This window comes from Anabaenopsis sp. FSS-46 (genome assembly GCF_029891665.1).
Taxonomy (GTDB): Bacteria; Cyanobacteriota; Cyanobacteriia; order Cyanobacteriales; family Nostocaceae; genus Anabaenopsis; species Anabaenopsis arnoldii.
The window spans coordinates 1-57,671 of record NZ_JANQDG010000029.1; the positions used below are offsets into that span (position 1 = coordinate 1).

Sequence of the window (57,671 nt, forward strand, 5' to 3'; positions counted from 1 at the left end):
TCTTGTGCGTAAGTGTTCAAGTTGTCGTTGCAAATAGTCTTGCTGGGAATGAGTCGATACTCGTCCGTAGCAAATAGTTGTAATTGTCCGGGGTATTCCGCCGATTTTTTCGACTTCTTCGAGGATGAACCGCCTTTGACCGCCTGGTGTACGGATTGCTTTAAGCTTACCTTCGTTTTCCCATCTCCTGAGACTGGAGACATGGACACCAAGGATTTTAGCTGCTTCCTTGGGAGTGATATGTTGCATCAAAACCTCATTAAATCAACTACTTTTAGTGTAGCGTGAGTTAATGAGATTTGCTTGTTTTAAGCAAATAAGTTACAATTAGTTACACGTCCACTCCAGAGGCTGACATGGTAGAACTTACCGCATCTAAAAGGGTACACCGACCGCCGGACAGCGTTTGATGCGACATTTAAGGAAACTGGTGCTAAGACTCCCACATTTGTATAGGATTTAGGATTTTTGCCACCGGGTTTCTAGATGTCTTTGAAAAGCGATGGCAAAGCCTGGCTTACAGGAGTTGTCCACGCTTACCTACTTCGCTTTTTATATATGAGCTTTACCGCTATGGAAGTAGTTTAGCATTTGTAAACGTCCTATGGGAATCGGGTTTGATTTTCCCACGGGGGAGGTAAGTTAACTATCAAATAAACAAGATATGACAACAAGTTATAGAGAACGATACCACTTAAAGCCGGGTTTACTGAGGAAGATTACAACTGTTGAGAATCGACTCTCTCTCAAGGATGGGAGATGTTAAATCTAGTGGCTTGTAGCTGATTTTCTAGGTTTGCACGTAAGCGCAAGTCTGCTATTGACCAGACCCACAAGTTATTTGTAGACAATATAAAATCTTCTTGTTTATGAGTGACAATTGCATCTAATTGCCAATACTTAGCACAGCATAACTCTACAGCAGATTCAAAATCCCTCAGGGGTAATGAACGTGCCTTTTGGAGAATGTGCGGGTTAACCTGAGAGACTCCAATTTTTTCTTGTAACCAATATAATATCATCTTAGCAATATTACTACCATTTAAGCATTTGGCATAGGCGGAAATTTTTTGCGCGCCCAGATGTGTCAGGTACATCTGAATAGATGGATTTACTTGGTCTAATAATTGTCTAATATCTTCTGTAAATTCTCGGCGATTCATCAAAGCTTCTAGTATTAAATCAGCATCCAATAAAATTCTGATCACTTGATATCCCCTTTATAGTCTAATAAAGATAGCGTCAGAAAGCAGCTGAGAGCCATTAATATTACATTCCTGATCTGGATAGTTTACGTACTTACTTTGGGAAAAATAAATTAGTAAGACTGTAATTTAAACAACTCAAGTCGTAAGTATAAATGGGCTTTAGCTATCTCAATTGGGTATGAACATAATTAAATACAAGCTGAACCAGCAAGATTTCAGATAGGGTGTGAAATTAGGCTTGAAGTAATGTTCAGCCCAATTATCTGCAATTGAGATCAAGGGAATTGTGGTTTGATTGATGAGTTGATTCCTTGAGGCGGGGAATGGGGAAGACCAACGGACGGCTTTTAGCCGTCCAAGTCTTGGTTAAATCTAAAAATTTAAGCTCGGCCAGTCTGGTTGACGATAATAGTGGGTCATGTCATCGAATTTCCGTAGTTCCACAGAGTGGATGAAAAATTCTGGAGAACTTTCCAGCCATTGCTGATTCAATTCAGACAGCATAGTGGTGAAATTTGTACGGTCTAAATCTGAGGAAATGTCGCCAAAATAGCCCAATGTAATGTGGGCTGTCAGGTGATAATGCTGTTCAACACCCAAAGCTATTAAGTTGGGATTTTGATAGATTTGGCGGCGAAATTGAATAATCTGCTCATAACAACGTTGGTCTTGAGGGACTAAACAAACACCTATGGCTCTCGGCATGACTATCAGTCCGAGCATTTGCCATTGAATCGGATGGGTTCGGTTTGTGATGGATTGTTGATATTGCTGCAAGATTTCAGCACAACACAAACGTAACTCTTGTTCAAATTCCGGGTTTTTTTCGCAGGTATGAAGATAAGCACTGTCCCAAATCAAGTCAGCTAAAGTCAAATGAAAGCTAGTAGGGGGTACGGGGACAATCAAATCACTATTGACAGGTAACTGTAAAAGTTCCTGCTGGTAAGATTGTAATTTTGTATAGAAGGTAGAGTTTTTCGCATCTTCGTCACCCGGTGGGGTAATGAGTGAATACCCAGGAAAAGGTGTAGGTTGTCTGAGTCCAGAATGTAAATGAAACTTACCAGATTCCTGAATATGCTGAATTTGGGATCTGTAAGCTTCTGGTAGCGTCATTCTTGCTACCCGGTTTAGGTAAGTTTGATAGTTGTCGTCCAATCTTAGTAGCCTCGCGCTCTCACTTGATAGATTTTAAGGAAATTTACTCAGATTATGCAGAGTGATTTCAAAAGTGTTGAACTTTTTTTTCAATGTTTCTATTCTTGAGTTATAATTATTACAAATTAATAAGTATAATTTACCTTTTTTTGTGGAGATGCTAGGGCGGACGGTTAGCCGGTTCTGGTCGGCATGGTGACCCATTCTTGGCATATCAACCATCTGCCACAAGAGTCTATTCTGTGTTTGGTAGATATGAACAGCAATTCATCCCCTGAGTTGCTGTGAGTTTATGAGTCGTGATGCGTAAAATAAGTAGGTTAAAAGGCAAAGTGAGGCAGGGTTAATATAGCATTGTGGGTTAAGTGTGTCAAAAATACGACAAGGCAAAAGGATATATAAACTATGACAAAAATATTAGATACTCTGATTAACTCTCTCTCAGGTCTAGAAATTATTACCGAACCTAGCCACGTGGCGAAATTATCTCAGGATTATCACACCTTTAGCCCGGTTCTAGTACCAAAGCTGCAAGGAAAAGTCGGGGATATGGTTGTCCGTCCCAGTAATGAAGAAGAGGTAATAAAAGTTGCCCAGGCTTGTGTAGAATCCCAAATCCCTGTAACTGTGAGAGGTGCGGGAACTGGTAATTATGGGCAGTGTGTGCCTTTACATGGGGGCGTAATTTTAGATATGTCGAAGATGCAGGGGATACCTTGGGTAAAACCGGGGGTAGCACGGGTAGAAGCTGGGGTGAAGTTGGCGGCTATAGATAAAAAAGCTAGGGAAATAGGCTGGGAAATCCGAATGGCACCCTCGACATACCGCACAGCGACTATTGCTGGGTTTATTGCTGGTGGAAGTGGGGGGATTGGGTCAATACAATATGGGTTGTTAGGCGATCGCGGTAATATTTTAGCCCTGCGAGTGGTAACCTTAGAAGACCAGCCCCGTGTCATGGAATTACGAGGTGATGATGTGAGTAAAGTAACTCATGTCTGGGGTATCAATGGCATTATTACTGAGGCGGAAATTCCCTTAGGGCCTGCTTACCCTTGGGCGGAAGTGATTGTTACTTTTAACGACTTTATGGCAGCTGGGAGGTTTGGGCAAGCCTTGGGTAATGCGGATGGGATGATTAAAAAATTAATTGCGGTGTTTGCAGCGCCCATTCCCGAATACTTTCACTCACTACAAGAGTATATTTCCCAAGGTAGTCACTCAGTCTTGTTAATGTTGGCGGAACCGAGTTTAGAATTATTACCCGGTTTAGTGCAGCAATATGGTGGACAGATTACCTATAAAAAACCAGTTGCAGAAAAAAGTCTGAACTTGGGGGAATTTACTTGGAATCACACCACCCTTCACGCCCGGAGTATAGATCATTCAATTACCTACTTACAAAGTATGTTTCCGCCTGATCCTAATTTGGAACTGGTAGAGCATATGTATCATTACTTTGGTGATGAAGTGATGATGCATTTAGAATTTTTCCGAGTGAATGGGAGGGTAATTCCAGGTGCTTTACAGCTGGTGCGTTACACCACAGAAGAACGCCTGAATGAAATTATTCGCTATCACGAAGCCAAGGGGGTATCTATTGCTAATCCCCACACATATATTATTGAAGATGGGGGGAGAAAGGTGATTGACCCTGAGCAGTTAAAGTTTAAGGAAATGGTTGATCCTTATGGGTTAATGAATCCTGGTAAAAGCAAGGTTTTAGAATTTAATAAATGAAGCTGTGAAGAGGATAAGAGTATTGATTCCTGTGCAAATAAGTTTGTACAGAATTCGCTAAAGCCTTTGCTAATAAAGGAGGTACAGCATTACCAATCTGGTTAAACTGATTGTTTTGGGAACCTTGAAATTGAAACCAATCTGGGAAACTTTGTAGACGCGCGCCCTCACGAACTGTCAGCCTTCTTCTGCGTCCATCTGGTAAACGGATGCGTAACATATCACCGGTTGGACTGGATAAATTTCTACAAGTGACTGTTCTGACAGGGGAATCCAAATGAATATCTCTAGGATTGATACATTTAGAAGCTATCTCATACTTTTTAATATATTCATCCATGCTAGGAGTCAGAAATTTAGAATTAGGTGGTGCTAAATATGCTAATTCTCCCAAGGCTTCCCCAGCAGTGTAAGGTGAATATAAATGTGTTTTTTCCGGCCACTCCCACCCGCCTTTATGTGCTACACAAAACAGTCTCTCTCGTTTTTGAGGTACACCATAGTGGGCGGCGTTTAAAATTTCCCATTCAACTATGTAATCAAGTTTTTTTAAGGCTAAAACAATTTCTGCAAAATATTTCTGATTACGAAATAGCATTCCCCTGACATTTTCAAACAAAGCTAGTTGAGGACGATAACGCTCAACAGCAGCAAGAAAAGTTGGGAAGCCATCACGACTATCTTTTAAGCCTAATTGATGACCACTGACGCTAAAGGGTTGACAAGGGGGACCGCCAATTATAACTGTAGCTCCCTCAATTAAATCAGATAATGGTGTTAAATTAAGCTGATGACAGACACTCGGCAGATTATGTTGATATGTCGCGCAGGCATCTGCTAAAAGTTCGTAACCAATTGTTGGAAAACCTGTAGCTTCAAAGCCCAGGGCTAACCCACCACAACCGGCAAATAAATCAATGACTAAATGTTGAGTTTTATTTGTTTGAGGTAGTTGTAGTTCTGTTTCTAGAAAGTTCAGGTAAGGCGGTCTGAATGTCAAGGTTTGAAATCAAATCTTAAAGAACTAATTAGATAAAAGTAGGGCAGTAACCCTAACTATAAACCTTTAAGGGGTGAAAATCTATGGCGTGAAGACCTGAACAGTATCATTTGGGACAGATAATTGCACCCGTGCGCCGATGGGTAGGGGGATATCAGCGATGGTGCGAGCATGAATTTCTTTCCCGGAGGCGGTTTTTAAACAATAGAGATACTCTCGGCCTAAAAATCTGCGGCTGTGAATAAATACAGCCGAATCAGTGGCTGGTTCTAATCTTAAGCCTTCCTGACGGATCATGATTTCGCCGGTATCGTTGCTGAGGTTAACTGGTAATTCAAAATTACCTACTTCGGTTTCCCAAATATTACCTTGACGGCGGGCGGGAAGGAAGTTAGCCTGGGTGACAAATTCAGCGACAAACCTGGATGCAGGATGAGTGTAAATTTCTTCTGGTGTGCCTATTTGTTCTAAGTTTCCTTGTCTCATGACACCGACTAAATCGGAAATTGCTAGCGCTTCTTCTTGGTCATGGGTAACAAATATGGCTGATGTACCTGCGGCTTTGAGGATGTCTCGGATTTCTTCGCGCAAGCGCAACCGCACTTGTATATCTAGGTTGCTTAAGGGTTCATCTAACAGCATGAGTTGAGGTTGGGGTGCTAAGGCGCGGGCGAGGGCGACTCGTTGCTGCTGTCCGCCTGAGAGTTCGTAAGGGTAACGTTTTTCTAAGCCTTGCAGGTTGACTAGTTCAATGACTTGGCTGATACGTTTTTGTATTTGCTGTGGTGTGGAATGTTTTAAGCCAAAGGCGACATTTTCGGCGACGGTTAAGTGGGGAAACAGGGCGTAGTCTTGAAAGACAATACCGATGTCACGGTGTTCGGGGGGAACAGAAACAGAACCGTTACCAACTATTTTACCGCCAATTTTAATTGTTCCCGATTGCAGCTTCTCAAAGCCGGCAATCATGCGCAACAGGGTAGTTTTACCGCAACCAGATGGGCCGAGTAATCCTAATATATCTCCTTGTTGGAGGGTTAAGGAGACGTTATTGACCGCGGGAGGGACATTTGGGGAAAACTGCTTGGTGATATTTTCTAGTTGGACAATTGCTTGTTGCATGGTAGATAAGAAATAAAGCGATGAGGAAATTAAAATTTGGGTTGTGTTTTGGGGTTAGGTATTACTTTGTCTTCTTTAACGTTTTCTTGAGATAGTACTAATAAGGTTGAACCCATGGAAACTAGCAGCATGGTGAGGGAGGCGGCGGCCGCATCGGCAAAAGCTACGTTTTCTGTGGCTTGCCAAATTTCTGTGGCTAGGGTGTTAAAGCCTATGGGTGCTAGTAACATTGTGGCGGGTAATTCTTTGATGGCTGTGAGAAATACTAGTACTGCACCACTGATTAAACCTGGTTTGACTAGGGGAAGGGTGATTTCTTTTAGGGTTTCCCAAGGAGTTCTACCTAGGCTGCGTGCTGATTCTTCTAGCTGGGGATTTATTTGTAAAAGACTAGTGCGTATTCCTCCCATTGATTGGGGCAGAAATAAGACTAAATAGGCAAATACCAGCATTGGTAATGTTTGATATAGCCAGGGTAAGTAGTTAGCCCCAAAAAAGACTAATGATAAAGCGATGACAATTCCTGGTATGCCAAAACTGATGTATGAGCAGCGTTCAATGATGGCGCTGATTTTGGTGGGGAATCTGACTGATAGGATGGCTACAGGTAAGGCAAATATTGTAGCAGCGATCGCAGCTAATCCAGCTGCTGAAACTGAGTTGAGGATACTGGGTAACAAGTTGGGGAAGTTGTAACCGCTGTTGATCCCGCGAATTAGCCAAAATAAGGTGATACCTACTGGTAACACTACACCGAAGCTAGTGATCAGTAGGCAAAAGCCCAGAGCTGGCCATTTCCAAATTCCTAATTTGACAATTTTGGGGGGACGCAGGGAGGCGGATCCGCGAGTGTAATATGCAGCGCGCGATCGCATGCGATACTCTAGCCATAAAATCAACAGTACCAGTGTTACCAACATTAAAGATAACACTGCGGCTGTGTTGCGGTTAAAGCTAGCTTTGTATTGCATGAAAATTACCCTTGTAAAGGAGTCAAACTGCATTAAAGAGGGTGTACCGAAATCTCGCAGCGCATACAAAGCTACTAACAACCCCCCGGCAATTATTGATGGTTTCAGTTGAGGTAGAACCACCTTAAAAAAGGTTTCGTGACTCCCATAACCCAGACTGCGCCCGGCTTCTTCTATAGAAGGGTCTATACCTTGTAGTCCTGAACGTACACTCAGGAGTAAGTAAGGGTAAGTAAACAAAGTGATTGCTAAAACCGCACCGGGAAAACCATAAATAGAAGGTAACTCTTCTACTCCCAAAGGTTCTAGTAATATTTGTAAAAAACTGCCTCTGGGTGCTAAGGTGGCAATCAAAGCAAAACTGCCCACATAGCTAGGAACTGCTAAGGGTAATGTAGTGGCCACTACCCAAAATTTCCGTCCTGGTAAGTCTGTCCGCACTGTTAAAAAAGCTAATGGCACAGCAATCACTGCAGAAAATACAGTCACTGTTGCCGCCATAGCAGCACTCTGTAAGAATACATCAATATTACGGGGACGAGTGATTAATGCCCAAAACTCATCCCCCCCAATACCAACTGCGCGAATCACTAAATATACTAACGGTAGGGTAATAGCCACAGCTACCACCCCCGCCGCTAATATGAGAAATAATGGAGGGCGAACCGATGATTTCAATTTTTACAAAACTCCTGCCTCTTGTAGCAATTCTAAGGTTCCTTCTAAATCTTGTAAATTAGTAAGGTTAATATTTGGCCCCTGAATCTGACTTAATGGTACTTGATTTGCTGGCCCTGCTACTCCTTTGACTAAAGGATATTCATTTGTTTGTGTAGCAAAGTATGTTTGTGAACTTGGTTTGAGTAGGTAGCCAATAAATCTTTCTACGTCTGATTTTTGCTTGGTGGATCCCATAATTGCGACACCTGCGATGTTAATCATCGATCCTGGGTCTTTATTAGTGTAGTGAGTCGCCACAGGGAAATTAGGATTAGTTTTTTTGAAGTTAGCTAAGTAGTAATGATTCGTGAGACCGATATCAGCTTCTCCGCGTCCTATGGCTTCGACAATTGTAGTATTGTTGCGGTAAACTTTTGTGCCATTAGCTCTCATAGCTCGTAGCCATTCCAGAGTTCTGGTTTCTCCTTCCAGGGTGCGCATGGCGGTAACAAATGATTGGAATGAACCGTTAGTTGGAGCCCATCCTACTTTACCGCGCCATTGTGGTCTGGTTAAGTCCCAGATGGACCTTGGTAGTTCACTTTGTCGGACGCGATTCGTATTATAGTTTAATACCCGCGCCCGTCCAGAAATACCCATCCAATTTCCCCGGGGAGAACGAAAGCGCGGATCTACTTGGTTGAGTAGGTCAGGCGAAATGGTTGTAGTTAGCTTGCGTCTTTCTAACGCGCCTAAAGCACCTGCATCTTGAGCAAAAAATAAGTCAGCACGGGTATTTTTACCCTCTTCTACAAGAGCAATAGCCAACTCCGCAGTATCACCATAACGCACTTGGATATTCATACCCAGGTCTTTTTCGGCTTGTTCGAGTAAGGGCGAAATCAGTTTTTCTCCTCTACCTGAATAGATAGTGATAGTTTTTGTCTGTGCATTTACACTCAGACCAATTCCCCAAGTGAGCATGAAAGCTAAAGCTCCGGCTGAAACTTGCTTTAATGAGAAAGTTTTCAATTTTTTACCCTCGATTTTTACTTAACAGAAATATTTTTCAAGAGACTTGACTACTTATAAGTATTATCATTAAGTAGTCCTAGTAAGCAAGAAGAATTCTCAACTTTTTTCTGAGCAGGTTCTGCTGGTCTGAGCTAACCAAGAGCCAGATCGGCTTAAATGACTGCTACTTCCTGCATGATTTGTAGTGTTTTCTCCAAATCATTGAGGTTACTCAAATCAATTTTTTTATTTTGTTGGCGAATTTCAGTGAGTGATTTCAAATTCCCCTCCTACCAATTGGATGCAAAGATGACTGATTTTGCGGTAATGCTGTTTTTTTAGTTGATATTATTGACAATAAGTTTTAATTATGCTTCCCTAGGTACTTGAGATTAATTTCTATTAAATCAGAATTTTGTTCTAAAAGCAATTAGATCCATATAGGAATTATTCGCGAATAACTAGGTAGGTAGGAGTTTTACGGAGTAGGTTTAGTTTCTCAACAGTTTTTGGCTATCAACCATTTTGGGTGTCCCTGGGGTGCAATGCATTGTGATGGAAATTTCAGGGATAGTGGGGCGATCGCTGAGTGAGCCTAGGAAGCGGACGTATAATCGAGGCTATAAGAGGTCTATAAATTGATCTGTCTGTAGTTACTCAATTTAAGGTATGATCAAAAGCCTGCTAATTAATGACAATGCTGCTGACAGGAGATGCATATGGCCCGGATGTATTATGACGAAGATGCCAATTTAGACCTTTTGGCTGGAAAAACTATTGCCATTATTGGCTATGGTTCCCAAGGTCATGCCCACGCCCTTAATCTAAAAGATAGTGGTTTAAATGTGATTGTGGGACTATATCCGGGTAGTAAGTCAGCAGTCAAAGCGGAAGCAGCTGGTTTAACTGTGAAATCTGTAGCCGATGCTGCGAAAGCTGCTGATTTCATCATGATTTTATTACCGGATGAAGTCCAAAAGACAGTTTACAAAAACGAAATTGAACCAAATCTAGAAGCTGGTAATGTTCTGGCCTTCGCCCATGGCTTTAATATTCACTTTAGCCAAGTCGTCCCACCTGCTAATGTAGATGTGGTGATGGTTGCACCCAAAGGACCGGGACATTTAGTACGCCGGACTTATGAGCAAGGACAAGGGGTACCGGCGCTGTTTGCAGTTTATCAAAATGCTAGCGGTCAGGCACGCGATCGCGCCATGGCTTATGCTAGAGGTATTGGTGGTACAAGGGCTGGTATTTTAGAGACTACATTCCGGGAAGAAACCGAAACAGATTTGTTTGGTGAACAAGCGGTATTATGTGGTGGTTTAAGCGCCCTAATTAAAGCTGGATTTGAAACCTTAGTAGAAGCTGGTTATCAACCAGAGTTAGCTTATTTTGAATGTCTGCACGAAGTCAAACTGATTGTTGACTTAGTTGTGGAAGGGGGACTAGCCCAAATGCGCGATAGTATTTCTAACACTGCTGAGTATGGCGACTACACCCGTGGACCTAGGGTAGTGAACGAAACTACCAAAGCGGAAATGAAGAAAATCCTCAGCGAAATTCAATCTGGGCAATTTGCGCGGGAATTTGTCTTAGAAAACCAAGCTGGTAAACCAGGATTTACCGCTATGCGCCGCCAAGAAGCTGAACACCCCATTGAGGAAGTTGGTAAAGATTTACGCGCCATGTTTAGCTGGTTAAAGAAAGTGTAATTGAGCTTGCGTAATTCCCCATGGGGAATTACGCAATATTATGGTGTCCTTGGTGTTTCTATACCAAGTTGGGTCGATGTTGAATCCAAGGGTTGGCGGCTTCTAATTGCGCTGCTAGAGTAATTAAAGTGGATTCCGCCGCGGGTTTGCCCACTAGCTGTACACTCATAGGTAAGCCGTTAGCATCAAAACCCACAGGAATTGCTATAGCGGGTTGTCCCGTGGCGTTAGCAGCGGGACAAGGTGCTACCCAGTGGATAATTTTTTGGAATGTCTCTTCTGGAGTTAAATCAGCCCATTCGCCCACCCGAATGGGTGAACGTAAATATACAGGCAATACTAGTACATCTACGGTATCTAAAAACGCCACAATTTGCCTGGCTAGGATTTGCATTTGGGAAACCGCCCGGAGATACTCACCCACAGAACCTATGCGGGAGAAGAGAAAGCGATTCACCGGCTGTAATGCTTCCGGTGGTATTCTTGATGCAGCGACAGCACCTTGCCACACAGTTTGAAATGGTTCTACTAACCCACTCAAATCAAGGGACTTCTCTTCTATAGTATGACCTAATTGTGCTAATAATTCTACTGTTTGCATTACCCCTTGCTGACAGTTAGCATCAGCTGATCCCAGGGGGTGGATACTGGTACTAAAGGCGATGCGTAAATTACTGAGTTTCTCTGTGGTAGCGGCGAGGAAGGAAGTTTGAGGATCTGGTAACCAGTAAGGATCACCTGTGACATAACCAGACATGACATCTAAAAGGGCGGCTGCATCTGCTACCGTCCGGGCGATCGGTCCATTAGTACCAAGTCCAGCTACGGGACTTCCTACGGGTGCATGGGTGACTCTACCCCGTGATGGTTTTATACCGACTAAACCACAGCAAGCCGCGGGACCGCGAATAGAGCCGCCACCGTCGGAACCTTGGGCTATAGCACACAACCCCGCTGCTACCGCTGCAGCAGCACCGCCACTGGAACCGCCGGGGGTGTATTCTAAATTCCAAGGGTTTCTCGCTGGGGGAAATCCTGTAGGTTCGGTGTAAGGAAATGAACCTAGTTCTGAGGTGGCGGTTTTACCCAGGATAATAAATCCAGCTTGTTTAATGCGAGTGACTACGCCATCATCGTAGTTAGGGATGTTTTGTAATAAAGCAGGACTCCCATAGGTACAGGGTACACCAGCCACGGCGTTGAGGTCTTTAATGGAAATGGGGACACCGAAAAATGGCGGTAGTTCTGAGGTGGTTGTTAATATTTCTGTTTTAGCCTGAGCATCGGCGATCGCTTGTTCTGCTGTGACTGTAAAATAACTTCCCAGTTGGGGGTTAAACTGCTCAATGCGGTTTAAATATAACTCTACTAATTCCAGGGGTGATAGTTCCCGACTACGAATCAGCTTGGCTAATTCTAGGGCTGGGGTAAAAGCTAAATCATTGTTATTCATATTTTGACTGATTAAAATATCTATTGATAATAGTATATTTACTTATCACTGGAGTTATATAACCTCCAAGTTTGTATTAGGGACCGGAGTCCCCAAAACTATGTATATTAAACTTGGGTGCGGTCTGTTAAAATCTCGTAACCTGTTTCCGTCACTAAAACCGTATGTTCAAACTGGGCTGATAGAGAATTATCTACAGTTACAGCAGTCCACCTGTCAGACAATATTCTAGTATGCTTAGAACCTGCATTTAAAATTGGTTCAATTGCTAAAGTCATTCCTGCGCGGAGTTTCACATTTGGCATTTCCCGGGTGCGGTAGTTAAAAACTGAAGGTTCTTCGTGTAAATTCCGACCTACACCATGCCCTGTAAATCCTTCCACCACACTAAAACCATTACTTTTTACATGGTCTTCTATGGCTCCGGCTAAGTCAAGTAAATAAGCACCCGCCTTTACCTGTTCAATACCTTTATAAAGTGCTTCTTCTGCAACGCGGATGAGTTTAGCAGCATCTGGTGTGACATCTCCCACGGCGATGGTAATACAAGAATCACCATGAAAACCTTCGTAATAAGCACCGGTATCTACTTTTAACACATCCCCGGTTTGAATTACTTTCTTAGTGCTGGGGATACCATGGACAACTTCATGATTAATACTGGCACAAATGGAACCGGTAAAGCCATGATAGCCTTTAAAGCTGGGTGTAGCGCCCATTTCCCGGATGCGGTTTTCAGCGTAAGCGTCCAAATCAGCTGTAGTCATACCCGGCTTGACCATCTCAGAAATTTCTTTGAGTACGGTAGCTACAATTTTAGCTGATTGCCGCATGGTTTCAATTTCCCGGGGGGATTTAATTTCAATTCCCCGGTGTTGTTTTGGTGTGGTTTGGGGCTGAGTTTTTTGGGAGAGCAGGTTACTGAGAATGTTCATGGAGAGTTTAATAATTACTGATGACTGACTGATATGGCTATAAATTTAAGTTACCTTATTTTTACCAAGCCTGGTTTGCGATTGCTGTCATCAGTTACTGTATAGCAATTTCTCCTGTCATTCCTGCTGCTGTATGTCCGGCTATAGAACAGTTTAAGCTATATTTTCCGGGTTTGATGGGCACAAAGAACCATTGCGCTTCTGCACCGGGTTTGAGTTCTAGTTCATGAATTGCGCCTTTGACTTCTACTTTGCCAGCTTCGACTTTTTGCGTCCAGATACCATCAGCAAAATCTTTGGCTGTGAAATAATGTTTCAGTTGGCTGGGATTATTTAGGTGTAATAGATAGCGTTTACCAGGGACAAATTCTAAATGATCTGGTTCAAATTTGAGTTCATTAGCGGAATTACCTAAACTAATCGTAATTTCTCTAGGTGGCTGTTTAAGTAAATTATCTGTAAAATCAGCGGCGATCGCCTGGCTCTGAAGCGCAAAAACTAAGCACAGCAGCAAACATAGGAAAGTGAACTGGCGAATTAAACGCAGTACATTAGGTAGAATTGGGTAGAATATATTTTGATAAAATTCTGTAAATAACCGAGTCATTGAGTAGTTAAACCAAATTTTGCCAAGGGTATAATATATTAACTAATTTTGACAATGTTACAAAAAAACCAGAATAATCCTAGCATGGTTTAATACACCCTGTAACTAATCAAGTTGAGCCAGACAGCGAATAAATTCCAGGGGTAAACCATCGGTATCAGCAATAAAAGCCACCTCCCAAATGCGATCGCCTATTTGCTGCTGAGTGGGTTCTAAAAGTACTTTCAGGGGTGGTAAATTCTCTGCACAATTAACACGTGATTGTAAACTTGTCAACCAGCCGGGTAAATCGGATGTAATTGTAGTTAAATCAAAAGACAGATGATAATAACCCACATAATGCTCATCGGTAAAAGCATCTGGTGCGGGTTTAGGTTGAGGAATTTGGATTAATTCGATTCTTCCCCCTAAACCTTCCATCCAACAAGCCAGAGTATAGCCTGTGGTGAAGCGCTCACAAACTGTAAACCCTAACAGTTCATAGAATGCGATCGCCCGATGAATATTAGCAGTGCGAATCGAAGCGTGATGCATAATAATTTAGTCATCCGTCATGGACACCCCCCTGGTAGAGACAATTGATCAATTGTCTCTACATCTGTTACTCAAATAATCGGAAATAGGGATAGCGTACAGGTACACCAGGTTCCTTTTCCAGATCAAAATTAATCACATTCCAACAGGGATCTTGGGAAGCATCGGGGCTAAAATCCACGGGTAAGCCATATAATCGTGCTGAGGTAGCTTCCGGGTCTCCAGAACGCCAAGGGGTGCTACGTTCTAGATAGCCACTCATCAACTCCTGATAACGTTGAGCAATAATTACCCGTGTTGCCCTGTAACCTTGAGTATACAGCTTATCCAATGCCTCGTGGATTTCAAAGCGAATGCCATCGGGATGGGTATGCTGTCTATACCATTCATTATTCCAGCGTCGCCAATGACGACCCGACTGGAGGTGAACTAACTCTCCATTTTTAGGGTTGGCCTCAAAAGCACCATGACGGGGACACAAATAAGTATCTGTGAGTGTCAGAGCCGGAATAGACTGACGACAGTGGGGACACTGAATGTCAGGGCCAAATATAGGGTACTGCAAGCCTGGATTGATCATGAAGTGCATAAAAACATATTTTCGTTTTCACCAGCACCAGCGAGTTGGATTTGACACTTCGGCTCCTCTATTATCGAGGCTTGCTCATTGCTGCAAAGAAACCGAGTTTCAGCGTAAACAATCTTCACTAGCATCTGACTCAGATGAGAGAGGTGACACTGTGATATTCTGGTTGTGCAGCAAGCCTCAAACTTTAGAGCTTCTCCAGTGTTCGGTGGGTACCATATTCATATTCTATCGTGTCTACAACTTCTTACTGGCCATCTCCCGATTTTTCTCAAGCAGCTTTCATCGCCGCCAATGCTGTGGTTATAGGTTCGGTAAACATTCAAGCCGGGGTCAGCATTTGGTATGGTGCAGTAGTTAGGGGAGATGTAGAACGCATTGACATTGGGGAATGTACAAACATTCAAGATGGGGCAATTTTACATGGTGACCCTGGTTCACCAACAATTCTAGAACATCATGTCACTATCGGCCATCGCGCCGTGGTACATTCTGCCCACATTGAATATGGCTGCTTGATTGGCATTGGTGCAATTATTTTAGATGGGGTGAGAGTGGGTCATGGTAGCATCGTTGGTGCTGGCGCGGTGGTAACTAAGAATGTCCCCCCTCGGTCTCTAGTGGTCGGTGTTCCTGGTAAGGTATTGCGCCCAGTTCCAGAAAACGAAGCCGCAGAACTGATAGAACACGCGGAACGTTACAAAAAGTTAGCTTTAGTTCATGGGGGAAAGGGAAATGATCTTGGTTTTGCTCACCAGAAATAGTGCCAAAGATTGTAATATAAATATATATTGGTAATTAGCCTGAAGGCAGCAATGCTTAACATGATTGCAATCCCCGCTGAAACTTGTAATCCCATGGGACTAGCAAAATTTGCCAATTAGGTTAAAAATAAACATGAGAACAGTTCATAAAACTTTAATTTTCACTTAAAAGAGGAGTTCTAGATATGGATATCGATTACCGTATAGTCATCGTCCTTGCACCCATTGTCATTGCTGGTAGTTGGGCTGCATTTAACATTGGTGCTGCAGCTTTAAGACAAGTACAAAACTTTTTGAACAAAGAAGCCTAAGTTTAAACAAAATTATCGATAAAATCGGCTGTTTCCCTAATTCAGGACAGTCGTTTTTTGGGGGGAAATGGGGTATTTTCGCCCCATTCCCTCATATACCTTGTCTTTCTCATCTGTTTGTGGATATAAATTCTTTACTAAAACCGTTTCAGCATTTTGGCGTTAATCTGGGACTCTCCCGCATTATCAAACTATTGGCTAACCTGGGTAACCCCCATCTGCAAGTTCCGGTAATTCACGTTGCTGGTACTAATGGTAAAGGTTCTGTTTGTGCTTATCTTCACTCTATACTCACTGAAGCTGGTTATCAGACTGGCTGTTATATCTCTCCTCATTTAGTTGATTGGACTGAACGCATTTGTATTAATAAACAGCCAATTACTAGTGAGAAGTTCAGCCAATTAATCTTACAAGTTCAAGATGCTATTCAAGCTGATGATGAGTACCCAACCCAGTTTGAAGTGATTACCGCCGCTGCTTGGTTGTATTTTGCTCAAGCTCAAGTTGATGTGGCCGTGATAGAAGTGGGTTTGGGGGGGCGCTTGGATGCGACCAATGTTTGCTCAGATCCATTAGTAACTATAATTACATCTATTAGCCGGGAACATTGGCAGCAATTAGGTCCGACTGTGGCGGATATTGCTAGGGAAAAAGCAGGTATTATTAAACCGGGGTGTCCGGTTGTGGTGGGGAAATTGCCCCCAGATGCCCAAAAAGTTGTGCGATCGCGTGCCGCAGAATTACAATCCCCTTATATTTCACCAAAATCTGCTCATGAAATCTCCCCCGGATGGGCTGAATATGAAACTCAGGTAAACTCCTGGGTTATTAAATATCCTCTCCCATTACAGGGGCAAATTCAACTAAATAACTCAGCCTTAGCTTTAGCTGGTGTAGAAATTCTGCAAAACCAGGGTTGGAAGATTTCCCCAGAAGCGATTGTTAACGGGATGAGTAAAACTCAATGGCCCGGACGAATGCAATGGGTGAGTTGGAAAAACCGCAAATTATTAATTGATGGCGCTCATAACCCCGCAGCTGCTCAAGCATTAAGAGATTATGTAGACAGTTTACACACCCCTGGGTTAACTTGGGTGATGGGAATGCTTTCTACTAAAGAACATGGAGATATTTTTCAAGCCTTACTGCGATCGCAAGACCAATTATATCTAGTTCCAGTCCCAGATCATAGTTCAGCCGACCCCAGAGAATTAGCCCAAATAGCCGTTGAAATTTGTCCAGAATTGTCCAGATGTGAAACCTATCCAGATTTAACATCCGCCTTAGACGCAGCTATTAATGAGAAAAATAATCAACTTGTTTTGTGTGGTTCTCTCTACTTAATCGGTCATTTTTTCAGACAGGGGGGATAGATCCCCGGCTGTTGAACCAGTCGGGGATGTGGTTAAAATCTCAGACTATAGCCTATTATTCCATTCTTGCGCCGCATCTTCCACAGCTTGATCTACAGTTTTTTGACCTAACATCGCTGCTTGTAAATTTTCATAAATCGCCTTTTGCAGACGTTTAGAATCTTTCAAAGTTGGCGTTAAAATCTCTGCTTGTTGCAATTGTTTCGCACTAATCACCCTCGCCCGTTCCACTGTAGAAGCAGTATCAGGGACATTTTGAAAGTAACTATCTGCCAGTGCTTGTTTTGTGGATGGTAAAACATTAGCAGCTTTAGCAAAGGCTAGCTGATTCTTGTCATTGGTGACAAATAAAGCAAACTTAACGGCCGCATCGGGATGTTGACTAGCACGGGGGACAACTAAATTCATCACAGCCACATTCTTTTTACCAGTATCACCGGTAATCTGGGGTGCGATCGCGGAGGCCTTGGCAATTTGGGGAGCATTCCTAGCAATGGTATTGAGAAACTCAGGTCCGGAAGCTAAAAAAGCCGTTTGTCCAGACTGGTATAAATCAATGCCATGGCGATGTCCTTGGGTTAAAGCCTCCCTGGGAAGTAACCCCTGTTGATATAAATTCACCCAATATTGAAAAGCTGCTTTACCTTCGGGAGAATTAAAAGCCGCCTTACCCTGCTCATTGACTAGGGTAACGCCCATTTGTACAAATGACTCCAACACCTCACCGGAATCTTGGGGTACAAAAGTGACAAAAAAGGCATATTTACCCGTCTGGTCTTTAATTTTCTGGGCGACATCTGCCAATTCTGCATAGGTTGACGGTACTTTATTAATACCTGCCTGTTGTAATAAATCAGTGTTATAAATATTTAGCCTGGTAGTCAAGTACCAGGGGATACCAAAACTTTTACCATTCAGGGTGCTAGCTTTCCAAATATTCGGTAGATAAGAAGAACGTTCTGGGTCAGAAATTTTGGGATCTAAGTCTAACCAAGCATTTCTTCCCGCCAGTTGGGAAGCAAAAACTGGATTGAGATTGACGACATCAGGTGGTGTATTTGCTGAGACAGATGTTAAAATTTTGTTCTCCATTGCCGCCCAGGGCACATCAACCCAGTTGACCTTGATACCAGGATTTTCCGTTTCAAAATTAGCAATCAAACCTTGGAAATAGTCAGTAAATTGAGGTTGGAGTTGCATCGTCCAAAACTCAACAGTTGCTTGTGTACCCGCAGGAGATACTGTATTATTAGCAGTATTACAACTTACTAACCAACTAGTAAGTAAGCCTACCAATGCCCAAATAACTAGTTGTTTGAATTTTCGCAATCGGATCATTTTAGCCTGATGATTACATTTGCAAGGGGTGAAAAAGTTGTTAAAATCAGTTGCTTAGTCTATCAAAAATTGTCAAGTATCAGTCAGTTGATCATGTTAATCTGCTCTTAACCCATGACCAGGTTGAGAGCAAAAGCTAAAAAAATCTGGGGCATTTTTCAGTATTGCGGTAATTTATCTGTATATTTTGTGGTTTAAATTTACTGAAAAAGCACAAAAAAACCCGAAATCTATATAAATTAATGGTTTCATCTATCCAGTTCAGGCTACAACACCTTAGAATGATTCATTGAAAAGTCGATCTGATGGGATATACAGGTATTTCTAACATCAAGAATCCCAAAGAGCGACTTTTCTAATTCTCTCTAGGGAGAATTAATCAAAGATGCCACACAGTGCAACTGTCGAGAATCTCAAGCAAAGATCAAGGAGTTTGATATGAACAAGGGTGAATTAGTTGATGCAGTGTCTGAAAAGGCTAGTGTTACTAAAAAACAAGCCGATGCTGTGTTAACTGCTGCTTTGGAGACTATTATTGAAGCTGTCTCTTCTGGGGATAAAGTAACATTAGTAGGATTTGGCTCCTTTGAATCACGAGAACGCAAGGCTCGTGAAGGTCGCAACCCCAAAACTAACGAAAAGATGGAAATTCCTGCCACTAGGGTTCCTGCTTTCTCGGCTGGTAAGCTGTTTAGAGAAAAGGTTGCACCCCCAAAAGAACCCAAAGAATAGATAACGTTTTAGGGAACCTCTTATTGATGCAGCAACCAGTTCACGGTGGAAATTTAGCCTGGGCGGCAGCACTAGCTGGCTGTCCACCTGAAGGTATTCTGGATTTTTCTGCCAGCATCAGTCCTTTGGGACCACCAAATAGCGCGATCGCGGCTATTTATTCCCAAATTAGTAATCTTAGGCACTATCCACAACCAGATTACAGTGAACTTAGAGTTGCTTTAGGAGGCTTTCATAAATTACCTTCTGAGTGGATTTTGCCAGGGAATGGTTCAGCGGAATTACTGACTTTAGCCGGGAGAGAGTTAGCGAATTTATCCGCAACATCCTTAGTTACTCCAGCCTTTGGCGATTATTACCGAACACTAACGGCATATAATGCTAATATCCTGGAGTTTCCCCTTTCTTTGACAACTGGACAATGGGAAATAGGAATAAATTCTGCTTCATATCCTTTATCTTCACCAGGAAGTTATGGATTATTGCTAAATAATCCTCATAACCCCACAGGGAGGTTATTCTACAGGGGGGCGATTTTGCCTTATTTAGAGCAATATTCCTTGGTGGTGCTGGATGAGGCATTTATGGATTTTCTCCCCCCCGATGAGGAACAAAGTCTCATTGGAATGGTGCAAGAATATCCAAATCTCGTAGTATTGCGATCGCTAACGAAATTTTACAGTCTCCCCGGACTGAGATTAGGCTATGCGATCGCCCACCCTGACCGTCTGGCTCAATGGCAATCATGGCGAGATCCCTGGCCTGTAAACACCCTGGCCGCCGCCGCCGCCATTGCCGCTATCCAAGATCAAGAGTTTCAAGAGCGCACCTGGAAATGGCTACCACAGGCAAGAAACCAACTTTTTCAAGGTTTAACCTCAATTCCAGGTTTGCAGCCTCTAGAAGGCAGTGCTAACTTCCTACTAGTAGGATCACAATCATCAAGTTCTCAATTACAACAACAATTACTCCAGCATCACCAAATTTTAATTCGTGATTGCCTCAGCTTTAAAGAATTAGGCGATCGCTTTTTCCGGGTTGCTGTCCGTTCGGAGTCTGATAACCAACGTCTGCTCACAGCCTTATATTCCTTGACTGTTGACCAATAACCAATGACAATTGATTACGACTTAGTAATTATTGGTGGTACTGTTGCCGGACGCTATGCAGCCCTAGTCGCAACCCAACTCAAAGCCACCGTGGCTTTAGTGGAGTCTCAAGTAAATTATGGCTTTAGTCAACATCAAGCCATCAGCGAAGTTGCTAAAATCCTCCATAACCTCAATGATGTTGCTGGCCGGGGAATTCACACCACACAACCATCACTCACCTGGACAGAAACCAGGTTGTATAGTCACGGTGTGATCGACCACATCCAAGCACAAACTTCTCTGGCTAACCTATCCGCCCTGGGTGTAGATGTCATCCTGGGTACTGGTCAATTTCAATCCTTACCCCATTTAGGCTTTACCGTAAATCAACGCCTATTGCGCGGGCGTACCTACTTACTAGCCACTGGTTCTGTTTTGTACCATCCAGAAATTCAGGGATTACAACCCACTGGTTACCTGACATTATCTAATATTTGGCAAACTCTCAAGCAACCAACCTTACCGCAAAATTGGGTAATTATTGGCGGTATTCCCCAAAGTATTGAAGTAGCCCAAACTCTGGCGCGGTTGGGTTGTAGTGTCACCTTAGCCGTGAAATCTGCATCTATTCTCCCCTCCGCCGACCCAGAAATAGCCCACCTGCTGCAAGCACAGTTAGAAGTTGATGGTGTGCGTGTCCTGACTCAAAAACCAGTAACTCAAGTCAAACTAATTGAGGGTAAAAAGTGGGTTCAGGTAGGAAATAAAGCTATTCAAACCGACCAAATCCTAGTAGCAACGGCACAGCAACCAAACCTAGAGTACCTGAATTTAGGTGCTGTAGGTGTGAAATGGCGGCAACGTCGCTTACTGCTTAATGATAAATTACAAACTACTAATCCCCGGATTTACGCCTGTGGCGATGTGATTGGGGGTTATGATTTTCCCAATGTTGCTAATTATGAAGCGAGAATCGCTGTCAAAAATGCCTTGTTTTTTCCCAGATTTACAATCAACTATCGCTACATTCCCTGGGGTCTCAATTCTCATCCCCGGTTAGCGGAAGTCGGTTTAACACCAGTCCAAGTAAAACGCCAATTTCGACCCGATGAGGTTTTAGTTTTACGGCAGTATTATAAGTCAATCCCAGCTGCCCAACTCCGAGATCAAACTACAGGTATATGTAAGTTGATTGTACACCGCAATGGGGAAATTTTGGGAGCCTCCATATTGGGGGAGGAAGCGTCGGAGTTAATTAATATAATTGCTTTGGCTATGTCCCGAAAAATTCCCGTTAAACATTTAGCTTCCTTGTCTTGTGTCTATCCTAGCTTTTCCCAAATTATTGAAGATACAGCCACACAGTGGGGTCAGCAAAGGTTAAATACCAATCATGCTTTACAAGATTTTCTCGAAGGCTTTTTTCATTTCCGCCGCGATTGGAATTGGTAATCGGCTTATTTCGTTCGCTCACTATGACGCTTAAAGTTCTTTTCTGTTAAAGATACGCTACCAATTCCTTGGAGGATACCACGACCGATTAAACCTAAACCCCGTCCCACTATTTTAGTGAGCAAAAAAACAATACCACTACCCACAATAGATAATAATGATTTTAACCGCGGCGCGATCGCATCTCGAAATTCTAGTACCAGTGTCACTAATAGGGGAATACCAGAAAGCTGGGCTAATTCCTGACTACGGGGGGCATAAATTGCAGTTTTGGCAATCCCACGCGGTGCTAATACAAATAGCTCATAGGTACTTTCAAATATGCTTTTAGGCTCATTGATATACTTGTTTAAACGGTATTTCCATGATAACTCATTGCGGAAGCGTTCTATTTCTCTTGTGGAAATTAAGCGGCGATCATAATAATTCTGTTTAATGTCTTCTACGTCTGCTAAAGAGTTGAGCAATGGTTGCACTACACTATTGGCTACGGAAATCAATAAATTTTCTAAAATTATTAATGCTTGGGATTTCGCTTCAGGTGTACCCCCAGGGTAGGTGGTATTATCAATATGCAAGTCTGTCTGAAATACTAAATAAGAAAATAACTCTAGTACTAGGGGTATTTTATTGATGATCTCTGTTTGTACCACCCGATAATTTTGCAGCAATAAATTGACAACTTCTATATCTTGGTTACCTACTTGTACGCGATAAAATTTGCCAAAGAAATCTGTAATTACTCCTTGCCATAAATCATATAATATTGTGTCTTTTAAGCTTTCTAATTGAGCGCCGCTTACTTGAGTAACACGCAATTCATCTAGGTTTTGCGCCAGTTTTTGCAGAATTAAATACAGTAGTTCCCGTCTTTTATCTTCCCGAAAAATATCAATTTCTAAAGCCACATTTGTGACATTTTGTAAAGAAAATTGTAATTTATTCACACATACTGCAAATAAATCAGATTGTAGCGATCGCGGGCTAAGTAGAGGCGCTAAAGTAGGTTCTTCTTTTACCTTCAATCTCACATTCTCACTACTGAATACTGGAATTACAGCCGGTTTGTGCTGTTCGGGTTCTCTTTCCTGTGGCGAAACTAATAACCGACTGAGTAACCAACGCGCCGCTAATAGTTCTCGTCTTTTTCCAGCCAGAACAGCTCGATCTATTAACGGGATCCCAGGGATTTGTAATTGCGTCATCACTGCGCCTAAATCTGCTTCAATGTAAGCAACCCCCGACAAATACCAATTTTTTCGCACCCCAGCCAGGGGAAGAGTAGGTGATGGCGTGATGGAATAATCCGCAGTGGAATCAACGCTTCCCTGTGGAGGAAACCAATAACAACCACCATCTACTACTGCTTCCATAGCAGCGACTAATTCAGAAATAGGAGTACCTTTAGGACAGTAGCCATTAACGCCAGTAGCACGCACGGCTAACAGCAATCCTGGTTCTTGAACAGAACTCAGTAGGAAAATTGGTAGTTTGGGGTATTGGTTTTTGATTTGTTGACACAGTTGTAATCCTTGCTGCTGACTGGAAATAGAGCGACCATTACCTAATTCTAAAACTACCAAGTTCACTTGGTTGGGGTCTTTTTGAGCCAGTTCTGCTAGTATCTGCAAGGCCTTTGTATCTGTTTCTGCTTCCGATATTACTTCGATGTCAGGCACTGTTGACAAAGCTACCCGTAGTCCTAACCGGAATATGGCATCTTTGTCAATTAACAATAATTTTAGGGGTTTATTATTCATAAGATATAGTACGCGGGAAACTCAGTCACAAACCGCGCTGAGATCGGCTGATGATGAAAACCCCCAAGTTTAGCTTTAACTATTGCAGTCCTCCTGAGTATGACATTCTCGTGGGTTAATTGTCACGCCAAGTTTGTGGGAATATTGGTGAAAATCCCGTTAAAAATTATTCTGGTTTTTGGGGATGGCGGTAACCATAAAAGTTAATACTGTATTCAGTAATCCTGACTCCTGTTTGTTTTTCCACCTCACGGATTAATTCTGCGGGTAGTTCTATATGCACATCCAGCAGTTGATTAGTATCAATACAGTTGACATGACTATGGGAATCACTGATATTACCGTATAAACGCCCGTCACAGCGTTCAACACACTCAATGATGCCCTGACTTGATAGGGCTTCTAAATTTTGATAAACAGAAGTGTGACCAATATCTTTACCCTGCTGGCTGAGACGAGCATAAATTTCTCTAGCAGAAAGGTGTTCATTAGCCTGCCACAGCAATTCTAAAATAAAGCGGCGCTGGCGACTGACGCGCATCCCCAAGAGTTGACACCTATCCAGGGCTTCCTCTAGGGAACGAATTGGTTTGGGAGGGATCGAGTGATTTTGCATAGTTAAGTTGGTTAACTATAAGGGTATTTTCCCGATTTTGTCTGGCTCTGGGAATTTACAATTTAATCTGGTGATTGTCCGTTGGTGATTAGGGTTTGTTTGATTACACTCTGCTCTTAAACAAACTCATTACAACTTTAACTTACAATTATAGCAAATGTCCAACCCTAGGCAGGTGTTAAGTTTGCCAAGTTAGACATACACAGGTAAAAAAATAACTGGGTGCAAATGTGCCATCACACCCAGCAAAGCTGGTGATTCTCGATCCTACTTTTGAGCATGACGATTACAATTCAAGTCGATACCGACCACGTTAACAATCTAGATATCTCACCTGTCTTGAAGGTGATTACGCAACTACTCGAAGACAAAGGGATGGCATCCTGGGAACAGCAGTTAAGCTTTAATATCCAATATGCCTTATCACCCGGAGATCCCCGGGAACTTTCAGAAATCCCAGAGTTGCGTCTATGGTTTGTCCGTTTAGATGCTAAATATCCCTGGTTACCATTTTTACTAGATTGGAAATCCGGGGAATTAGCCCGTTATACTGCCATGCTTGTACCACACCAATTCAGTGCAAAAGAAGGTATTCAATATAACCCAGAAGCCTTAGAAATATTTCTCATGCACAAAATTTTTATATTAGGTGATTGGCTCAAGGAACAAGGTATCCCCAGCTCATCCCGGTTAAAGTCTATGGCGCAAATGCTGGGTTATGACCTAGATGATGGGTTGTTTGAGATGCTTTGAAAAGCCTACACCTCTCAAGAGGTGTAGGAGGATTTTAGTCGCCCCAAATTTTCTGCAAAACTATTTGGGGTGAAATATCTGCTAATTGTGACGTTGGTGATTTAATCGCCAGAAACTTATCATTTTTGGGCAACACCGATTCTGGATCTGTAGAGCCAAACAGGGCAATAGTATAAGTTTGCACTGCTACACTTAAATGAAGTAGTGGATCATCAGTAGATAACATCAAACTTGCTCCCCCAATCATGGCAGTTAATTTGCCAATGTTATCAGGAGAAGTCAGCTTAATCCCGCTGGTTCTTTCCAGGAGCGATCGCCAAACCTGCTCATTTTCAGAGCCGCGAATCACCACCACAGGCAAATCCGGCTGCTTGTGTTGGCATTCTTGAATGATTTGCTCCCAGTGTTTTAGAGGGTAGAGTTGATCTGAACCTGTGAGAGAGATATCACTAGAACCAGCATGAACTAATATGTAGCCTGTGTCATTGATTCCCAAGCGTTTTTGTTCATTTTGTGACCAGTCAATATCCGGTTTAGGCACATTCACTGCTAACTCTGGGCAAGGGGTTTTAATCCCAAAGGGTTGCAGCAAATCATGGTAAACTGCCGCCTTGTACTGGTTGGGTTGGTATGGCACAGAATCAGTCAGAAAACCTGCTCCTTTGCCTTTGTAGCCAACGCGGGTAGGGATTCCAGTTAGCCACAGCAAAAGACCCATTAACCAACTTTCTCCCGGAGTGATCACCGCGTCATACTCGCGATCGCGAATCATCCCCACGAAATTACTCCAATCAGCCAGACTATTGCGGTCTGTGTAATCAAAAGTCAGGACATCATTAACTGACTTGCTCACCCGGTAGGCAGCCTTTGACCGGGGTTCCACAACGACATCTAACTGAGCCTTAGGGTAATAACGCCTCAAGTCATCTAGAGTCGGGAAGAAAAGAATTTGGTCGCCAATTCCGCCAGGAACAAGGGCTACTACTCGCATAATATTTATTCACGCGTACTCGCTCTTATTTTAGGTGAATATAGTCATTAGTTATTGATTATTAGTCATTAGTCATTGATGATCAGTTATTAATTTATTGAGGTTTTCTGTGCATTTACTTATTCCAGCCGCTGGAACCGGCAAAAGAATGGGAGGAACCCGCAATAAACTCCTCCTGCAAGTGCGATCGCAACCAATTATTGCTTGGACTCTCAAAGCTGCCGCAGCGGCCAGTACAATCAAATGGATAGGGATTATTTCGCAACCGGTTGACTGGCCAGACTTCAAGGCAATTGTCGCCGATCTAAACGTGACTAAACCAGTGGAATTTATTCCTGGCGGCTCCTCGCGTCAAGAATCAGTTTATAATGGCTTGCAGGCGCTTCCAGACACCGCAGAACACGTATTAATTCACGATGGGGCCAGATGTCTGGTGACACCAGACTTACTCAACTCATGCGCCCAAGCCATCCAAGAATGTTCTGGTTTAATTGCTGCGGTTCCCGTGAAAGATACAATCAAAGTCGTAGATAAGCATGGCATCATTCAAACTACCCCCGACCGTCAGCAATTATGGGCAGCACAAACCCCCCAAGGCTTTAATGTTAACTTATTAAAACAGTGCCACGCTCAAGGCCTTCGTCAAGGTTGGGAAGTCACCGATGATGCTGCTTTATTTGAAAGATGCGGTATTGAAGTCCGAATTGTCCCGGGAGAAGAGACAAACTTGAAAGTGACAACTCCCCAAGATTTGGCCATGGCTGAATTTATCCTCAGCCAACGATAATGGGGTGAACATTCCCCAGTGTCAAGGTGCGGGGATTTTTGATTCAATGACCAACGACTAATGACCAATGACTACAGCAACTAAGATAGAAGCGATTCTGTATTTAAAAGGTAAGCCTTTATCCCTGGGTGAAATCGCTGAGTATGCAGGGTGCGATCGCGCTACAGTCGAAGAGGGAATCATGGAACTAATGGATAATTATGCTCACAGAGATAGCGCCTTAGAAATCCTAGAAACCCCCAATGGTTACAGTTTGCAACTGCGCTCTGATTTTCATGACTTAGTACAAAGGCTGATTCCTGTAGAATTAGGATTAGGTGCATTGCGGACTTTAGCCGCCATCGCTTTGAATAACCCCATACTCCAAACTGATTTAATTGAACTACGAGGTTCAGGAGTATATCAACACGTACCGGAACTGGTGGAACTCGGATTTGTGAGGAAACGGCGAGACAATGATTCTCGCTCCTACTCACTGCAAGTCACACCGAAATTTTATCAGTATTTCCAAATTGAAAACTTGCCCCAAATCTTAGAACAGCAGCCCCCGGAAGAACAACTAGAACTAAACCAGCAAACCCAAACAAGAGAGCCGTGCGGCTGATTGATATCTGTGTGTAGCCAGTTGTGAAGAACCGTCAAGGGATCACCCTAATTTATGATTGTGAGCTATGTCAAACTGTAGAAGTATGTCACACTAGAATCAGCAACTAAGCTTAAATTTGCCAATGGTGTTTGACCCTGACTTTTTGAATGACAATTCCGAGGAAAACTCCAATCAGCTTCTCAATGACCACTTCGACGAAAATCCGAATCAGTTACTCAAATATTTACAACATCAGCCTCCTGAAGTTCTAGCCCGTGTCGCTCAGTCCGTCAGCCCGGAAATTAAACACATAATCTCGCAAAACGTCCAAGGACTAGTGGGAATGCTCCCCCTGGAAAACTTTAACGTGCAAATTACCACAGATAAGGAGAACTTAGCGGGGCTTCTCTCATCGGCCATGATGACAGGATACTTTCTGCGCCAGATGGAGCAAAGGATGCAGTTAGAGAATTTGTCTAATACTTAATTGTCAATCGGGCAATTTTTGCAGACTATCACTTGATGTGGCTTGATTGTATAGTTGATTAGCAATACGCGTAGCAGTTTCAATGGGGATAGCAAAGCCCAAACCTTGAGCATCGGCGCGGATAGCAGTGTTAACACCAATAACCTCACCGTGGGCATTTAACAAAGGACCGCCAGAGTTACCGGGGTTAATGGCTGCATCAGTTTGGATAAAGCTGACTTGCTTATCTGGGACCCCAACTTGAGCGCTGGTGCGCCCCGTAGCGCTGATAATACCGATAGTGACAGTATTATCTAACCCCAAAGGGTTGCCAATAGCGATCGCCCATTGTCCGGGGATTAATTTTTGTGAATTGCCTAACTTAACCGTGGGCAATTTATTTTCGGCAATTTTCACCACTGCGAGATCTGTAGTCAGATCAACTCCCAGTACCCGCCCCTGAAAAGTTCGACCATCTTTGAGAGTGACCTGCACAGTGTCTGTATCTGCCACCACATGAGCATTAGTCAGCAATAGGCCATTTTCGCTTAAAATAAATCCCGAACCTGTACCGCGCTCAATGCGTTCTTTGGGAATTGGTTGCTCATCTTCGCCAAAAAATCGACGTAAGAGGGGATTTTTCAAAACATCTGAGATGGGGTTAGCCACTTTGCGGGTAGCATTAATACGTACTACCGCGGGTCCGACTTTTTGTACTGCCGTAGCAATAAAATTCAGGTTATCATCCCCAGTAGTGCCCATGGGTCCCCCCAACCGATGAGGAACCACAGACTCTGAAGCCAAGGGTGCGGTTACATTCCGTAACTCTTGAAAATGGCGGTTATGTGGTACAAGATAACGACTACCGAACACCCCAGCACCGGTACCAATTGTCAGTAAAGATAGATAAATACTTAGCTGTTTTAAGGATAACTTCATAAAACCTTGTCAGATGTGTGGAAACGAGCTCTTTAGACCTGAGATTGTCAATAGGTTTCAACAAAACGTTGCAGTTGCTAACTTCTCAGTGTAGTCAAGCAATGGACAAGTTAACAGATAATTTCACAAATAAAACGACAATAAGCTACAGGGCAATTAGGACATGACAAAATTCTCATAGTGTCCACAGCCCCATTCCCCCACTAAAATCTAAACTGAGCGATCGCTTGACTTTGATCTTATGACTTTTCCTTATCGTCTAGTTTTGCTGTATAGCCTACTTAGTGCTATGGGTTTAACATCCACCCCTGTAAGCTCAAACACGGCTCATGCAGCCCCTAGTTGCCCAACTCCGGCATTATCTCGCTTCGTGCGCCATCAAGTTAATCGTGGTGAAACTGTGGAGAGCATAGCACAGCGGTACAATCTCACATCGGCAACACTCATCGAAATGAATCCGGATCTGAGAACCGCAAAGCCCAATGTAGGGAGCAATTTGCAAATTCCTCCCTACAATGGCATTGTTGTACAAGTACCTAGGGGTCAAAATTGGCGACAGGTGGCGGAAAAATATGAAGTTCGCGCTGATACCCTGTTTGAAATCAATGGTTGCCAACAAGACCCCAGAATTGTATTTGTTCCCGGGGTAAATGGGTCAGCACCCCGCCCCATAACTGACTCTAATGGGTCTACAGAGCCTATATCTATTAGTGGCTATCCTTTGCAGTCAGTCACAACTGTGATGTTTCCTTATGGCTGGCAGATTCATCCTACCACTGGTGAAGTGTTGTTTCATAGTGGCGTGGACTTGTTAGCTGCTGTAGGTACTCCTGTACAAGCGATCGCTCCGGGAACCATAGTATTTGCTCAACCACAGGGTACTTATGGCCAATTAGTGATCATTAACCATGGTGGCGGTATCCAAAGCCGTTACGGTCATCTTGGTGATATTCAGGTTTCTTTAGGTCAAAAAGTTAATCAAGGCGACTTATTGGGAACCGTAGGCACGACTGGGGAGCCGACTGTCAGGCAACCACACCTGCATTTTGAAATCCGTTCTAATTCCGATTTAGGTTGGGTAGCGAAAGACCCCCAAGGTTATTTGAGCAACAGGCCATGAACCTGTTGTTCATCGTCAGACAAATCAATTTTACTGTCCAAAAAGGGTCTAACTGTGGCAATCTGAGATACAGAGACCTTTAATCTGATATTTTAACTACAGTCAATTTACCTCATTAGGTTATGCAAACTCTGCCAAATCTTACAACCGTTGACAATAAAGCAAATCCAGCCATTTTTGATACTAACATTAAGCGGCGTAAAACTCGTCCCGTCAAGGTGGGAAATGTCACCATTGGGGGTAACTACCCAGTAGTAGTGCAGTCGATGATTAACGAGGATACCCTCGACATAGATGGTTCCGTAGCAGCTATTCGTCGTTTACACCAAATTGGTTGTGAAATTGTCCGGGTCACAGTACCCAGTATGGCTCATGCCAAAGTGATGGCGGAGATCAAAAAAAGATTAATTCAAACTTACCAAGACGTGCCAATTGTGGCCGATGTGCATCACAATGGCATGAAAATTGCCTTGGAAGTCGCCAAGCACATTGAAAAAGTACGGATAAATCCGGGATTATATGTGTTTGAGAAACCAAACTCCAATAGAAGCGAATATACCAACAGCGAATTTGAAGAAATTGGCGAAAAAATCCGTGAAACTCTAGAACCTTTAGTAGTTTCCCTGCGAGATCAAGGTAAAGCCATGCGAATTGGGGTAAATCATGGTTCGCTGGCGGAAAGGATGCTATTTACCTACGGGGACACCCCAGAAGGCATGGTAGAATCTGCCTTAGAATTTATTCGCATTTGTGAATCCTTAGATTTCCGTAACCTAGTAATTTCCATGAAAGCCTCACGGGTTCCGGTGATGCTAGCCGCCTATCGTCTCATGGCCAAGCGCATGGATGACCTAGGTATGGATTACCCCCTACATTTGGGTGTGACAGAAGCAGGGGATGGGGAATATGGACGGATTAAATCCACCGCGGGCATTGCTACATTACTAAGTGATGGTATTGGCGATACAATTCGCGTATCACTCACAGAAGCACCAGAAAAGGAAATTCCCGTTTGTTACAGCATTCTGCAAGCTTTAGGATTGCGCAAAACAATGGTGGAGTATGTTGCTTGTCCTTCTTGTGGGCGGACTTTATTTAATTTAGAGGAAGTTTTACACCAAGTCCGGGAAGCTACCAAACATTTAACTGGGTTGGACATAGCAGTTATGGGTTGCATTGTCAACGGTCCGGGAGAAATGGCAGATGCCGACTATGGTTATGTTGGTAAAACACCCGGTTACATTTCTTTATATCGTGGTCGAGAAGAAATTAAAAAAGTCCCAGAAACACAAGGTGTAGAGGAATTGATTAACCTGATTAAGGCAGATGGACGTTGGGTAGAACCTTGAACAGGTGGGTATTGGGGAAAATTTCTCCCCTCCTCAATGCCGAGTCGCCCCGGATTGTCAAGTAATTTAATGAAATTAGTAACACATGTCTGGTCTCTACAGTGCAACCCTGTGTTAGATTGGGCATACTGACTATACATTCCTCCCTCTGACGCAGCTGTCATTATGGTGATTACAAAAAGTAGACTTGTTTTGGGTGCTACGGCGGTGACGCTTTCCACCATTGCTGTTACTAGCCTTGGTATTCACTCGCGAGGTCAGGCTTTATTTAAAGCAAGTCCCAAAGAATTGGTAGACGAGGTTTGGCAAATTGTCCAACGCCAATATGTAGACGAGACTTTTAATCAAGTTGATTGGCTGGCTGTGCGGCAGGAGTACTTGAGCAAAGAGTACAGTAGTCAGGAAGATGCCTATACATCCATCCGGGAAATGCTCAAACGGCTAGATGATCCCTACACCCGGTTTATGGATCCTCAAGAGTTCAAGAATATGCAAGTGGACACTTCAGGGGAACTGACAGGTATTGGGATCACAATTAGTCAAGATGAAGAAACTAAGCAGATTGTGGTAATTTCCCCCATTGATGATACACCCGCATTTAAGGCCGGCATTTTGGCTAAGGATGTGATTAAGACAATTAATGGTCAAAGTACCGAGGGTATGGATACTAACCAAGCAGTATCCCTAATTCGTGGTGAGCCGGGAACGAAAGTCAATCTGACAATTGAACGGGATGGTAAAGCCAAACAGTTTGAGATCACACGGGCTCGCATTGAAATTCATCCAGTTAAATATTCTAGACAGCAAACTCCTATAGGTAACTTAGGTTACATTCGACTGAATCAGTTCAGCGCCAATGCTAGCCGGGAAATGCAAAGCGCTATTAGGGATTTAGAAAAGCAACGGGTTAACGGATATATTTTAGATCTACGTGGCAACCCCGGCGGGTTACTCTACTCCAGTGTAGAAATTGCTCGCATGTGGCTAGATAAAGGTACGATTGTCTCCACTATTGACCGTGGGGGTGAACAGGAGCGGGAAGTGGCGCGGGGACGTGCTTTAACTGATAAACCTTTGGTGATTTTAGTTGATAAAGGATCGGCCAGTGCCAGTGAAATTCTCTCAGGAGCCTTGCAGGACAATAAACGTGCTGTTTTGGTGGGTTCTCAAACTTTCGGTAAAGGTTTAGTGCAATCAGTGCGTCCTTTAGAAGATGGCTCAGGTTTAGCGGTGACAATTGCTAAATATCATACTCCCAGTGGTAAAGATATTAATAAACATGGGGTGGTTCCCGATGTGACTGTGGAATTATCTGATGAGCAGCGTCAGGAATTGTGGTTGAGACAACGTGAAAAACTGGCTACACTAGCAGACCCTCAATTCGCTAAAGCCGTGGAAGTGTTGGGTAAAGAAATTGCTGCTAGAGGTATGACGAGTTTAGAACCCAAGTAAGTTTGATACTCAAGGGGTGCAGGTTTCAGCACTCTTTGATGAGTGGGAGGAAAAATTGACCAATAAGGTACACTGGCAAGAACGAATTGGCAATCAAAGGGATTGGGTGTGGCGAGGCTGGCAAACTCGTTATACTTACATCCGACCTAGTCAACATTCCCAAAAGACTACACCCTTAATCCTGCTCCATGGTTTTGGTGCTTCCATTGGTCATTGGCGACATAACTTAGAAGTATTAGGGCAACATCATACAGTCTATGCCCTCGATATGCTGGGGTTTGGTGCATCCAAAAAAGCGGCTGCCAATTATAGTATACAACTGTGGGTAGAGCAGGTCTATGAATTTTGGCAAGCATTTATCCGTCAACCAGTCATATTAATCGGTAATTCTAACGGTTCGCTGATTTCCTTAGCTGCAGCGGCAGCCCATCCAGAAATGGTGAAAGGTATAGTCATGATGAGTTTACCTGACCCATCTTTAGAACAAGAAGCCATCCCGCCGGTTATGCGACCTGTGGTCATGGCAGTTAAAAAATTAGTTGCTTCCCCTTGGCTTCTCAAACCTATATTTCACTTGGTGCGTCAACCCGGCTTTGTACGTCGCTGGGCTAGTCTGGCTTACGCCAAACCCGAAGCTATCACCGATGAACTAATAGAAATTTTAGCAAGCCCTCCCCAAGACCGGGGCGCACCTCGTGCTTTTATGGCCTTGTTTAGAGCGGCGATCGCTATTAACTTTAGTCCTAGTGTCAAAGCTATATTACCCAGCATTACAGCACCAATGCTGCTAATTTGGGGACAAAAAGATAGATTTGTGCCCCCCATACTGGCGCAGAGATTTACTCAGTATAACGAGAACCTAGAAGTACTCAACTTAGAAAATGTCGGTCATTGTCCCCATGATGAATGTCCAGAAACAGTCAATCAAGTAATTCTAGATTGGGTTAACAGACACATCTAATTACGTAACTGTGACCTCATCAGTCTTCACAGCTGTCGCACCATGAACCGAACGGGCCACAGCAACCATCTTGTTCAGGATATCCTGACTGGGAACCCGACCTTTTAACACCACAGTAGTACCGGTTTGAGCCACCCAGAGAGTATCAATATCCCCCAGTTGGGAATCTTCATCAAAGGCCAATGCAACACGCTTGGCTAAACCACTCTGGTCGTATTCTCCATTCAAGCCTAAACGTTCTGGGGGAATTGATGTGGTAGTAGAAGGACTTGGCTGTACTTGCTGCGAAGGAGGATTTACTCGTGCGTTTTGGGGTTTCTCTAATCCAAAAATTCTTTGCAACCAACCCATAAGCGGTTTTCTCCCATTGTTGATTAAATACTCTATTCCCATCATCAAAGCATGACAATAATCTACATCTCTCGTTGAAAAGATATTTACTGTTTTGCCCTAACGAAAATGCCGAAAAACCGTGAGGAAGAGGCGCATTGCGCCGTATTTCCTACGTCAGGCAGGGGATGTTCGCCCAGCGTCTCCCCTTGGGAGAAGGCTGTTTAAAGCGTTTACGCCACTGGAACTTGTGATATATTAATATTAACACCGAAAGGTAAACAACCTGTATAAAAACCCAACTGCCTAATGGCAATCTGATGGCGTAGCGTGGGGTCAGCCATACCTTGACAATTGAAGATATGGGGTTCTATGAACCAAGAATCTCCGCGGCTTCAGCCCGGAGAATGTCAAAAAAGATAGAACGGTGAGCAAAATGATTGCCTGAGCCTGTTTTGCGGAATATGAAACATACCCTTTCAGTTTTGGTAGAAGATGAGTCGGGTGTTCTTTCCCGTATCTCCAGTTTATTCGCGCGTCGTGGCTTTAATATAGAAAGCCTCGCCGTTGGTCCAGCAGAGCAAGGAGGAGTTTCCCGGATTACGATGACTGTACCTGGAGACGATCGCGTAATTGAGCAACTCACCAAGCAACTGTATAAGTTAGTGAACGTCCTCAAAGTACAAGACATCACCGAAATTCCTTGTGTAGAGAGAGAGTTAATGCTTCTGAAGGTGAATGCTACTAGCAGCAACCGTGCAGAAGTAGTGGAATTAGCTCATATTTTTCGGGCGCGAGTGGTAGATGTCGCTGAGGATTCTTTAACTCTCGAAGTTGTGGGAGACCCCGGGAAAATGGTGGCCATCGTCCAAGTATTACAAAAATTTGGTCTGAGGGAAATCGCCCGCACTGGTAAAATTTCCCTGACTCGTGAGTCTGGTGTCAATACTGAGTTGCTGAAGTCTTTGGAAGTTAAGGTTTGATTTTACCCGCGCCAGTTGCTAGTCGGGACTTGAGTTCTGACTACCAGCAAACATTTCTATTAAGTTTGATGTCATCAGTAGATCCCCGACTTATCAGACATCCTCTGAGCAGTCGGGTATTTGTCTGATAATATTCACATAGTTATGGCATTGAAAATACTGGACTTTACTAACATATTGCCTAGAATTATATCGGAATATAGTCATCCTATTTGACTTGAGAAATTATCAGTGAGGAAAGGGAACAGGGAACAGAAATTGTTCATTAATCATTTAGGATTGCTATATATTATTAAAAACATAAAATTTTTTAGAGAAATAAAAATAAATGTATATGCTAAAAATATGCCATAATGGCATGACAAGAAGACTAAAAACCTGGTACAAAGTTGATGGTTAACTGCAGTAGTGATCATAAATAAGGTTGCTAAAAAACATTACTGAGGTTAATTTTTCAGGCTGATACAGGGATGAGATACTCATTTGATCAAGGAATTAAGTAGGGAAGATTAAACTTTAAATTTACTAATTGCTAGTAGTGGTAATTTTAGTACTTATTTCTCATATTCACAGGATTACAGCTTCCATAAAAGACTTGCATTTATTTTTATCTACCTACTAATATTCTGGTTGTAATTAGAGATTATTGATAAATAAATCATCCATTGTGTAGCCTTGGGCATCCAGGAATATGGGCAATGTAAGGATACCTATCCCACAAAAAAAACGAGGATATTTTTAATGGGGAAATCCTGACAGAGAAAATATTTGATATTCCTATGCCAAATCACAAACAGTAAATAATGTTTAACCCTAAATCAGGCATTTACTATTCACCGAGTTTTTATTAGTCATTCAGACTAATGCCGTTTTGGAGGTTAGATAATGACAACAGTATTTTCGCCACAACATCTAGGTGAAAAACTCACTGATACTTTAGGAGAGAAGCTGACAAAACCAGAACTGCAAAGGTGCTGGGCATCTATGGAACTTGTGGAGCCGCCAGTAGCACAGCAGTTTTGGCAATCCGCAGAAATGAACCCTGGTATTTACATCATTCTGGGTGGTAAAGTCAGACTATCAGATAGTGCTGATAATTTAATTACCACCCTGTCAGCCTCATCTTCATTTGGTGAAATAACCTTGTTTCCAGAGGAAAACTTGAGTCATTACACCGCCAGAAGCTCACAAAACCTACAACTGGGGTATGTCAGACAAGAGGTATTGCAAGAGTTGATAGACAAATATCCTCAGATGCGCGATCGCCTGTTCTGTCGTGCCCAAACGTGGGATTTACTGATGAGGTGTCGGCAAAACGGACAATTTCCCACACAACCGGCGCAATTTCAGGCCATGCTCAAAGCCTTAACAGTGTTTGAGCGACACAACCTAGATATTGGCTGTGTAAATACACAATTTCCAGATTCCCAGTTGTGGCTGTTGTATAAAGGTCAACTGCTGGAATCCGAGGGAAACTCCTTAGTACCAGGGCAAATCTCGACTCAACCGAATCAAGGTACATGGCAAGCCATCCAACCAACCATTGCTTATATCCTCAAAAGTTCACAGTGGGAAAAAGCACTAGAACACTGTCCAGAATTAGCTTCCTTTGTCAGTGACCGTGAACTAGATATCACTGTTAAGACACAATGGCAAGGGAGCTCATCCCCAACAGCCAAGGTGATTCCCTTTCCCCACAGAGAAAAACAGTCACAGAAAAAACCAAATCAAACACTGCCTTACTTTCCCAGCCCCAAAGTGAAAATAGGGCATTGGTGGCAACAGCTGAGTAAACGGTATCCCTTCTATGCCCAACAAAGCGCCTCCGATTGTGGCTGTGCTTGCTTAGTAATGATTGGTAAATATTGGGGTAAGCAGTTGAGTGTGAATCGCTTGCGGAATATGACCAATGTCAACCGCAGTGGTGCATCTTTACGGGCTTTAGCAGCAGTAGGGGAAAACCTGGGTTTTGCCACTCGTCCGGTCAAAGCCACCTTTGCTAAATTTGCCGAACAATCTTTACCGGCGATCGCCCATTGGGAAGGTAATCACTTTATAGTTGTTTATAAAATCACCAAAAGTGAGGTAATTGTTGGTGACCCTGCCATTGGTCAACGCACCCTGACCAGAAGCCAATTTAACGCTGGTTGGACTGGTTATGCGTTATTACTGCAACCTACAGAACTGCTGCAAAAAACCAAGGATGAAAACCCCGGCTTCTGGAAGTTCTTTGAGTTAGTTAAACCTCACTCTTGGGTACTGGTAGAAGTGTTCATAGCCAGTGTGCTGATGCAAATATTTGGACTAGTAACGCCGGTATTCACCCAGTTATTACTAGATAGAGTGTTGGTGCAGCGCAGCATTCCCACCTTAAACGCCGTGGGTGTGGGGATGATTGTATTTGGTTTGTTTAGTATTGCCATGAATGCAGTCCGACAATATCTTTTAGACCATACAGCCAATCGGGTGAGCATCTCGCTAGTTGTAGGTTTTATTAAACATACCTTCCGCTTACCCCTGGCTTATTTCGAGTCCCGTTATGTGGGGGATATTATTTCTCGGATTCAAGAAAACCAAAAAATCCAGCGCTTCCTCACGGGTGAGACTCTCTCAATCATCCTGGATATGCTGACACTAGTGATCTATCTAAGCATCATGTTCTGGTATAGCTGGAGTATGACTGTCTTCGTACTATTGACAGTACCGCCATTTTTCATTTTAGCACTGGCTAGCACAAGTATTTTGCGTCGCATTTCCAGAGAAGTGTTCAATGCGGGAGCCAAAGAAAATAGTTATCTTATAGAATCTCTCACAGGTATTCGTACAGTGCGATCCCTAGCCATTGAACAGACAGTACGCTGGCGTTGGGAAGAGTTGCTGCATGATTTGGTGAAAAAAGGCTTTAATGCTCAAGTGGTTGGTAACCGCTTGCAAATTATGAGTGGCGTTATTCAAACCTTTGTGAATGCTTCCTTGATGTGGTTTGGTGCTTGGCAAGTTATTCAAGGGGAACTAACTATGGGGCAATTAGTAGCTTTCAATATGTTAGTGGGTAATGTTTTGAGTCCTTTTCAAAGGCTATCAATGCTGTGGAATGAATTGCAGGAAATTATCATTTCTACAGAACGGATTAACGATGTTTTAGATGCACAACCAGAAGAGGACTTGCAAACTCAAAACCGCCGGCCTTTAGGGATACTGCGCGGGCATATTTGCTTTGAGAATGTTGCCTTTCGTTACCATGCCGAAAGTCAGACTAACGTCCTAGAAAATATTAACTTTGAAATTCAGCCAGAGCAAATGGTGGCTTTGGTGGGGCGCAGTGGTTCGGGAAAAACTACACTCAGCAAGTTAATTTTGGGTTTATATCCACCCACAGATGGCAAGATTCTGATTGACGGATGTGATATTACTAATATTGGACTGCGATCGCTCCGTTCTCAAATAGGTGTAGTAGACCAAGACACCTTTTTATTTGGTGGTACGATTCGAGAAAACATTAGTATTGCTCACCCAGAAGCGACCTTAGAAGAGATTATCGCAGCGGCACAATTAGCTGGCGCGGATGAATTTATTCAGAAGTTACCAATGGGCTATGAATCCCAAATTGGTGAAAGTGGCGGAATGCTTTCCGGTGGACAACGCCAACGCCTAGCTATTGCTCGGGCTTTACTTGGTAACCCCCGGTTATTACTCTTTGATGAAGCCACTAGTCACCTAGACTCGGAATCAGAGCGGATTATTCAGAATAATCTCAAAACCATACTCAAAGGGCGTACCAGTGTGATTATTGCTCATCGCCTGTCCACAGTCCGCAATGCAGATTTAATTTTGGTTTTAGACCGTGGTGTGTTAGTAGAAAGCGGTAGTCATGATCAATTAATTGCCAAAAAAGGACATTACTACTATCTCAATCAACAACAACTAGCTCAAGTAGTTTAAGTTGATCCGGTTTTTGCATTGGACTATACAAAAGGTGCGGAGTCATTAGACATTAGTTAGTTCCCAATTCCCAATTTCCTATGAAACTATGCCTTACACTTCTCCCAATTCTTCATCTGCACTTCTGAAACAAGAAGAGGATGACTATAAACTTTATATTCAACCCCAAGAAGAAACCACTGAATCTCACGAGTCGATTCCAGAAGGTAATACTCAGGATTTATATTATGGTACTGAGGAGTTACTAGATGCCTTACCAAAGGTGTGGACTCGTGGTGTGTTGTATGTATTGGTGGGTTTTGGCGCTTTAGCTTTACCCTGGGCGACTCTCTCGAAAGTAGATGAAACTGGTAGCGCCAGAGGACGTATAGAGCCTCAAGGTGCAACACAAAAATTAGACTCCCAATCCGTGGGGAATGTCACAGCTGTTAAGGTGACAGAAGGTGATACTGTAACGGTGGGACAAGTGTTATTAGAACTTGACTCTGAGATTTTGCAGACTGAACTTCAGCAAGCTGAGGCTAAACTCTCAGCACTGTTAAACCAAGAAGCGCAGTTTGACGTGCTGAGAAATCAACTGCAGTTAACACTAAGTATTCAGAAACAACAAAATCAGTTTCAAGCCTTAGAGAAAATGTCCCAAGTTAACCAGGCAAAACAAAACCTTGGTTACAAACAAAGTATTTATAACCTGCAAAAGTTAGAAAAACAAGCATTACTCGGTCAGGTAAAGCAGCAGGTTCAAACTGCTCAAAAGGAGGAACAGTCAGCTTATGAGCGTTTGAGTATAGATGCTCGGCAAGTCCAGCGTTTTGAGCAACTTTTGAACGATGGGGCGGTTCCCCTCAATCAAGTTGACCAAGTTAAAAAAGAAGAACAGGAAAGCCGACGCATTTATACCAGGGCGGAATCTGATGTTAAACAGGCACAATTACGCTTGACTGAAGAAATGAGTCGCTATGAGGCGACGATGAATCAGTTACAGTCTGATATCGAGCAAGCAAAACATCAACTGCAAGGGGAAGAAAACAGCTATCAAAGTTTACTACAAACTGGTAAATTGGCTGTGCTGAAATATCAAGAACAACTTAAAGACCTAGAAACCCAAGTTGCAAATTTACAATTGGAAATTACTCAAACTAACAGCAAAATTAAGTCGTTGAATCTACAAATGCAGCAACGAGTGGTGCGATCGCCTGTGGATGGAGTAATTTTTGAGTTACCAGTTTCTAAGCCAGGGGAGGTAGTACAAGTTGGTCAGAGAATTGCTGACATTGCCCCTGAAAATACTGCCATCATTCTCAAAGCTCATATGCCAGTCCAAGATAGTGGCTTCTTAAATGTGGGAATGCCAGTGAAAATCAAGTTTGATGCCTATTCATTCCAGGAATATGGCATCATCCAAGGTCAAGTTTCTCGGATTTCTCCCAATTCTAAAATGACTCAAACTGCCGCAGGAAATATAGAAACCTATGAGTTAGAAATCACTTTAGAACAAAACTATATTGAAAGGGACGGAGAACGTATTCCATTAACACCGGGTCAAACAGCAAATGCTGAAGTTATTATACGTCAGCGCCGGGTGATTGATTTTGTTTTAGATCCGTTCAAGAAGTTACACAAAAATGGTTTAGAGCTTTAATAGTTTACTTCGGGGATTGTGTCATGTCTCAAATTCTCAATATTTCCACCGCAGATATTATTCACAGACTCAAATTATCGTCTCAAGTTCCTGGTCTGGTAGAGGCGATCGCCTCTCAAAAAATCATTCAGGAGGTTGCTCAAAAAGCACAAATCACTGTGACACCGGAAGAAGTTCAGCAACAAGGGGATAATCTCCGTTTAGCAAATAAGCTTGTCAAAGCTCAAGATACATTAACATGGCTAGAGAAACACCATCTTTCTGTGAATGAGTTTGAAGAATCAGTATATAACAAAATCCTGGCTCAGAAGGTAGCAGATCATCTATTTAGTTCTCAAGTTGAACAGTTCTTTTATCAACACCAACTAGATTATGTAGTGGCCATTACCTATGAAATCATTTTTGATGATAAAGACTTGGCGTTAGAAATGTTTTATGCGATGGAAGAGGGGGAAATCAGCTTTCCAGAAATTGCTCGCCTATATATCTCAGACCCAGAGCTTCGCAGCACTTATGGATACCAAGGAAGGCGACACCGCAAAGATTTTCGCCCGGAGATTGCTGCATCTGTATTTGCTGCAACTCCACCACAGGTGATTAAGCCCATTGGGACTGCAAAAGGGGTGTATTTAATTTGGGTAGAAGAAATTAGTCAACCCCAATTAGATGAGCAGTTACGCGAAAAAATTATTACAGAATTATTCAATGGTTGGTTAAAGCAACAACTGGAGTGTATGCAAATAATTACTCATCTGGATTCCCAGAGCTTACAGCCTCACAAAGAATTACTCAAGCAGTCTTAATTTATGGGCGTTGCTGATTGTAAATCTGAAATATCCTTAATTTTTCATTGGTAAAATATTTGATTTATCTCACCCCCAGCCCCGCTCCTTAGCAAGAAGAGCGGGTAATGTCCTATCATTTAAATTCCCTAAATAACCCCGACTTCTGCCACAATCTTCTGACTTGATAACAGATGATTATAGAAGTCGGGGTTATGCGTTAACCATGGCGATGAATAGTTAATTAATAGGAACAATAACATCAATTTAGTTCATGAAATAGCATTGCATGAGTTATTACATTATCTGGTTAATCCGCTATATTAGAAACATAACCGAAGACAACAAATCGGTTAGGTATCAAACAAGAAATCCTGGGAGAATATCCATGATTATTTCCGATTTAAATATCTTAGAAACAGTTAACGCAGAAAATGTGATTGGCGGTTGTGGCTACAAGGATGAATATGGTAAAAAGCCCAAATATCCGCAAACCAAGTATGATAAAAAGCCCAAATATTATGAACCAACCAAGTCTTATGATCCATGTGAGACAGTATGTTATGAAAAATGTGATGAAAAGGGTAAAAAGAAAGACAATGGAGTATTATATGTGACAATCTGCAAAGATGATGGGTATAAGTATTAGGCTTAGTTATCGCCTTAACTAAAGACCAACAGAATCCATTCATGTTCTCAGGGGCTCTCAGCGATTATTACGTTGATGCTATATATGAGAATACTTACAACCGAATTTAGTTAGTTTCCCTGTATTTCTCCAATTGAAATCAGGTAGTGAGAAGGTCGCTGGAATTGTTTAAAAAGCATTCCAGCGATTTTTTATTGATTGATTTAATGTTTTTATTTAAATGGATATCACAGACAGTTTAAAAACCAATAATTGCATTATCAATGCTATTCATAAATAAATCTATATATTTGATTTGTAGAGATAAAAAAGCGGGATTATATGAGTGTTTATTCCACAATCAAATTAGCATATAGGCAAGAGTTGCTTATAGCTATCAATTGAGTTACAATTAATAATTAAATGAATTATTTTTAGCAAAAATAAAATAATAAGCTATTCTTTTTCTGGAAAATGTTAGCTATATTCTAAATATAGCCAAGCGGAACTTGGTTATACAAAACAATTCTAAACCCAGCGAAAAAATTCTAGGAAAGGCTCATGATTATTTCTGACTTAAATATTTTAGAAGCTGTTGACGGTTCTGCTGTTGTTGGTGGTGGCGGTTTCTACATCAACAACAAGAAGTTGGAGAAAATCGACAGTAAAGTAAATGTTGATATTCATAAGAGACTTGACGTACAAGTTGATATTCACGGTAACTTTGCTGATGCTCAAGCAGTAGCTCAAGCATATGGTCACAACACCGATGCTGAAACTATCACTTTTGCAGAAGTACATGAAGGTGTTTCTTCTGATGCTGCTTCCCGTTCAACCGCAGCAGCTCTCAGAGGACCTAAGAAGAAGTACTAAGTCCAAATTATCAAAGATATAGATTATTTCTTTGACAGAATTTGACCGCAGAAGCAGGAGCAATTAACGAATTACCAATAAATATGGAAGTTAGTTTGCACCTCTTCTGCTTCTGTGGTCTTTACTCATTGATTTACTCAGAGTAGATAATCAGATTATGCCTCGTTATCAAGTTATAGTCAAACGTATAGTCTCACCGGATGGACAGATTATTGGTGAGGCTAAAAGTGTGGTTTCAGCATCGCCCGATAGTGAAAGTGAAGTTGTTCAAACCACTGCGGTAAAAGTTTCTGCTGGTAGCAGTTCTAGTAGTTCTGCAACATCGGCTCAAGTTAGATTAGTGCGGTGAACAAAATCAAGTAGAAACAGAGATAATTTTTCAGATAAATGCTAATTATCCCATGCTTATGATGCGTGGGATTTTCCATATAAAGTCTTTTAACAAGTAGTACCCCACAGAGTGGGGTACTACCAAAAATTGCCAATAAAAAAATCAAAAATAGACAGTTACAGCACTTTTCAAGTAAATAAAGTACACACGTTAATATCATAAATCTTGTGGGGTGGGCATCGCGCCCTTTTGTACCTAACTCAGATGAAAAGCGCTGTAAAAAGTTTCTTTGGAGTTAAAAGCTTACCAATCTAGATATTTTTAGGAATTATGTCTGACTAAAATCGCTATGTTTTTTTGGTAGGACAACATAAACCCGTTCTTATCCCTAGCTGTGGCGAAAGCTTCTCCCATAGCCTTACTAATTCTTGTCCGACCAGTATCATCTACAATACTTTGAGCCTGGGTAAAAGTGTTGGACTCATCTCCAACTGCGGAAGCTGCTGTGGTTATTTCCGCATATCCCGGGGCGACATATGTTTGAATATCTGTAATAGCATCTAACCCACCAATAATGCTGTCTTCTGTTGTTTCACAATAATCTAAGTCATTAATAACCATGTTTTTACCTTTTTCAATAGGTATTGATTTAATTACAATAATACTATAAAAAATTAATAAAGACTAGTAATCTGAGTTGATTTATTTTTATTAATTTAAATGTGTAAGCATAGAAAATATAGAAGTAATTATTAATATATGTATATTTTCATTTAGATAAAAACATATCAATATATAGTCATCCTATTTGAGTTGAGAAATTATCAGTGAGGAAAGGGAACAGGGAACAGGGAACAGGGAACAGAAATTGTTCATGAATCATTTAGGATTGCTATATAATATTCGCCCCTAGCATCAAGAATCATAACGCAGATATAACTACAATCTTAGGCGGTACTGAGTGAAAGTATAAATTATTTTCGCCCCCCAAGGCAGACTTTGGCTGCTAGTCAAGCGCAAAGGTGCAAAGAAAAAAGAAGGTCATTTTGGCATTTTATATTATGATTCCGCAAAGCCCCATTTTACCTTCGCGTTTCTACCTGGAGGGAAAGCCTAAGGGCGAATACGGTTAAAAAAAATTCCACATCTGATTATTTTTTTTAATTAGAGTTTTTAATTAGAGCTATTACTTCAAATAAATGAGTAGGTTTAATCCGGGAATAGTGCGGGAAAGAGTCCATAAAACCAGGGTAAGATATAGTAAACCCAAACTCCACTGATACCAAGCCAGGGTGGCGATAATACCTGGTAAATGTTCATCCCGGAGGCGAATATCGTTAAAACCTAACCTAACTAAGTTATTCAAACTAAAGTCATAGTAATTAAGCCAGTTCCACCGACGATTCCATAATAAATGCATATATCTTTCGCGGAATGTCTGATTTCTGGGTATGACAGGTAATCGCCCAATTAATAATCGTAACTGGCGAAAAGTACCATCTTCTGTAAAATAGGAAACATCCATTAAATCGTGATAACGACCTTGTTGGTAAAGGCGGACAATTAAAGCCACTGGTAGAGGGACAATAATAATTACCAGACAACCTAGAGTTAGCCAAGGGTATTCAGCATTGCGGAAAATAGCTAATAAACTCAACAGCGTTAACAGACTAAAACCAGCACATATAGAGATGGTTTCGTAATAGGTGGGAATAATGGGAACCGGATGTAAGCGACGACAGCGGTCTATGAGCCAGAATAACCAGCCAAAAAAAGCGATCGCCACACCGCCGACACCAAAGACTAACCAAAAACTGGTACCATAGCCACTCAGGAGCAGTAATAGACTCAAAGCCGACCATCTGACTGCTTGTAGGAACCACGCACCGGGGGAAAGGGGTTGAGCAATCACCAAGCGATCGCTAAGGTGATAGGTATCTAAATCGATATCTGCTAAACTTAACAGATCACCACGATTACGGAATGGTTGAATTATACGACGACGGGCGATCGCCTCTGCCTGAGTTGCACTAAAACCCAAATCAAGCAAACTTTGGCGACTAGCAGTATTAATATTCCTATCAACCAACCGATGGGTTAACTCCCGCAAACGTAGTTTTTGTTTTGTATACTCCAACTGATTAGCGTCAGCGATTTGCTGCTGCTGACGGAAATTCTGGCCCAAATTGCGCAAAACATTCTGATTACCCAGGGAACTAGGAACCCGGAACCTTTGGCCAATTTCCCCAGGATTCCCTAAAATTTTACCTTGATTAGAATTAAAAGTCAGACCAGGGACATTTAAAAAAGCCTCCTGAGCAAACCGCGCATCACTAAAATCCGCCTGATTCAAAATACTAGCACCACGTAAATTCACAGCATGATTAAAAATAGCTGCGCGAAAAATTACAGCTTGCTCAAAAATAGTTTCCGTAAAAAAAACATACTGATGAAAATCAGCCTGACCAAAGTGTACAGTACCAGCAAAACGCACACCGGAAAAATCAACATTTCCCAACCATTGAGAGCGACTAAACTTAGCTGACTGCTTAAAACTAGCCTCATTGAACTTAGTAGACTCCGAGAAAGTGCTATTTTGGAAATCAGCCCGATCCTGGAATTGCGCCCTTTGAAAATTCACCTGCTCAAAAAACGCACTACCTTTAAAATTAATTCCTTGGCGAAAACTAGCACCACTGAACCCCACAGAGCGGCTAAATCTAGTTTCTTCCCAGTTACTAGACTGGATAAAAATAGCATTGTGAGCATTCACCGGCTGAAAAAAGAAAGTATGAGAGAATTGCACCTCCCCATTAAAACGGGTTCCCACCAGATTTAAAGAACCACGAAAAATATTGATTTCACTAGCAGTTCCGCCACCTCCCAAAAGTGCGCGACAGTCAGGAGAACTAGGTAAAGCTATTCCCAAAGACTGCAAACAAACAGAGCGTAAACTTTGCAATTGTTCCTGTTCACCACGGGTCAAAATAGGAGCATAAACAGGCGCAGCATAAAGAGGAGTTCTCAAACCCAAATCCCTACCCAAAAAACTCCCCTGAATTAGAGAACCACTCAAATCCAAACCCAAAGGCTTAGTCCCCGACCTTTGTAACTCCTTGCGCAGCAACTGGTAAAAATCATCCCGAAACCTGCCATTTTCCGGTCGCAAATCAATCACCATCTGCCGTAAATCCACAGTCAGACTCCCCTCACGGATGACCGGTGTTCGTAATCGTTCTTGTAACAACTCCAGACTTAAAGGAGTAAGTTCCAGTTGACTAGGAGACGCACCAACCGGGGGAGAGAAAAAAAGCCAGCCAACGCAGACATAAATCAAAAACCAACGCAGACATAAACTTAATTTTATCTTTGTGCCCCTTTGCGCTTCCCTTTGCGCCCCTTTGCGTTTAAAAAAAAACTGAATCACTAATTACCCATAAAAAGAACAATCTTACCCATCTATAGCACCAGACTAGGTGCAGTTGACAAGCCGCCAAAAGCCAGAGGCGATCGCCAGTATAATTCTTCGTGAAACAACACAATCCCGGTGTTGCGAATACACCGGGATTGGTAATGTATATTTTATAGAGTTCTATGGATTGTCTTGATTGCCAGTCTGTTTTTTCATGGAGGCGATCGCGTCTACATTGAGGTTTAAAATAGAAGATATCAAGCTGGTATCGGTCAATTCTCCTAAGACGCTGGAGACCTTAACATCTTGGCTAACCTTGACTTGCTCGGATGCAGTATCAACTGTTGCTTCGATTAATTCTTCTACTCCAGAGAATAGGGAGCCAAACAGAGAAGAGGATATGTTCATGAGTTACTCGTTACGATTAAATTATCCGCCCGGATAATGGGCGTGTTAAATCTTAGACTATTAAGCATAAGCCTACCACAAGATGCCTGTTCGGGGGGGGTGAAGATATCCACACCAATTAATTCTTAAACCCTTTGATATTCTGGGTGAATCATCATAGTTGCATCACTAAAGTTATTAAACATCCTCTAAGAGGATGTTTAGTAAGTCATGATTAGTGTATCAACTATTGTTTGACCCCTCCCATACCCTCCCCTTGTCAGGGTATGGGACTGGATTTTATTGTTTTTTGTGTGTTCCCCAATCCTTCCCAATCCTTCGGTGTGTTCCCTGATCCGGTGTTCCCTAATATAAAAATTACCTCTTGAAAACTTATCAAACATCCTCTAAGGATATTGACTACAGTTTTCCTCATCAAGTAATGACAAAAGCTCAGTAATGCTGCACAAGGTGATGATAGTATATATACTTATGCGGTGAAGTACAAAAACATAGGTTTGTATATTGGTGCGAAAAAAATGTAATATTATCTTAAGACTGGGGTTAATATATTGACATAAAGCGATCGCTCTAGAAAGTATCCCAAAATGGGTAAAATAGATAAGGATGATGACGATCAATTGATGAATTAGTTATCCTAGAAAAACAGACTCAGATTCAATTTCTGAATTAAATTGAGCAATTGTGCTGCTAAGGCAGAGCAAACCAAACCAAGTAAACCAAGACCAAACCACATCTTAACTACAAAAGAGCTTCCATAATCATAATGCCTGTGATTGAGAAAAAACGAACTCGCGATCTACCCCAAATCAATGAACGCATCCGGTTCCCCAAGATTCGAGTCATTGACACTGATGGCGCCCAATTAGGAATTATGCCTCCACAAGAAGCACTAAAACTGGCTGAAGAAAAAGAGCTAGATTTAGTATTGATCAGTGATAAGGCTGACCCACCGGTTTGTCGAATCATGGATTATGGGAAGTACAAGTTTGAGCAGGAGAAGAAGGCACGGGAAGCCCGGAAAAAACAGCACACAGCAGATGTTAAAGAAGTAAAGATGCGCTATAAAATTGAAGAACACGACTATAACGTACGTGTGAAGCAAGCAGAGCGCTTTCTCAAAGATGGAGATAAAGTAAAAGCGACTGTAATGTTCCGGGGTCGAGAAATTCAACACAGTGATTTAGCAGAAGATTTGCTTAAGCGCATGGCCAAAGATTTAGAGCCACTGGGTGAACTACAGCAAGCACCGAAAAAAGAAGGTAGAAATATGATGATGCTGATTTCGCCCAAAAAATAATTCGCCGATTTTTCCAGATATCCAGTATAATAGATGACCCCTAGTTGGGTAAGTCGCTGTAAAGTTGATAGTCCTGGGCGCTGAGTGATTAAAATCATACTCAGATGCTCGGGACTTTGGCAATTTATCCAGTCTAAATACCCCAGAGAAATTACCTGTTGCAGCGATCGCGTAAAATTGCTTCAGCGCAGCTTTTTCCGCCATAACTACGTAGGCGGCTAATATGAGTATTAATTGCGACTTAAAACACAAAAATTGGTAAACATAAATTTAATATGAGACAATCATTTAAAGCAATGCGACGGGGTAACAATTCCGTAAACCGGTGACATAGGACACTTTCAGGTAGCCACCAACAGAAGAATAATTGAAACTTGGACTAATTCCGTAACATTCACTGGTATTTTGACCTTGCTCGCTCAATATAGTCATCCTATTTGACTTGAGAAATTATCAGTGAGGAAAGGGAACACACCGAACAGGGAACAGGGAACAGAAATTGTTCATGAATCGTTTAGGATTGCTATATAAAATACTACTAATTCCCACTTATGCTCATAGAAACAGCAATTGGTGAAGAAATCATCACAACCAACCTCAAACAGTTTCTGTTAGTGCTTTCCGTATCTTTGGGAGTAGCCACCTTACCACAGGTAGTTGGTTGGTTTCGTCATATACCATATACTTTACTCCTGGTGATTGTCGGCTTAGGGTTAGCCTTTGTGGATGTCCGTCTAGTCACCCTTTCCCCTGAGTTAATTTTATTCATTTTTCTACCGCCCCTATTATTTGAAGCCGCGTGGAATTTGCGCTGGCCGGAGTTAAAGCGGAATTTGGTGACAATTTGCCTATATGCAGTTTTAGGGGTGGTAATCTCCATTGCAGGTGTAGCAGTGGGACTAAATCAACTGGGGGGGATATCCCTAACCACAGCCTTACTGATTGGCGCTAGTTTATCCGCCACTGACCCGGTTTCTGTAACCGCTTTATTCCGGGAGTTGGGGGTGGGTAAAAGTCTCACCACGATGATGGAAGGGGAAAGCTTATTTAATGATGGCATGGCGGTAGTAGCCTTTGGTTTTTTGCTGGCCCTGTCCTTGGGAAATGCTCAATTGGGTATCCAGCCGATTTTATTACAGCTGGGGGTAGTAATTGGGACTGGCGTAGCAGTGGGGGGATTAATTGGCTTTGCTATTTCTTATCTTACCCAACGCTTTGATTTACCGATGGTGGAACAGTCTTTAACTCTGGTTTCTGCTTACGGTACTTACCTGATTGTAGAGGAGTTGGGCGGTTCCGGTGTGATTGGAGTTGTGACCACAGGGTTAATTTTAGGTAACTTTGGCTCTCGTATAGGTATGAACCCCCGGACTAGGGTTATTGTTTCAGAATTTTGGGCTTTTTTAGCATTTTTTGTGAATTCTATAGTTTTCTTGTTGATTGGCGACCAAATTCGCTTTAGTATTTTGGGGGAAAACCTGCAAATCATTGCCATTACAATCGCAACTATGATTTTAATGCGGGCTATTAGTATTTATCTTCTGAGTAGTTTGAGTGCTGTAATTACTCAATATCAAATCCCCTTACCTGAACAAACGGTTTTATGGTGGGGTGGGGTACGTGGTTCTGTTGCTATTGCTTTAGCTTTAAGTGTACCCATAGGACTACCGGAGCGAGAAAAAATTATTGCGACGGTGTTTGGAGTGGTTTTATTTACTCTACTGGTTCAAGGGTTGACCATTAAACCTTTGCTGCAAAAGTTAAATCTGTTGGGTGATGCGCCTCTACGTGAGCAATATTCAGAACTCGCTACTCGTTATGTAGCTTTAGAAAGGGTTTTACAACGCCTGGAAAAAGACCATCGTCCGGGTATTAACCCTGAGTTTTACCGTTACCAGGAGACGCTAATTCAAGGTGAGATCAAAAATCTACAAGGTAAAATTGACCAGTTACAGCTTGAGTATCCTCATCTTAGTACTTTTATTACTGAACAGTTCCGGGATGAACTCTTGGCTATTGAGGCTGATACTTATGCGGAGTTTGTCCGCGCTGGTCGGTTAAATACGGAATTAGCCCCGATGCTGACAGATGTCTGGGAAAATGGTAAGGGCTGAACAAAGATCATATATTTATCCACTGGTTTTTTGCCACTTATCTAAAATATCCTTAAATACCAGTTCTTCTATCCAGGTTTTCGCAACTACCGCCAAGGGTAGCGCCATGAGTAACCCTAAAGCACCGAAGAAGCTGGCGAAAAAGATTTGTGCTGTCAGGGTAAAAGCTGGTAAGAGCGCTACCTGTTTGGCCATGACTGTGGGTGTTAACCAATAGCTTTCTATGTTCTGAATAACTACGTATAGAATTAAAACCGCGATCGCCTTCCATGGTGTATCAAGAAAGGCGATAGTCATGGGTAAAATTACGCTTAAAGTCGGTCCAATATTGGGAATAAAATTGAGTAACCCAGCAAGTACCGCATGAGCCAGTGCTAAGGGTACTTGTAAAATTAGCAGTCCTAACCCGCTTAAAAAGGCAATAAATACCATTTCAATTAAAGCGCCAATTGTCCAGTTTCCCAAGCCTTCACCGCATAAGGTCAAAATTTGTTGGACGCGATGGCGGTAAAATGACGGAAAACAGCGTACAAATATGTTACGATAGGGTTGAGGATTAGCTAACAGCATCAAAGTTAGAACTATGACTAGTAGAAATTGTAAGACGGCAGTCACTCCAGTAGAGAAAAACGCGATCGCTTGTCTGATGAGATTTTCAGTTAATGGCTGTAGTTGTTGAATTAAATTATTAATATCTGGTAAATTCCTCACATAGGGGCTAATAATTGTACCGTCTAACCAAGTCATCATCTGTTGAATGCGAGCTATTCCACTAGGAAATAACTGTACTAATTCCTGAAACTGGGAGATAAAAGGTGGCACAATGACCAGGAAAAAACCAACTAATAAAGCGAAGACAATCACTATACTCAGCCATACAGCCCAAATGCGCTGCATCCCCGACCTTTGAAAGCGCCGTACTAGTTGGCTAATGGCTGTTGCTAGGACAATGGCTGTAAATAAAAGTAACAATAACTGGCGAATTTCCCAGAGTATATAAAGTGAGATCACCAGTACCAAAAATCCCAGTAATTGGCCTATTTTCATATTTTCCATAATCCGTGATCTCTACCGCATAAATTGCCGCTACTGACAAATCAAATCGGACTGCTGATGAAAAATCAATTATTTCAGGTTTTCTGGGTTATGGGAACAGCAATGACGCTGCTTTTAACTGGGTGTAAACAGGTAATTGAGTATTTACCACCGTTACCTGAGGTGGAGATGCCATCAGCTAATTTACCACAGTTACCACAAGTAGCCCAGTCTGATACAAATGACCAAATAGAGATTTTAGTTACACAACTCATTAATCAGAGGCGTGAAGATCAACAACTCCCGCCTTTAGAGCATAATGAAAAACTAGCACAGGTGGCTCGTAATTACAGCCAACAAATGGCAGAAAATAACTTTTTCAGTCATACCGGTATTGATGGTAGCACCCTAGAAGATAGAGTTAAAGCTGGTGGTATCATTTACTCGGTGGTGGGTGAAAATATTTTCCAAACTACGAATATTCCCGAACCTGCAGAAGTAGCTGTTGATGGTTGGATGCAAAGTCCCGGACATCGTGAGAATATTCTCCGTCCGGTTTTTACAGAAACTGGGGTAGGAGTTTGGCGAGTTAACAACACCTACTATATAACTCAGCTATTCTTGCGCCCTTGAATAGGAATTAAGAACTAGGAGAAATGTCAGCACCTTTCTTAGGGTTCATATTTTGATCAAAATATAGACTAATAGATAGATTTTTTGGCGTTGAAATTTTCCCATAATTCACACTTTTAGTAGTTAAATAATCTGGGCTAATTCTGAAGAATTAGCCTTTATTAGGGTACATCTATCTGGGTAATTTTGTCTATTAAAAAGGTCTTGAATGATTGGATGATTGACAATATGCAACATTTGTTGTAGATAGTCTAGGCTAATTTTGTAGTTCAAGAGTTTTTGTCTTTTTGCTTTTGATGAGTCAATGAATTCCATAGATAAAATAAAAGTTCCTAGGTAATAATTTTCCTGAAATTAATTTATTTGTCTGAAGACTTGAGTAATAAAACTGGAGTTAAGGCTATGGCATTTTTTGGCTATCACGCCTCTCATGAGCAGTTTAAACCGAGCGCTCTTTTAGAATATGTAAAAGCCGCTCATCAAGCTGGATTCAGTGGTGTATCTTGTTCAGATCACTTTCATCCGTGGAGCGATCGCCAAGGAGAAAGCGGTTATGCTTGGTCCTGGTTAGGTGCAGCAATGCAGGTTACACCCTTAAATTTTGGTGTAGTTTGCGCCCCTGGACAACGCTATCACCCAGCGATTATTGCTCAAGCTGCGGCGACCCTGAGTGAAATGTTTCCCCAACGTTTCTGGTTAGGATTAGGGAGCGGACAAGCATTAAACGAACAGATTACAGGGGACTTTTGGCCGGCGAAAACCGTCCGTAATATGCGCCTGAAAGAGTGCGCGCAGGTGATCCGCGCCCTATGGAGTGGGGAAACCATCACCCACTACGGTTTAGTAAATGTAGAACAGGCAAAACTTTATACTAGACCAGCAACACCACCATTGATTATTGGTGCGGCCATCACCCCAGCAACTGCGGAATGGTTAGGAAGTTGGGTAGATGGACTGATCACTATTTCTCACCCTGAGCAAATGTTACAGCAAGTGGTAGAAGCATTCCGCCGGGGTGGTGGGGAAGGTAAGCCCATGTATCTCAAAGTACAACTTTCTTACGCACAGGAGGAAAGCACAGCTTTAGAGGGAGCTTTTGAGCAATGGCGGACTAATATTTTCTCCAGTCCTGTATTAGCAGACTTGCGTCATCCCCAGCAATTTGAGGACATGGCGGAGTTTGTCAAACCAGAAGATATGTATAAACACATCCGCATATCAGCAGACCCACAACAACACATTGAATGGTTGCGCAAAGATATTGAACTGGGTTTTAGTGAAATTTATCTCCACAACGTTAACCGTCAACAGCGGAATTTCATCGAAGTATTTGGTAAACAGGTCATCCCAGCCCTTCAAGCTACTAATTAAGGAGTAAATAAATTATGCGAGTAACTGTTGGGCCACCAATTCTGATGATTAATCATGGTAGTACCTTCATGTCCACTGACCTGGGTGGAGAAATCAACCCCCATAGTCATCTGGGAATTTTTGCAGACGACACGAGGTTTTTAAGTAACTATAGCTGTTACATTGATGGTCATCCCTGGATTCGCCTAACTTCGGCCACCACAACATATTATGCAGCGCGGGTTTATCTGATTAATCCTGAATTTACTTGCAGACGGGGAAAAGTTACCCAGGGTGATTTATCCTTAATTATTAGCCGCACGGTAGAAGAAGGAATTCATGAGGATCTGGATATTACTAATAATGCATGCCAAGCTGTGACATTTAATCTAGAAATTGCCTTAGCTTCAGACTTTGCCGATATTTTCGAGGTAGAATCACAGGAATATGTGCGTCGGGGACATATTGAAACTAAATGGTGTGAAAAAGAACATCAACTAGAAACCAGATATACAAATGGCTCATTTTCCCGTTGTTTGATATACAAACCTTGTAACTTTACCTCCCGACCTTACTATGCAAACGGTCGCATTACCTTTGAGATATCACTAGAACCGAGTCAGACTTGGCACACTTGCTGTAAATATAATCTGATTGATCATGAGCGTGTGCGTGAAGCGGTTGATTTCTGTTATCAAGAGATGGTAGAATCCAAGAGCATAAATACAGAAATTGAAAGGCTGCACTGTCAATGGCGGGACTCAGTAACTACTATTGTCTGCGGGAATGAGGATGTAGTGCGATTGTATCGCCAGTCAATTGAAGATTTAGGTTCACTACGATTATATGATTACGATTTTGGCCCTGATATTTGGCTACCAGCAGCAGGTGTACCTAAGTTTGTGGCGCTGTTTGGCCGTGACAGCTTGATTATCAGTTTGCAAAATATGATTGTTCATCCGGGTTTTGCTCGGGGTGCGCTGCAAAAATTAGGGGAGTTACAAGCTACTGAGTTAGATGAATGGCGGGATGCTCAACCAGGTAAAATTCTCCATGAAGTCCGCCAAGGTGAATTAGCATATTTTGCTAAAGTCCCCCATACACCCTATTACGGTACTGCTGATGCTACATCTTTATTTCTGATTACTTTACATGAAACCTGGAAGTGGTTGGGAGATAATTCATTATTGCAGAATAACCGGGATATAGTGCTGCGTTGTCTGGAGTGGATTGATAATTATGGGGACTTAGATGGTGATGGGTTTCAAGAGTACCAAATGCAATCACCAGGGGGAATTGAAAATCAAGGTTGGAAAGATTCTGCTCAAGCGGTGGTTTATCCCGATGGAAGCCAGGTAAAGGCACCAAAAGCATTATGTGAGTTACAAGGTTATGTGTTTGATGCTTGGATGCGGATGGCGGAGGTGTTTGATGTCCTGGGTGAAGGAAGTTTTGCTCACGAATTACGCACTAAAGCTAGTCAATTACAGGTACGCTTTGAGGAGCATTTCTGGAGTGAAGATTTAGACTGTTATGTTTTTGCTCTAGACCCAGATAAGCAACCTGTGCGATCGCTCACTTCCAATGCTGGTCACTGTTTATGGAGTGGTATCGCCAGTCCTGAACGTGCGGCCCGTGTGGTGAAGCGGTTGATGCAACCAGATATGTGGAGTGGTTGGGGTATTCGCACTTTAAGTACGAAAAATGCAGCTTATAATCCTTATTCCTATCATTTAGGTTCAATTTGGCCTCATGATAATGGCATCATCGCTATGGGGTTTAAGCGCTATGGTTTTACTCAGGAGGTCGCCCAAATTGCTCACGGTATCTTTGATGCGTCCAAGTATTTTGCTAGCTATCGCCTCCCAGAACTATTTGCTGGTACTCAGCGTCAACCAGGAGCTTTTCCAGTTCCTTACATTGAGGCTAATGTACCTCAAGGCTGGGCTGCTGCATCGGTTTTTCATCTCATCCAAGCTATACTGGGTTTACAAGCTGATGCTCCCCATCAGTTGCTTTATGTTGACCCACATTTACCACCATGGTTACCAGAAATTGAACTTCAGCAAGTGGAAATTGGTAACTCCCGTGTAGATTTGCAGTTTTGGCGACACGGTGAGGTTACCCATTGGGATGCGGTGGTTAAATCTGGTGAGGTGGAGGTCAAACAGCAAAGTTATTTCAGGCGCAATTTTTAAGTTGACCTGAAAAAACAGGAATACTGACGGTAAATGTTGTCCCCTTGCCTACTTGACTATCTAGGGAAATTGTGCCTTTGTGCAAGTCTACACATTTCTTAACTATGGACAAGCCCAAACCTGTACCAGCAATTTTACCGACGTTAGACCCGCGATGAAAAGATGTAAATAACTTAGCTTGATCTGCATCAGGGATACCAATCCCTCTATCACTGATTTTAAATATCAGTTGCTGATTTTCTTGGGTTAAACTCAATTTAACTAAATTGTGCTCAGGACAGTATTTAATCGCATTGGTCAGCAGATTGCTGAGAATGTGTCGTAACAGTTTCTCGTCAAACTCAACCATCAAAGAACCGTCTGACATTTGCTGGTCTACACTACAACAGAAATCTATTTTATGTTTGCTGGTGGTGGTTTGTATTTCTTCTGTGAGACGACGACAAAAAGCGATGATATCCCCTGGTTCTGGTTGAAATTCCATCTTTTGAGCTTCAGCGCGGTTAATCAGCATTAAGTCATCGAGCAGTTGAGTCACCCGCTGAACGGTTTGTTGGATGGTCTGAAGGTGTGCTTGTGTTTTTTCTGTATTCAGGCGATCGCCAAAATCTTGCAAAATCCCTGTAGATGAGGATATAATGGCTAGAGGTGTACGAATTTCATGGGCTGCCATGGTGATCAAATGCGATCGCATTTCGCTAATGGCTTTTTCCTTTGCTAAAGTTTGAATAATATTCTTTTGGGCTTGCTTGAGTGGGGTGATATCCCTGATTACAGATGCTACAGCAGTTGGTTGTCTGGTTTTTTCATCTGGGATTAAGAAAAAATAAGCATCGGTATAAATCACTGCTCCTGTTTGTAAGTGGCGCAGCCTGATTTCTCCTTCCCACTCACCTATTTTGAGGACAGTGGGCAAAATCTTGGATTCAAATAAATAGCGGTCATCTGGATGAATATAATCCCAGAAATTTTCTTTTGTTAAAGAATTTTGACCATGAAAACCGATGATGTTCTTACCTGCATGATTGAGAAATACTAGTTGGTAATCCAGATTAATTATACCAATAAATTCAGAACTGTTTTTAACTATCATAGCCAGTTGTCCCTGTTCTGATTCAAGGTGGCGCTGATTTTTCTGGGAATTTAGATGTTCCCATAAAGCTAGTGTTAAAAGGAATACTAAAGCTAAGAAGACAAAGTAAAACAACTCTTGAATCAATTGATATCCAGGTAAAAGGTCAAAGGCTTTTCTACCACTGAAACCTAATAACACATAGAGCCGTTGTAAAATACCTAACTGAGGATAAATAAATCTTTCCGGGGTTTTTCCTACATCTGAAATGGTTAACTTTAGGCTAGTTTTTGGGGTAATATCTGTAAGATTACTGTGTATGCCTTCTGTTATTTTATTGCGTAATAGTACTGAATTTGTAGAGTTAAGAGATGGCGATAGGGCTAGGGCTGGCTTGTCAGTTCGCACCCATGTTATTAGTAAAACCAAAACCCATAATAGAGGGTGAAAATACCTTGAGTATCTTAACATATTATACATTTGCACCTATGAAAATAAAATCTTGTTTTGATCTTCAACAAGCAATACTATTCATTTTCTAGTAGCCCTGAATTAATTCTGTTGTCGGGAGAGCAACTATTGCATAAGTTGCTGGTTTTGCTTTACTCCAGTTTGACTTAACCGTACAGCAACAAGTAGTTTTACTGTTGAAAATAGCTTGGTTATCTAGTCCACACCACTGAGACTCAAACCCTTGTCCTGAGCAATGATAAATATTCTAGCATTTTGTGACCGAATAAATTCGGTTGTTAACTGATATCCCCCCGGAGAAACACGGGGGCTTTACGGCTCAGGTCTCCTCAGGTGTAACACTGAACATAATAATCAGGAATTACTGGGATTGCCAAACCAGACTATTTTAGTAATTATTTTCATATTGTTGTCGGAAAAATGAAATTTATTACAGAAGCTAATGTTAGTATAATTTTTGAACTCTGTCGGGAGTTATTAATCAAAGCAATACAATCTTGGAAGATGATTAAGAAGTATGTCAACAAAATTTTTTGGTGTTTCGGATATTCACAAAGCGATAGTACCTTGTCCCTTGATCCTGAGTGCTGAAACATCGGTAATTGCAGCCGTCAAGTTAA

51 protein-coding genes and 1 pseudogene (1 of these 52 running past the window's edge) are annotated in these 57,671 nt (G+C 42.2%); 29 read left to right on the plus strand and 23 right to left on the minus strand.

Features of this window, described 5'->3' with window-relative positions:
• The 3 genes from NWP21_RS02825 to NWP21_RS02835 form a co-directional block, all read right to left on the minus strand.
• Positions 1 to 249: MerR family DNA-binding transcriptional regulator (locus NWP21_RS02825; RefSeq protein ID WP_280791530.1), on the minus strand; the 249-nt coding region annotated here is incomplete at its 3' end.
• A gap of 497 nt (positions 250 to 746) precedes the next feature.
• Positions 747 to 1,208: a PIN domain-containing protein gene (locus NWP21_RS02830; RefSeq protein ID WP_280791531.1), complete on the minus strand. Its 462-nt coding sequence runs from the start codon at positions 1,206 to 1,208 to the stop codon at positions 747 to 749.
• 372 nt (positions 1,209 to 1,580) lie between these two features.
• A complete protein-coding gene (locus NWP21_RS02835; RefSeq protein WP_280791532.1) occupies positions 1,581 to 2,369 on the minus strand; it encodes a DUF1868 domain-containing protein in 789 nt (262 codons plus the stop codon).
• 405 nt (positions 2,370 to 2,774) lie between these two features.
• Between NWP21_RS02835 and NWP21_RS02840 the strand changes: the two genes are divergently transcribed.
• On the plus strand, positions 2,775 to 4,109 hold the full coding sequence (locus NWP21_RS02840) for an FAD-binding oxidoreductase (RefSeq protein ID WP_280791533.1): 1,335 nt from the start codon (positions 2,775 to 2,777) through the stop codon (positions 4,107 to 4,109).
• Here NWP21_RS02840 and NWP21_RS02845 read toward each other — a convergent pair.
• The 4 genes from NWP21_RS02845 to NWP21_RS02860 form a co-directional block, all read right to left on the minus strand.
• The gene (locus NWP21_RS02845; RefSeq protein ID WP_280791534.1) at positions 4,099 to 5,109 is read right to left on the minus strand and encodes a DNA cytosine methyltransferase; all 1,011 of its coding nucleotides are present in this window, start codon (positions 5,107 to 5,109) and stop codon (positions 4,099 to 4,101) included. The genes NWP21_RS02840 and NWP21_RS02845 overlap by 11 nt on opposite strands.
• A gap of 81 nt (positions 5,110 to 5,190) precedes the next feature.
• Positions 5,191 to 6,231, minus strand: coding sequence for an ABC transporter ATP-binding protein (locus NWP21_RS02850; protein WP_271732511.1), 1,041 nt, complete (start codon positions 6,229 to 6,231; stop codon positions 5,191 to 5,193).
• 29 nt (positions 6,232 to 6,260) lie between these two features.
• A complete protein-coding gene (locus tag NWP21_RS02855) occupies positions 6,261 to 7,880 on the minus strand; it encodes an iron ABC transporter permease (protein ID WP_280791535.1) in 1,620 nt (539 codons plus the stop codon).
• 3 nt (positions 7,881 to 7,883) lie between these two features.
• Positions 7,884 to 8,894 (minus strand): iron ABC transporter substrate-binding protein, encoded by a 1,011-nt coding sequence (locus NWP21_RS02860; RefSeq protein ID WP_348519749.1) that lies wholly within the window; start codon positions 8,892 to 8,894, stop codon positions 7,884 to 7,886.
• A 701-nt stretch (positions 8,895 to 9,595) separates the two neighbouring features.
• On the opposite strand from NWP21_RS02860, the gene ilvC reads away from it, so the two are divergent.
• Positions 9,596 to 10,591, plus strand: a complete 996-nt coding sequence (ilvC, locus tag NWP21_RS02865) for a ketol-acid reductoisomerase (RefSeq protein ID WP_280791536.1) — start codon at positions 9,596 to 9,598, stop codon at positions 10,589 to 10,591.
• A gap of 58 nt (positions 10,592 to 10,649) precedes the next feature.
• On the opposite strand, the gene NWP21_RS02870 is transcribed toward ilvC, so the two are convergent.
• From NWP21_RS02870 to NWP21_RS02890, 5 genes are all read right to left on the minus strand, one after another.
• A complete protein-coding gene (locus NWP21_RS02870; protein ID WP_280791537.1) occupies positions 10,650 to 12,044 on the minus strand; it encodes an amidase in 1,395 nt (464 codons plus the stop codon).
• Positions 12,045 to 12,151: 107 nt separating this feature from the next.
• Positions 12,152 to 12,979 (minus strand): type I methionyl aminopeptidase, encoded by an 828-nt coding sequence (gene map / locus NWP21_RS02875; protein ID WP_271732506.1) that lies wholly within the window; start codon positions 12,977 to 12,979, stop codon positions 12,152 to 12,154.
• Positions 12,980 to 13,073: 94 nt separating this feature from the next.
• Positions 13,074 to 13,586: a plastocyanin/azurin family copper-binding protein gene (locus tag NWP21_RS02880; RefSeq protein ID WP_280791538.1), complete on the minus strand. Its 513-nt coding sequence runs from the start codon at positions 13,584 to 13,586 to the stop codon at positions 13,074 to 13,076.
• 105 nt (positions 13,587 to 13,691) lie between these two features.
• Positions 13,692 to 14,120 carry a VOC family protein gene (locus NWP21_RS02885; RefSeq protein WP_280791539.1) on the minus strand — a complete coding sequence of 143 codons (429 nt, stop codon included), beginning with the start codon at positions 14,118 to 14,120 and terminating at the stop codon, positions 13,692 to 13,694.
• Between the two features lie 67 nt (positions 14,121 to 14,187).
• On the minus strand, positions 14,188 to 14,700 hold the full coding sequence (locus NWP21_RS02890; protein WP_280791540.1) for a TIGR02652 family protein: 513 nt from the start codon (positions 14,698 to 14,700) through the stop codon (positions 14,188 to 14,190).
• A 239-nt stretch (positions 14,701 to 14,939) separates the two neighbouring features.
• On the opposite strand from NWP21_RS02890, the gene NWP21_RS02895 reads away from it, so the two are divergent.
• The 3 genes from NWP21_RS02895 (at position 14,940) to NWP21_RS02905 (ending at position 17,154) form a co-directional block, all read left to right on the plus strand.
• A complete protein-coding gene (locus NWP21_RS02895; protein WP_280791541.1) occupies positions 14,940 to 15,470 on the plus strand; it encodes a gamma carbonic anhydrase family protein in 531 nt (176 codons plus the stop codon).
• A 185-nt stretch (positions 15,471 to 15,655) separates the two neighbouring features.
• A complete protein-coding gene (locus tag NWP21_RS02900) occupies positions 15,656 to 15,781 on the plus strand; it encodes a photosystem II protein Y (RefSeq protein ID WP_271763770.1) in 126 nt (41 codons plus the stop codon).
• 119 nt (positions 15,782 to 15,900) lie between these two features.
• Positions 15,901 to 17,154, plus strand: coding sequence for a folylpolyglutamate synthase/dihydrofolate synthase family protein (locus NWP21_RS02905; protein ID WP_280791542.1), 1,254 nt, complete (start codon positions 15,901 to 15,903; stop codon positions 17,152 to 17,154).
• A gap of 45 nt (positions 17,155 to 17,199) precedes the next feature.
• Here the strand turns inward: NWP21_RS02905 and NWP21_RS02910 are convergent, their stop codons facing one another.
• Positions 17,200 to 18,492: a sugar ABC transporter substrate-binding protein gene (locus NWP21_RS02910; RefSeq protein WP_271732499.1), complete on the minus strand. Its 1,293-nt coding sequence runs from the start codon at positions 18,490 to 18,492 to the stop codon at positions 17,200 to 17,202.
• A 438-nt stretch (positions 18,493 to 18,930) separates the two neighbouring features.
• Here NWP21_RS02910 and NWP21_RS02915 point away from each other — a divergent pair, with 438 nt between their 5' ends.
• From NWP21_RS02915 to NWP21_RS02925, 3 genes are read left to right on the plus strand one after another with little or no spacing between them, the layout of a single operon-like run.
• Entirely contained in the window at positions 18,931 to 19,224 is a 294-nt protein-coding gene (locus tag NWP21_RS02915) for an HU family DNA-binding protein (RefSeq protein ID WP_200989291.1), read from the plus strand.
• 26 nt (positions 19,225 to 19,250) lie between these two features.
• Positions 19,251 to 20,333, plus strand: a complete 1,083-nt coding sequence (gene cobD, locus NWP21_RS02920; protein WP_280791543.1) for a threonine-phosphate decarboxylase CobD — start codon at positions 19,251 to 19,253, stop codon at positions 20,331 to 20,333.
• 3 nt (positions 20,334 to 20,336) lie between these two features.
• Positions 20,337 to 21,767: an NAD(P)/FAD-dependent oxidoreductase gene (locus NWP21_RS02925; protein ID WP_280791544.1), complete on the plus strand. Its 1,431-nt coding sequence runs from the start codon at positions 20,337 to 20,339 to the stop codon at positions 21,765 to 21,767.
• A gap of 5 nt (positions 21,768 to 21,772) precedes the next feature.
• On the opposite strand, the gene NWP21_RS02930 is transcribed toward NWP21_RS02925, so the two are convergent.
• Both NWP21_RS02930 and NWP21_RS02935 read right to left on the minus strand, forming a co-directional pair.
• Positions 21,773 to 23,527: a DUF3685 domain-containing protein gene (locus NWP21_RS02930; protein WP_280791545.1), complete on the minus strand. Its 1,755-nt coding sequence runs from the start codon at positions 23,525 to 23,527 to the stop codon at positions 21,773 to 21,775.
• A 166-nt stretch (positions 23,528 to 23,693) separates the two neighbouring features.
• Entirely contained in the window at positions 23,694 to 24,143 is a 450-nt protein-coding gene (locus tag NWP21_RS02935; RefSeq protein ID WP_280791546.1) for a Fur family transcriptional regulator, read from the minus strand.
• A 279-nt stretch (positions 24,144 to 24,422) separates the two neighbouring features.
• On the opposite strand from NWP21_RS02935, the gene NWP21_RS02940 reads away from it, so the two are divergent.
• Positions 24,423 to 24,896 (plus strand): CRR6 family NdhI maturation factor, encoded by a 474-nt coding sequence (locus NWP21_RS02940; RefSeq protein ID WP_280791547.1) that lies wholly within the window; start codon positions 24,423 to 24,425, stop codon positions 24,894 to 24,896.
• 34 nt (positions 24,897 to 24,930) lie between these two features.
• Here NWP21_RS02940 and NWP21_RS02945 read toward each other — a convergent pair whose 3' ends face one another.
• On the minus strand, positions 24,931 to 25,887 hold the full coding sequence (locus tag NWP21_RS02945; protein ID WP_280791548.1) for a glycosyltransferase family 9 protein: 957 nt from the start codon (positions 25,885 to 25,887) through the stop codon (positions 24,931 to 24,933).
• 109 nt (positions 25,888 to 25,996) lie between these two features.
• Between NWP21_RS02945 and ispD the strand changes: the two genes are divergently transcribed.
• The 3 genes from ispD to NWP21_RS02960 all read left to right on the plus strand — a co-directional run bounded on the left by ispD (position 25,997) and on the right by NWP21_RS02960 (position 27,747).
• Complete coding sequence (gene ispD, locus NWP21_RS02950) at positions 25,997 to 26,674, plus strand: 2-C-methyl-D-erythritol 4-phosphate cytidylyltransferase (RefSeq protein WP_280791549.1); 678 nt, start codon at positions 25,997 to 25,999, stop codon at positions 26,672 to 26,674.
• Between the two features lie 67 nt (positions 26,675 to 26,741).
• A complete protein-coding gene (gene scpB / locus NWP21_RS02955; protein ID WP_280791550.1) occupies positions 26,742 to 27,278 on the plus strand; it encodes an SMC-Scp complex subunit ScpB in 537 nt (178 codons plus the stop codon).
• Between the two features lie 124 nt (positions 27,279 to 27,402).
• Positions 27,403 to 27,747, plus strand: a complete 345-nt coding sequence (locus tag NWP21_RS02960; protein WP_271733890.1) for a DUF760 domain-containing protein — start codon at positions 27,403 to 27,405, stop codon at positions 27,745 to 27,747.
• Positions 27,748 to 27,795: 48 nt separating this feature from the next.
• Here the strand turns inward: NWP21_RS02960 and NWP21_RS02965 are convergent.
• Positions 27,796 to 28,665, minus strand: a pseudogene (locus NWP21_RS02965) (trypsin-like peptidase domain-containing protein); the annotation flags it as partial.
• Between the two features lie 241 nt (positions 28,666 to 28,906).
• On the opposite strand from NWP21_RS02965, the gene NWP21_RS02970 reads away from it, so the two are divergent.
• From NWP21_RS02970 to NWP21_RS02985, 4 genes are all read left to right on the plus strand, one after another.
• A complete protein-coding gene (locus tag NWP21_RS02970; protein ID WP_280791551.1) occupies positions 28,907 to 29,785 on the plus strand; it encodes a M23 family metallopeptidase in 879 nt (292 codons plus the stop codon).
• 122 nt (positions 29,786 to 29,907) lie between these two features.
• A complete protein-coding gene (ispG, locus tag NWP21_RS02975; RefSeq protein WP_280791552.1) occupies positions 29,908 to 31,134 on the plus strand; it encodes a (E)-4-hydroxy-3-methylbut-2-enyl-diphosphate synthase in 1,227 nt (408 codons plus the stop codon).
• 165 nt (positions 31,135 to 31,299) lie between these two features.
• On the plus strand, positions 31,300 to 32,586 hold the full coding sequence (gene ctpC, locus NWP21_RS02980; protein ID WP_280791553.1) for a carboxyl-terminal processing protease CtpC: 1,287 nt from the start codon (positions 31,300 to 31,302) through the stop codon (positions 32,584 to 32,586).
• 55 nt (positions 32,587 to 32,641) lie between these two features.
• A complete protein-coding gene (locus NWP21_RS02985; protein WP_280791554.1) occupies positions 32,642 to 33,547 on the plus strand; it encodes an alpha/beta fold hydrolase in 906 nt (301 codons plus the stop codon).
• Here the strand turns inward: NWP21_RS02985 and NWP21_RS02990 are convergent, their stop codons facing one another.
• Positions 33,548 to 33,898 (minus strand): BON domain-containing protein, encoded by a 351-nt coding sequence (locus tag NWP21_RS02990; RefSeq protein ID WP_280791555.1) that lies wholly within the window; start codon positions 33,896 to 33,898, stop codon positions 33,548 to 33,550.
• Positions 33,899 to 34,341: 443 nt separating this feature from the next.
• Here NWP21_RS02990 and ilvN point away from each other — a divergent pair, with 443 nt between their 5' ends.
• The 7 genes from ilvN to NWP21_RS03025 all read left to right on the plus strand — a co-directional run bounded on the left by ilvN (position 34,342) and on the right by NWP21_RS03025 (position 43,076).
• On the plus strand, positions 34,342 to 34,860 hold the full coding sequence (ilvN, locus tag NWP21_RS02995; protein ID WP_280791556.1) for an acetolactate synthase small subunit: 519 nt from the start codon (positions 34,342 to 34,344) through the stop codon (positions 34,858 to 34,860).
• A gap of 885 nt (positions 34,861 to 35,745) precedes the next feature.
• Entirely contained in the window at positions 35,746 to 38,802 is a 3,057-nt protein-coding gene (locus tag NWP21_RS03000; protein ID WP_280791557.1) for a peptidase domain-containing ABC transporter, read from the plus strand.
• Positions 38,803 to 38,890: 88 nt separating this feature from the next.
• Positions 38,891 to 40,444, plus strand: coding sequence for an HlyD family efflux transporter periplasmic adaptor subunit (locus NWP21_RS03005; RefSeq protein ID WP_280791558.1), 1,554 nt, complete (start codon positions 38,891 to 38,893; stop codon positions 40,442 to 40,444).
• 23 nt (positions 40,445 to 40,467) lie between these two features.
• Entirely contained in the window at positions 40,468 to 41,247 is a 780-nt protein-coding gene (locus tag NWP21_RS03010) for a peptidylprolyl isomerase (RefSeq protein ID WP_280791559.1), read from the plus strand.
• A gap of 367 nt (positions 41,248 to 41,614) precedes the next feature.
• Positions 41,615 to 41,875: a hypothetical protein gene (locus tag NWP21_RS03015; RefSeq protein ID WP_280791560.1), complete on the plus strand. Its 261-nt coding sequence runs from the start codon at positions 41,615 to 41,617 to the stop codon at positions 41,873 to 41,875.
• Positions 41,876 to 42,415: 540 nt separating this feature from the next.
• Positions 42,416 to 42,727 carry a hypothetical protein gene (locus NWP21_RS03020; protein ID WP_271733902.1) on the plus strand — a complete coding sequence of 104 codons (312 nt, stop codon included), beginning with the start codon at positions 42,416 to 42,418 and terminating at the stop codon, positions 42,725 to 42,727.
• Positions 42,728 to 42,884: 157 nt separating this feature from the next.
• Positions 42,885 to 43,076, plus strand: coding sequence for a hypothetical protein (locus NWP21_RS03025; RefSeq protein ID WP_280791561.1), 192 nt, complete (start codon positions 42,885 to 42,887; stop codon positions 43,074 to 43,076).
• A gap of 303 nt (positions 43,077 to 43,379) precedes the next feature.
• On the opposite strand, the gene NWP21_RS03030 is transcribed toward NWP21_RS03025, so the two are convergent.
• The 3 genes from NWP21_RS03030 to NWP21_RS03040 form a co-directional block, all read right to left on the minus strand.
• Positions 43,380 to 43,679, minus strand: coding sequence for a hypothetical protein (locus NWP21_RS03030; RefSeq protein WP_280791562.1), 300 nt, complete (start codon positions 43,677 to 43,679; stop codon positions 43,380 to 43,382).
• 565 nt (positions 43,680 to 44,244) lie between these two features.
• Positions 44,245 to 46,485, minus strand: a complete 2,241-nt coding sequence (locus NWP21_RS03035; RefSeq protein ID WP_280791563.1) for a pentapeptide repeat-containing protein — start codon at positions 46,483 to 46,485, stop codon at positions 44,245 to 44,247.
• Positions 46,486 to 46,650: 165 nt separating this feature from the next.
• A complete protein-coding gene (locus tag NWP21_RS03040; RefSeq protein ID WP_280791564.1) occupies positions 46,651 to 46,878 on the minus strand; it encodes a hypothetical protein in 228 nt (75 codons plus the stop codon).
• 766 nt (positions 46,879 to 47,644) lie between these two features.
• Between NWP21_RS03040 and infC the strand changes: the two genes are divergently transcribed.
• Both infC and NWP21_RS03050 read left to right on the plus strand, forming a co-directional pair.
• Entirely contained in the window at positions 47,645 to 48,178 is a 534-nt protein-coding gene (infC, locus tag NWP21_RS03045) for a translation initiation factor IF-3 (RefSeq protein ID WP_271733910.1), read from the plus strand.
• A gap of 551 nt (positions 48,179 to 48,729) precedes the next feature.
• Complete coding sequence (locus tag NWP21_RS03050) at positions 48,730 to 50,292, plus strand: sodium:proton antiporter (RefSeq protein ID WP_280791565.1); 1,563 nt, start codon at positions 48,730 to 48,732, stop codon at positions 50,290 to 50,292.
• A 15-nt stretch (positions 50,293 to 50,307) separates the two neighbouring features.
• On the opposite strand, the gene NWP21_RS03055 is transcribed toward NWP21_RS03050, so the two are convergent.
• Positions 50,308 to 51,339, minus strand: coding sequence for an AI-2E family transporter (locus NWP21_RS03055; RefSeq protein WP_280791579.1), 1,032 nt, complete (start codon positions 51,337 to 51,339; stop codon positions 50,308 to 50,310).
• A 66-nt stretch (positions 51,340 to 51,405) separates the two neighbouring features.
• Between NWP21_RS03055 and NWP21_RS03060 the strand changes: the two genes are divergently transcribed.
• The 3 genes from NWP21_RS03060 to NWP21_RS03070 all read left to right on the plus strand — a co-directional run bounded on the left by NWP21_RS03060 (position 51,406) and on the right by NWP21_RS03070 (position 55,508).
• Positions 51,406 to 51,960, plus strand: a complete 555-nt coding sequence (locus NWP21_RS03060; protein ID WP_280791566.1) for a CAP domain-containing protein — start codon at positions 51,406 to 51,408, stop codon at positions 51,958 to 51,960.
• 402 nt (positions 51,961 to 52,362) lie between these two features.
• Entirely contained in the window at positions 52,363 to 53,331 is a 969-nt protein-coding gene (locus tag NWP21_RS03065; protein ID WP_280791567.1) for a TIGR03885 family FMN-dependent LLM class oxidoreductase, read from the plus strand.
• Positions 53,332 to 53,345: 14 nt separating this feature from the next.
• Positions 53,346 to 55,508, plus strand: coding sequence for a glycogen debranching N-terminal domain-containing protein (locus NWP21_RS03070; RefSeq protein ID WP_280791568.1), 2,163 nt, complete (start codon positions 53,346 to 53,348; stop codon positions 55,506 to 55,508).
• Here NWP21_RS03070 and NWP21_RS03075 read toward each other — a convergent pair.
• On the minus strand, positions 55,492 to 56,988 hold the full coding sequence (locus tag NWP21_RS03075; protein ID WP_280791569.1) for a PAS domain-containing sensor histidine kinase: 1,497 nt from the start codon (positions 56,986 to 56,988) through the stop codon (positions 55,492 to 55,494). The two genes, NWP21_RS03070 and NWP21_RS03075, sit on opposite strands and share 17 nt — an antisense overlap.
• Positions 56,989 to 57,568: 580 nt before the next feature.
• Between NWP21_RS03075 and NWP21_RS03080 the strand changes: the two genes are divergently transcribed.
• Positions 57,569 to 57,671, plus strand: the start of a protein-coding gene (locus NWP21_RS03080) for an ATP-binding protein (RefSeq protein WP_280791570.1). The gene runs 1,109 nt beyond the window's last position; only the first 103 of its 1,212 coding nucleotides appear in the window; the start codon lies at positions 57,569 to 57,571; the stop codon falls past the right edge of the window.

Excerpts from the sequence above, each read along its gene's own strand:
- NWP21_RS03055 (WP_280791579.1), bottom strand. The coding sequence starts at position 51,339 with ATGAAAATAGGCCAATTACTGGGATTTTTGGTACTGGTGATCTCACTT.
- NWP21_RS03000 (WP_280791557.1), top strand. The coding sequence starts at position 35,746 with ATGACAACAGTATTTTCGCCACAACATCTAGGTGAAAAACTCACTGAT.
- cobD (WP_280791543.1), top strand. The coding sequence starts at position 19,251 with ATGCAGCAACCAGTTCACGGTGGAAATTTAGCCTGGGCGGCAGCACTA.
- map (WP_271732506.1), bottom strand. The coding sequence starts at position 12,979 with ATGAACATTCTCAGTAACCTGCTCTCCCAAAAAACTCAGCCCCAAACC.
- NWP21_RS03015 (WP_280791560.1), top strand. The coding sequence starts at position 41,615 with ATGATTATTTCCGATTTAAATATCTTAGAAACAGTTAACGCAGAAAAT.
- ilvN (WP_280791556.1), top strand. The coding sequence starts at position 34,342 with ATGAAACATACCCTTTCAGTTTTGGTAGAAGATGAGTCGGGTGTTCTT.
- NWP21_RS03030 (WP_280791562.1), bottom strand. The coding sequence starts at position 43,679 with ATGGTTATTAATGACTTAGATTATTGTGAAACAACAGAAGACAGCATT.
- NWP21_RS03060 (WP_280791566.1), top strand. The coding sequence starts at position 51,406 with ATGAAAAATCAATTATTTCAGGTTTTCTGGGTTATGGGAACAGCAATG.
- NWP21_RS02890 (WP_280791540.1), bottom strand. The coding sequence starts at position 14,700 with ATGATCAATCCAGGCTTGCAGTACCCTATATTTGGCCCTGACATTCAG.
- NWP21_RS02885 (WP_280791539.1), bottom strand. The coding sequence starts at position 14,120 with ATGCATCACGCTTCGATTCGCACTGCTAATATTCATCGGGCGATCGCA.
- NWP21_RS03010 (WP_280791559.1), top strand. The coding sequence starts at position 40,468 with ATGTCTCAAATTCTCAATATTTCCACCGCAGATATTATTCACAGACTC.
- NWP21_RS03040 (WP_280791564.1), bottom strand. The coding sequence starts at position 46,878 with ATGAACATATCCTCTTCTCTGTTTGGCTCCCTATTCTCTGGAGTAGAA.
- NWP21_RS02915 (WP_200989291.1), top strand. The coding sequence starts at position 18,931 with ATGAACAAGGGTGAATTAGTTGATGCAGTGTCTGAAAAGGCTAGTGTT.
- NWP21_RS03025 (WP_280791561.1), top strand. The coding sequence starts at position 42,885 with ATGCCTCGTTATCAAGTTATAGTCAAACGTATAGTCTCACCGGATGGA.
- NWP21_RS03065 (WP_280791567.1), top strand. The coding sequence starts at position 52,363 with ATGGCATTTTTTGGCTATCACGCCTCTCATGAGCAGTTTAAACCGAGC.
- NWP21_RS02945 (WP_280791548.1), bottom strand. The coding sequence starts at position 25,887 with ATGCGAGTAGTAGCCCTTGTTCCTGGCGGAATTGGCGACCAAATTCTT.
- NWP21_RS02925 (WP_280791544.1), top strand. The coding sequence starts at position 20,337 with ATGACAATTGATTACGACTTAGTAATTATTGGTGGTACTGTTGCCGGA.
- NWP21_RS02935 (WP_280791546.1), bottom strand. The coding sequence starts at position 24,143 with ATGCAAAATCACTCGATCCCTCCCAAACCAATTCGTTCCCTAGAGGAA.
- NWP21_RS02840 (WP_280791533.1), top strand. The coding sequence starts at position 2,775 with ATGACAAAAATATTAGATACTCTGATTAACTCTCTCTCAGGTCTAGAA.
- scpB (WP_280791550.1), top strand. The coding sequence starts at position 26,742 with ATGACTACAGCAACTAAGATAGAAGCGATTCTGTATTTAAAAGGTAAG.
- ctpC (WP_280791553.1), top strand. The coding sequence starts at position 31,300 with ATGGTGATTACAAAAAGTAGACTTGTTTTGGGTGCTACGGCGGTGACG.
- NWP21_RS02900 (WP_271763770.1), top strand. The coding sequence starts at position 15,656 with ATGGATATCGATTACCGTATAGTCATCGTCCTTGCACCCATTGTCATT.
- NWP21_RS02870 (WP_280791537.1), bottom strand. The coding sequence starts at position 12,044 with ATGAATAACAATGATTTAGCTTTTACCCCAGCCCTAGAATTAGCCAAG.
- NWP21_RS03005 (WP_280791558.1), top strand. The coding sequence starts at position 38,891 with ATGCCTTACACTTCTCCCAATTCTTCATCTGCACTTCTGAAACAAGAA.
- NWP21_RS02940 (WP_280791547.1), top strand. The coding sequence starts at position 24,423 with ATGACGATTACAATTCAAGTCGATACCGACCACGTTAACAATCTAGAT.
- infC (WP_271733910.1), top strand. The coding sequence starts at position 47,645 with ATGCCTGTGATTGAGAAAAAACGAACTCGCGATCTACCCCAAATCAAT.
- NWP21_RS02910 (WP_271732499.1), bottom strand. The coding sequence starts at position 18,492 with ATGATCCGATTGCGAAAATTCAAACAACTAGTTATTTGGGCATTGGTA.
- ilvC (WP_280791536.1), top strand. The coding sequence starts at position 9,596 with ATGGCCCGGATGTATTATGACGAAGATGCCAATTTAGACCTTTTGGCT.
- NWP21_RS03070 (WP_280791568.1), top strand. The coding sequence starts at position 53,346 with ATGCGAGTAACTGTTGGGCCACCAATTCTGATGATTAATCATGGTAGT.
- NWP21_RS02930 (WP_280791545.1), bottom strand. The coding sequence starts at position 23,527 with ATGAATAATAAACCCCTAAAATTATTGTTAATTGACAAAGATGCCATA.
- NWP21_RS03050 (WP_280791565.1), top strand. The coding sequence starts at position 48,730 with ATGCTCATAGAAACAGCAATTGGTGAAGAAATCATCACAACCAACCTC.
- NWP21_RS02990 (WP_280791555.1), bottom strand. The coding sequence starts at position 33,898 with ATGGGTTGGTTGCAAAGAATTTTTGGATTAGAGAAACCCCAAAACGCA.
- NWP21_RS02850 (WP_271732511.1), bottom strand. The coding sequence starts at position 6,231 with ATGCAACAAGCAATTGTCCAACTAGAAAATATCACCAAGCAGTTTTCC.
- NWP21_RS03020 (WP_271733902.1), top strand. The coding sequence starts at position 42,416 with ATGATTATTTCTGACTTAAATATTTTAGAAGCTGTTGACGGTTCTGCT.
- NWP21_RS02880 (WP_280791538.1), bottom strand. The coding sequence starts at position 13,586 with ATGACTCGGTTATTTACAGAATTTTATCAAAATATATTCTACCCAATT.
- NWP21_RS02960 (WP_271733890.1), top strand. The coding sequence starts at position 27,403 with ATGGTGTTTGACCCTGACTTTTTGAATGACAATTCCGAGGAAAACTCC.
- ispG (WP_280791552.1), top strand. The coding sequence starts at position 29,908 with ATGCAAACTCTGCCAAATCTTACAACCGTTGACAATAAAGCAAATCCA.
- NWP21_RS02970 (WP_280791551.1), top strand. The coding sequence starts at position 28,907 with ATGACTTTTCCTTATCGTCTAGTTTTGCTGTATAGCCTACTTAGTGCT.